The following is a 57,671-nucleotide window of genomic DNA, read 5'->3' as shown; positions in this document are numbered from 1 at the left end:
CGCCATTACCTTGGCGGTCGCTATTCTGATTTCCGCCGTCGTTTCGCTCACCCTGACTCCGATGATGTGCGCCAAAATCCTGAGGCGTTTGCCTGCCGAAAAGGCCGAAGCCGGCCAAGGCGGCTGGTACGGCCGGGTCATCGCCGGCTATGGCCGGACGCTGACCTGGGTATTGGACCGGCAATCTTTCACGCTGCTGGTCGCCGGCGCCACGCTGGCGTTGACCGTGGTGCTTTACATTGCGGTGCCGAAAGGTTTTTTTCCTTCTCAGGATACGGGCGTGATCCAGGGCGTTTCCGAAGCGCCGCCTAGCATTTCCTTCGCCGCGATGGCCGAGCGGCAGGCCCGGCTGGCGGACGCGATCCTGAAAGATCCGGCTGTGGCCAGCCTGTCGTCGTTTATCGGTGTCGACGGTACCAACCCGACCTTGAACAGCGGGCGGTTTTTAATCAACCTGAAGCCGCATGGCGAGCGGGAGGACAGCGCCGAGGCCGTCATCCGGCGGCTGCGCGGAGAGCTGTCCGAAGTTGCCGGCATCGCTCTCTATTTGCAGCCGGTGCAGGATTTGACGTTGGAGAATCGGATCAGCCGCACCCAGTATCAGTTCACCCTGCAGGCGGTCGATTTCGGCGAGTTGAGCCGCTGGAGCGCCCGCCTGGTAGACGCCCTGCGCCGGCTGCCGCAATTGAGCGACGTCGCCAGCGATTTGCAGGAGCAGGGATTGCAGGCCTACGTGAGTATCGACCGGGCCACCGCCAGCCGGCTGGGCGTCAGCACCGCCGCCGTAGACAATACCTTGTATAACGCCTACGGCCAACGGTTGGTATCGACCATTTTCACCCAGTCCAACCAGTACCGCGTCGTGCTCGAGATCGAACCCGACCGTCAAGCCGGCTTGGAAGCCATCGGCGAATTACGCGTGCCCGGCAGTAACGGAGCGCAGGTGCCGCTCTCCGCGCTGGCCGATGTGTCGGAGCGGACGGCGCCCCTGGCAATCGGTCATCTGGATCAATTTCCCGCCGCAACCATTTCCTTCAATCTGGCGCCCGGTGTTGCGCTGGGCGAGGCGGTGGATGCGATAGAGTCCGCCAAACGGCAGATCGGCCTCCCGTTGAGCCTGCAGACGGCCTATCAAGGCGCCGCGCTGGCTTTCAGCGCTTCGTTGACCAATACCCTGTGGCTGATTCTGGCCGCGATCGTGACCGTCTATATCGTGCTCGGCGTCTTGTACGAAAGCTACATTCATCCTTTAACCATTTTGTCGACCCTGCCGTCGGCCGGGGTCGGCGCTTTGCTGGCGTTGATGGCGGCCGATATGGATCTGGGCATTATCGGCGTGATCGGCATCATCCTGTTGATCGGCATCGTCAAGAAAAACGCTATCATGATGATCGACTTTGCGCTGGAGGCCGAACGCAAACAGGGGTTGCCGCCGCGGGAAGCCATTTATCAAGCCTGCCTGCTGCGGTTCCGGCCGATTCTGATGACCACGATGGCCGCGATGCTCGGCGCCTTACCGCTGATGCTCGGCGGCGGCGTCGGATCGGAATTGCGCCATCCTCTGGGTATTACGATGGTCGGTGGATTATTGTTCAGCCAGCTTTTGACTTTGTATACCACGCCGGTCATCTATCTTGCGCTGGACAGGGCGGCAAGCCGTTTGCGCCATACGGTCGGCAAGGGCGAGCCCGTATGAATCCGTCGGCGCTCTTTATCCAACGGCCGGTAGCGACGACCTTGTTGACCATCGGTTTGGCGTTGGCCGGCACCGTCGCTTTCCTGCAGTTGCCGGTAGCGCCATTGCCGCAAGTGGATTTTCCGACCATTTCCGTTTCGGCCGGCTTGCCGGGCGCGAGTCCCGAAACTATGGCGGCCACGGTCGCCGCGCCGTTGGAGCGATCGCTGGGGCGGATTGCCGGCATTACCGAAATGACGTCCGCCAGTTCGCTGGGTTCGACCACCATTACCTTACAATTCGATTTGAACCGCGATATCGACGGCGCGGCGCGCGACGTGCAGTCGGCCATCAATGCCGCCGGCAGTCTTTTGCCCACCAATTTGCCCAGCCGTCCGAAATACCGCAAGGTCAATCCTTCCGATTCGCCGATTTTGATCCTGGCCCTGACCTCCGAGGTGTTGAGCCGCGGCCAAATGTACGACGCGGCATCGACCGTTTTGGCGCAAAAAATAGCGCAAATCCCCGGTATCGGCCAGGTGGCGGTGGGCGGCAGTTCGCTGCCGGCGGTGAGGGTGGAGCTGAATCCTTATTTACTGGCAAAATACGACCTCAGCCTCGAGGATGTGCGCAGCACCATCACAGCCGCCAATACCAACCGGCCGAAAGGCAGCCTTGCCGTTGGAGACCGCCAGTGGCAAATCCAGACTAACGATCAGGCGAAACGGGCCGAGGAATATAATCCTTTGATCGTGGCCTACCGCAACGGCGCCCCGGTCCGGATTTCCGATCTGGGCGAAGCGGTCGACTCGGTGGAAGACTTGCGCAACGCCGGCGTAAAGAACGGTAAACCCTCCGTGTTGTTGATCCTGTTCAAACAGCCCGGCGCCAATATCCTCGAAACCGTGGAACAGGTCCAAGCCATGCTCCCTCAGCTTGCGGCCATGATACCCAGCACCATCGATTTGTCGGTTGTGGTGGACCGCTCGCTGACCATCCGCGCCTCGGTCGACGAGGTGGAACACAGCCTGCTGATCGCGATCGCCTTGGTGATCATGGTCATTCTGCTCTTTCTTCGCCGCCTACGCTCGGCCCTGATTCCGGTGATTGCGGTTCCGGTGTCCTTGATCGGCGCCTGCGCGGTGATGTATTTATGCGATTACAGCCTGGACAATCTGTCGTTGATGGCATTGACCATCGCCACCGGTTTCGTGGTGGACGATGCCATCGTCGTGCTGGAAAACATCAGCCGGCATATCGAAGAAGGACAGCCGCCGTATGCGGCCGCCTTGATCGGCGCAAAAGACGTAGGGTTCACCGTCCTGTCGATGAGTTTGTCGCTGATTGCCGTGTTCATTCCGATTCTGTTGATGGGAGGGATCGTAGGACGGCTGTTCCGTGAGTTTGCGGTGACGCTTTCCGCCGCAGTCCTGGTGTCCCTGGTCGTTTCGCTGACCGTCACGCCGATGCTGTGCGCGCGTTGGCTGCAAACCGATCGCCATACGCCGGGCCGGCTCTCGCAAGCCATCGAAAGCGGATTCTTGTTTTTTCACCGCGGCTACCGGTCCAGTTTGCGCTGGGCCTTGCGCCATGCGCCGTGGATGATGCTGATTTTATTGGCGTGCATCGGTTTGAACGTTTATCTCTATATCAAGGTGCCCAAAGGCTTTTTTCCGATGCAGGATAACGGCCGCCTGGCCGGCAGCATTGTGGCGGACCAGGCGATTTCCTTTCAAGCGATGAAGAAAAAGCTGCTGGATTTCGCCGGGATTCTACAAAAGGATTCGACTGTCGTTTCCGTGGTCGGCTTCGCGGGCGGCGGGCAAAACATCAACAGCGCGCGGATGTTCGTGGAGTTGAAGTCCCCCGAGCAGCGCAGCGAATCCATCGGCAAAACCATGCAGCGCCTGCGCAAGCAATTGTCCGATGAACCGGGCGCCGATTTGTTTTTGCAGCCGGTCCAGGATCTGCGTATCGGCGGACGGACGTCGGCGTCTTTGTATGAATTTACCCTGCGTTCGGAAAATCTTGCGGATCTGCGCGAATGGACGCCGAAAATCGTCGCCGCCCTGCAAAATAAATCGAAATTGGTCGATGTCAACACGGACCAACAGGATAAGGGGCAGCAGATTTCGTTACAGGTCGACCGCGACAAGGCGGCCCGGTACGGTGTCACCCAAGCGGCAGTGGACGCGGCTTTAAATAATGCTTTCGGACAGCGGCAGGTGTCGGTCATTTACAATCCGCTCAACCAATACCACGTGGTCATGGAGTTGGCGCCCGAGTATTGGCACGATCCGCAAATCCTTCGGCAGCTTTATGTGACTGGCAGCGGACAGAACAGCGCCAAGCAGATTCCGGTGACCGCCATTGCCGACTTTCGGCCAACCCACGCGCCTTTGACCGTCAACCATCAGGGCCAGTTTGCGGCGGCGACGATCTCGTTCAATTTGAAGCCGGGCGCGTCGCTGTCCGACGCCACCCAAGTAATACAAGCGACGATGAGCGAAATCGGCGTGCCGGGCACCGTGCGCGGCAGTTTTCAGGGCGCTGCCAAAGCGTTTCAGGAGTCGTTGCGCGACCAGCCTTGGTTGATTCTGGCGGCATTAGTCACGATTTACATCGTGCTGGGCATGCTGTACGAAAGTTACGTCCATCCTCTGACCATTCTATCGACCCTGCCGTCGGCCGGCATGGGCGCGCTTTTGGCATTGATGATCTGCGGTACCGAGTTCAGCATCATTGCCTTGATCGGCGTGATTCTGTTGATCGGCATCGTCAAGAAAAACGCCATCATGATGATCGATTTTGCGTTGGAAGCCGAACGCGAACGGGGCCTAAGCAGCGAGGAGGCCATTTTTCAGGCCTGTTTGCTGCGCTTCCGGCCTATCATGATGACCACGATGGCGGCCGTGCTTGGCGCCTTGCCGCTTGCGCTGGCGTCCGGATACGGCGCGGAGTTGCGTCAGCCGTTGGGTATTTCCATCGTCGGCGGTTTGCTGGTCAGTCAATTGCTGACTTTGTACACCACGCCGGTCGTCTACCTGTATCTGGACAGGTTGGGCATTTGGGGACGCCGGTTTTTCAAGAAGTCGTCCGCCCGGCCGGGCGATAGGGTTTCACGTTAGGACAACGTATGCAGATTCGTTTCGCCAACTTGCTTTTTTACGCCGTCATGGCCGCGACCGTTGAAGGATGCATGATGGGGCCGGATTACGTGAAGCCCAAGGTGCAAGTGCCGGTCGCCTTCAAGGAACTGCAAGGCTGGCAACAAGCGCAGCCCAAGGACGACCGGTTGCCCGGCAAATGGTGGGAAATGTTCGGCGATCCCCAACTGAACGCTCTGGAAGAGCAAGTGGTGGGCAATAACCAAACCCTGGCGGCCGCGGAAGCGCAATATCGGCAAGCGCAACATTTGGTGCAAACGGCATTGGCTGCGTATTTGCCGACCGGCGGCGTTGCCGCCACGGTCAATCGGTTTAGAGCGGCCACCGGTCAGAATGTGGCGGTTTCCGGTGTTCGTTATTTGTTCGGTACGGCTCTGAATATTTCCTGGGAGCCGGACCTGTGGGGGAGCGTGCGCCGCCAGGTGGAAGCCAACGTCGGCAGCGCTCAGGCCAGTGCCGCTACCTTGCAGGCTTTGCGTTTGTCGACGCAGGCGACGCTGGCGCAGGATTATTTCCAGTTGCGGGCGCTGGATGCCCAGCGGCAATTACTGAATCAGACCGTGGCGGCCTATCGGAAAACCCTGGAGATCACCCGCAACCGTTACGCGGTGGGCGTCGCGGCCCTTAGCGACGTGGTACAGGCCGAAGCGCAACTGGAATCCGCAAGAGCGCAAGCGGTCGATGTGGAGGTGATGCGCTCGCAAATGGAACATGCGCTCGCGGTGCTGGTCGGCAAATCGCCTGCCGAATTGGATATTGGGCAGGGCGCTTTAACGACCAGGCTGCCGACGATTCCGGTCGCGGTGCCGTCGGCGGTATTGGAACGCCGGCCGGACATCGCCAGCGCGGAACGTTCGATGGCGGCCACCAACGCCAAAATCGGCGTGGCCAAAGCCGCTTATTTTCCTACTTTGACCTTGTCGGCCACCAACGGCTTTCAAACCGCGAATCTCTCGAAATTGTTCTCGATGGCCACCCGTTATTGGGCGCTGGGACCGGCTGCGGCGGCCTGGACCCTATTGGACGGCGGTGCGCATTCGGCTCAGCTCAAACAGGCCATCGATGCTTTCGATGCCAGCGTCGCCCAATACCGGCAAAGCGTTCTGACCGGTTTTCAGGAAGTGGAGGACAGTTTGTCGGCGTTGCGCACCCTGGAAGAAGAATCTCATGTGCAGGACAAAGCCGTACGAGCCGCGGAATCCGCTTTGACGATTACCGAAAACCAATACAAGGCCGGCACGGTCGGTTATTCGAATGTGATGATCGCTCAAGCTGCCGCGCTGAACAATCGGAAGTCGGCGGTGACTGTGTTCGGACAGCGGTTGATTTATGCTGTGCAACTCGTCAAAGCCTTGGGAGGGGGATGGGGCAGTGCGGATTTACCGGATGCTGATTCAGCGGCGGGTGAACGCAAATGGACTGATTTTTTGCCGTTTCCCCTTCAATAATCAGGAAACTGGTAGGGGGACGAGTAGCCCAAAGGAATCACACCTTCAGGCTCTCACGCAACGGTACGTGAATCTCCCGATTCATACCGCTCCTATCGTCCCGTCATTCCAGCGAAGGGGATTTGCCAATGCACGAAATCACGCATTGCGCCTCTTTTTCAGTTTTGCAATGGATGATACAGTCATCAGCGTAGTGCTCGAATGGCTTTCCGGCGTGATTTCGCTGCATCCACTTGTCGAATGCATGGTGCAAATAGAGATTGGCCAGCAACGGACTGATGACGCCGCTTTGTTCCATATAGGTATACCTACTAGTTGTTCAGTCCCACATTTAACTAACCTGAGTTCGGGATAAGCCTTTATGCCTGAGGCAACAGATTGACTCTGATTAATGAGAGGCTGGGTTTGTTATCGCTCAGGCAATAAGCCATGATGCCGGCCATCAGGTTAACGACGAAGTTAGCCGCAGAGCGGTGCCGGGTATGTTCGATTTGGCACAGGTTTTTCAATTCGTCGAAGACCGTCTCAATCAACGCTCGACGGCGCAGGATGGCTTTCTCGAACTCGGCGCGGGGCACAGGCTTCATGTTCTTTTTGAGCGGCGTGATGAGGTGGATGCCTTGCCTGGCCAGCGTTTCGGTCAACGCTTTGCTGAGATAGCCTTTGTCGGCGAACAACTGGCCGAAGAGTCCTTGGCATAATTCCGGCATGGGCTTACGATCATCGACGTTGCCGGCTGTCAGTTTGAGGCGGATCAGCTCGCCTTTCGAGTTGATGATCGCATGGAGCTTGAACCCATAAAACCAGCCCATTGAGGTCTTGCCGCGCTGGGCGACCCCTTTGAAAACTTTGTGGCGCGAAATGCGCCGGTTGTCGCAGACGGCGAGCGCGGTCGCATCGGCAAGGGAAATGCCGTCGCATTCACCCTTGACCTGGTGGAACAACGCCGCCAGCGGCGCTGCGCAACGGGGTAAGAGTTCCACACAGCGTTGGTAGCTGGGAAGGTTGGGGAATTCAGCGCGCAGATGGCGACAGACATAGCCCAAGTAGAAAGACTTAAATTGGCGGAAGCGCAGTTGATGGAACAGGATGACTAAGGTCATTAACTCCGCCAAGCTCAACGTGCTAGGCCGCTGGCGCCGTTTCGCCCCACTCGCTAACAGCTGGCGTTTCCATGCCGGCTCGAACACCTGGCAGAAATCGTCGATTAGACAAAAAAGTTCGGTTAAACTGTCCATGAGCGCCTCCCGATTCCGTTCGAATTTGTTTCCTAAACAGCATCTTACGCGAAAAAGGAGGCGCTCGCCGGGATTTTCTTATCCCGAACCCAGGTTAACTAGTTAGGATTTACAACAAAAATATCCGGCTGCTTATCCTACCATTGCAGGATGGCCTCAAAGGGTGTCTTACGGCCTAGGGCCCGTTGAAGTTGTAATTTAGCAGGTAGTGGTAGAGATGGGTTTTGAGCGCGTCCACATTGTCATAGTGGAAACGTTGGGTCGTGTTGGCCTTGACCTTTTTGTTCATCGCCTCGGCCCTGCCGTTCGTCCACGGGTGCTTGACCAGGGTGGTGCGGTGTTCGATCTGTTGGGCCTTGCACAGCGCAACGAACGGATGTTCCTTGTCCTTGGGCTTCTTGGCGTCGGGCAAGGGGTTATAGCTGAACTCGATGCCGTTGTCGGTGAGCAGCTTTTCGACCTTGAACGGATATTGTGCCAGGGAGTTTTCCAGAAAGGCGGTAGCGGTCTCCATGCGCTTGTTGTCGTGCAACTCCAGATAGACGTAGCGGGTGGCGCGGTCGATGGCGACGAATAGATACCACTTGTCTTTGCCCAGGTTGATTTGGGCTGTGTCGAGGTGGAGGAAGCCCGGTGCGTAGGTTTTGAACGTCCGGGTGGTGGTCTTTTCCTCGTCCGGCAACAGGTCGGCCAAGCGGCTGACACCGTGGCGTTGCAGGCAACGGTGCAGGTTGGAGCGGGTCAGCGCCGGTATCTGTGGCCGTAACAGATCGTACAGGTCATCCAAGGGCAACAAGGTCTTAGCCGGGTTTCGACGATGACGGCTTCGTTCACCGCGGTCAGCACGCTGCCTTGGCCGGGCTTGCTGCTGCACTTGAGGTCTTCGACCGACGCCCGCTTCCGCCACTTCTGGACAGTTTTGGGGTTGATCCCGTAGCGCTTGGCGAGTTTGACGAGGCTCTCTTGAGCGTCTTGAATTTTTTCTCGGATCGCGTGCGTGGTCGTGGCTGTTCCGTGGAGTACTTGTCCCATCGCTTTTCCTCTTTCAGTTGGGAATAGATTACACCATTTAAACTCGGGACTAGACATATAGTCGGCTCGGCACCGTGTCAATGCTGGCTGGAATCGATCTACACTCTACACTCGGGGCATATCATGGCTAATGTAGAGGATCGGCATCGTAGTTGGGAGTTTATTGCGTTACTCAAGCGATTCGATGAGTACTATCCGCCAGAGGCTGTTATCCGGGTAGTTCTGAACAATCACTCGGCCCACATTTCAAAAGAGACCCTGGCCTATCTTGCAAGCCGACCAGGACGCTTCGAGTATGTGCATACGCCAAAACACGGCTCTTGGCTCAACCTGATCGAGTGTGCATTCTCTAAAATGGCTAGAACGTTCTTGCGGCACATGAGAATGTCAAACTTTTGCTGTCTCCCCGGCAGAGCCGGGGAAGTTTCTCATTATTTGTTAAGACTGCAGACGTTTTTCCATCAATATTATTGATTTTTATTTGAATAACAGACTTTATAAAGAAAGAATTAAGGCAGTCTGTGGTGACAAGCTTGCCAGCTTATTAAAATTTAAATATCAGACCTTATTATAAGAAGGGATTAAAACAATGGATGTCTGGATGACGATAATGGACTGATCGTTTGATATTTCAATCAAAAGTCACTAACCAAGAGAAAAAGCATGAAGAAGACCTTATTTTCAACCATTGCTATCGCTGCACTTACGTCTGGCTGTGCCAGTATTATTCACGGCGCCACTGACGAAGTAAAAGTCGGCAGTTATCCGGATCGTGTAGATTTCACTGTCAAAAATGAAGATGGTGAGATAGTGATGCGCGGAGTAACACCACAAACTATTTCACTAAAACGTGGCAATGGTTATTTCGATGGCGAAAATTATAATGTGGAGTTTGATCGTCAAGGATATGTCAGTCAATCGACATCAATCGAATCAGGGTTGAGCTGGATGTATCCTGGTAATCTCATTTTCGGTGGCCTTGTAGGGTTGCTGATTGTCGATCCGATCACTGGCGCCATGTGGGACTTGGACGATCAAGTAAGCGTCACGCTGACGCCAAAAAGCGCATCATTACCAAAGTAATTCACTAATGAGTATCCTGTAGCCTGGAGTTATCATGCTGTTTTCTTATACAGAAATGGAAAATAGCATGATAGAAACCAATATTTATCGTCTTATTTCTCTAACCACCGACACGATCGGCGTTTTTGCTTTGCTTCGAGAAATTGTCGGCTAAGGATAATCCGGAAAAATTATGTACAGCGCAAGATTCGAAAATTAACAAAAATTTTATCTAAATAAAAATGAATAAGAAAAATCTTGTAGTTATATTGTCATCAATAACTACGATAAGATACGCTAAATCGCTCTATGTGCATGATACAAAAAATGCACAAGATTTTGAGAATGACAAATATGAATGTCGGTTAGTAGCAGAGCAATCGGCGGTAAATTGAGGGTTACCTGGAAACCCTTTCATGATTGAGTCCGACATCGATGAATGCTTAAAGATGAGATATGGACGGAGGCAGGTCTAATCAAATTAGTCGAGATACAATTCGTCGTAACTGAATCAATTCACCTTCCACCAATTGATTCAGTTACGCATACATAGCGTGTTGATACAAACCACGCGCCTTGGCGGCGAGAGCTGTTGATTTGGAGTCGCATCTAACAGGCCGCGCCCCGGCGGCATACCGAGGCGTTTGCGTATTTGTAGAGTTTGGCTCGGAAGAGATTAAGCTATACAAACGGGATTAATAAAAAGCGATAATTCGGGGGCAATTTTCTCGCCTAATCAAAAATAAAGTAGGGCAGAGTTTACCTCAATGCCATTAAGTTAAGAGCGTCGAGCGGGTCTTGCGTGGAGCCTAAAGCTTGTTTTGGAAAGATCGCTAAATCGACCAAAGTAAGCTTTGGACTCCATTCTTTCTTAACTTAACGGCATTGGAGTTTATCTGCCTTTGTTTTATTTGAATAACGTATCTCATAAAGAAGGGATTTTACTCGCTATTCGCTAGTAAACTGACAAGCTTGCCAACTCAGCCATTCGGTCGAGAATCCGCTACTTTATCCGCATGGCTAAACGGCAACTCTATCTGGCGGCTTACGATATTTCCTGTAACCGGCGGCTGCGCAAGGCATTGTATGTTTTGCGCGGTTATGCTTCGGGCGGACAAAAGTCGGTGTTCGAATGTTTTTTGACGGTTGTCGAAAAAGAGCAACTGCTGGAAGAGATTGCCCAAGTCATAAACCCTGAGGAGGACCGCTTTGTCATGGTGCGATTGGCGGGGGTGAAGCACATCCGTACGCTCGGCAAGGCGGTACTGCCTCAGGACGGTTCGTTCTTTTATGTGGGATAGCGGATGAGTAGTTTATATTTGGATCGCAAGAATCTCGGGATTAAGCTGGATGGCCAGGCATTGGCGCTTTATGAAGACGGCATTCGGAAAGGCTCGGTGCCGCTGCATTTGCTCGAGCGCATCGTATTGCGAGGCAATGCGCAGCTCGAAAGCCGGGTGCTGGGCGCATTGGCTGAACGCAATATCGGGCTGGTGATTCTATCCGGACGCAATACCGAGGCTACGGCGATGCTGGCCGGAGGTTCCCACGGCGATGGCGTTCGGCGATTGGGGCAATATCGCACGAGTATAGAAGACGGTCTGCGGATCCCGTTGGCGCGCCGGCTGGTGTTGATCAAGGTTCGTTCCCAGCACCGTTTGTTGAAGCAGGCACTGGCGGCGCGCGCCGATCTACGCTATCCCTTGACGGGAGCCGCCACTACCTTGAACGGCATTCGCGCCCAGTTGCGCGAAGATCGGCAGGCGCCGTCTCTCAGCACTTTGCGGGGACTGGAGGGCGCGGCGGCCGCCGCCTACTTCGCTGCTTTTACCCGGCTGTTTGCGCCGGAACTGAATTTTACCGGGCGCAATAAGCGGCCGCCGCCCGATCCGGTCAACGCTTGCCTGTCGTTGGGCTACACACTGCTGCATTATGACGCCGTGCGGGCCTGCCATATCGTCGGCCTGGACACCATGCTGGGTTTCTATCACGACCTGAGCTTCGGTCGCGAATCGCTGGCTTGCGACTTGATGGAGCCTTTGCGGCCTGTGATGGACGGATGGGTATGGCAACTGTTCCGCGAGCGGGAACTGCGGGCCGAGCATTTCAGCCACGATAAAGGGCGTTGCGTGATGAATAAAACCGGCCGGCAGCGCTTTTATGCCTTTTATGAGACTCGTGCGGGTTCGGCGAGGCGCTTGCTGCGCCGATACGGCTATGCGCTGGCAAGACGCTATCGAAGCGTTTACGAGGCTCGTCCATGAGGCCATTGTATATCGAAGGCGTTCCGGGATGCCGGGTCGTTCTGGACGAGCCGGCCCTCAGGGTGTCGCTGCCCGAGAAAGCGGATCAATTGTTTCCTTTATCGCGGATTTCCCGGGTCGTTTGCAAGGGCGTTGTCGAGTGGTCGATGTCCGCCTTGCTGGCTTGCGCCGATGCCGGCATTTTCGTGCTGTTTCTGGAAAAAAACGGAGAACTGCGTGCGCGCTGGTCGGGGCGGGGCGGCGAAAGGCAGGCAACGGCCCAGCGGCTGGTCGATTTACTGGCGCGAGCGGATGGGCCGGCATTGTACGAAAACTGGATGCGGTCGATGGAAAAACTGGCGGCGCGCAGCTTTGCCAGGCGGGCCGGCATGGCCGACTGGCGCGAAGCGCCGGTGATCGGTTTACGTTTTCAACTGGCCGACGGTTTGGGGCCCGAAGGCCGGCATCACGCGCATCTGTTGTTGAGCCTGTTGCATGCCGAATTGCTTCTCTGGCTGCCCGAGGCCGGGTTCGGCGGCGACGAAGCGCTGCAGGACGGCGAACTCGATCTGGCTGCGTTTTTGAGCCGGCTGCTGCTCTGGGATTTTTATCCCTTGTTATTGGGCGGCGAGATGGAGACGGGCGGAGAGCCGCCGATGCAGGCGATGGCTTCGCTTTTTCATCAATGCGAGGATCGATGCTATTTGCTGTTCCGCAGCACCATCAATAAACTGCACCAGTTTCTCTTATCGGTAAGCTGATGGCGGACAGTCTGCCGGGTCTGTATCTGATCGCCTACGATATTGCCCATCCCAGGCGCCTGGGGCGGGTGCACCGGATTTTAAAGAAAGAGGGATTGCCGGTACAGTATTCGATTTTTACGGTCGTGATGAAGCGCCCGCGCCTGCTGAGGCTGTTGGACCGCATTGCCGAGCAAATCAAGGAGGCGGAGGACGACGTGCGATGCTATCGTCTTCCCGAGAATACCGAAACGGCATCCCTGGGAAAGCAATATTTTCCGGCAGACGTGATGTTGTTTACCGGCGGCGTCGACAGGCTATTGGGCGTTGCGGGCAAGATTGTTCCGGACGAGGACGGAAGTGCGTAGGTCGGGTTAGCGATAGCGTAACCCGACATTTCGACTTAATGGCAGTGACGCCGGCGCATGGGAACGAGGAACCGTAACCTAAGCGAAGGAATTCTGCCGGAGCCTGTTTATCAATTTTCAACCGAAAGGAATAAAAATAATGAGGATTCTGCACACCTCGGACTGGCACCTGGGCCATAGCCTTCGCGGCTTTGACCGCCATTACGAGCATCAATGCTTTCTGGATTGGCTGCTCGCGCAAATTCGCGAACGGGACATCGATGCTTTATTGGTGACCGGCGATATTTTCGATAATGCCAATCCGTCGTCGGCATCCCAGAAGCAGTTGTACCGCTTTCTGCAGGCCGCGCGCGAGGCGGCGCCGTATCTGCGCGTGGTGCTGATCGCCGGCAATCACGATTCGCCCGGCCGGCTGGAAGCGCCTTCGCCGCTGCTGGAGGTGTTCGAAACCCGGATCGTCGGGCAGACGCGGCGGAATTCGGACGGAGACATCGATCTGGGCTCATTGATCGTGCCGCTGCACGATCGGAACGGCGTGCTGCGGGCCTGGTGCCTGGCGGTGCCGTTTCTGCGTCCGGGCGATGTGCCGCGCATTGAGACGGAGGGCGATGCCTATCTGGCCGGCGTCGAGGCGTTGTACCGGCAGGCCCTGCAGCGGGTCTTATCGCAACGGCAGGCGGGCGAGGCCATTCTGGCGCTGGGCCATTGCCATCTGGACGGCAGTACCGTTTCGGAGGAGTCCGAGCGCCGGATCGTGGTCGGCGGCCTGGAAGCTTTATCGGCGGGGATTTTCGATAGCTCCATCGCTTACGCAGCGCTGGGCCATTTGCATTTGCCGCAGACGGCCGGCGGCCGGGAGTGGGTACGCTATAGCGGCAGTCCGATTCCGATGTCGTTTGCCGAAATCGATTATCCGCATCAAATCCTCTGCATCGAACTCGACGGCGAGCGGCTCGGCGCGGTAACCCCCGTAAGCGTGCCCCGGCCGGTGGATCTACGGCGTATTCCTGCCTGGCCGGCGCCCTTGCCGGAGGTTCTGGATGCGCTGGCGGCTTTGTCGTTTCCGGAGCCGGATCTGCCGGAGGAATTATGGCCTTACGTGGAAGTGCGGGTGCGCTTCGACGCGCCGGAGCCGGGGGCGCGGGCGGCTGTCGAGGCGGCTTTGCACGGCAAGCCGGTACGGCTGGCCGGCATCGACGTCAGTTACCGGCGCGGAAGCCTTGAGCCGGGCAGCGAAGTCGAGCCGACATGGGGCGACCTGACTCGGTTGCATCCGGAAGAGGTGCTGCGCAGGCACTATCGGAACCAGTACGGCGAGGCGCTGCCCGACGCGCTGCTGCGTCTTTTTCAGGAACTGCTGATCGAAGCGGAGGAGGCGCTGTGAAAATCCTTGCGATACGCGGCAAAAACCTGGCTTCTTTGGGCGGAGAGTTCGACATCGATTTTCAACGCCAGCCTCTGGCTTCCGCCGGGCTGTTTGCGATCAGCGGGCCGACCGGCGCGGGCAAGAGCACGCTGCTGGATGCGCTCTGCCTTGCCCTGTACGACAAAACCCCGCGCCTGCAGCAGGCCGGCGGCAAGGGCGTGCAGCTCCGCGATGTCGGCGCCGAAACCCTGCCGCCCCACGACGCGCGCAATCTATTGCGCCGGGGCTGCGCCGAAGGGTATGCGGAAGTGGATTTCGTCGGCAGCGACGGGCAGCATTACCGCAGCCGCTGGAGCGTGCGGCGGGCGCGCAATCGAGTCGACGGCAAGCTGCAGGTCGCCGAGATGGAACTGATGTGTCTTGCGGACCGGCAGCGGCTGGGCGGCAAGAAAACCGAAGTGCTGGAAGAGATCGTCAACCGGCTCGGCCTGAGCTTCGACCAGTTCACGCGCGCGGTGCTGCTGGCGCAAAACGAATTCAGCGTGTTCCTGAAGGCGCCGGACGACGAGCGCGCCAGTCTGCTCGAAACCTTGACCGGCACCGGCGAGTACAGCCGGATTTCGATCCGCGCGTTCGAACGCGCCAAACTGGAAAATGCCAAGCTGGAAGCGCTGAAGACTCAACTGTCGCTCCAACAGCCGCTGGAAGCCGAACAACGTCAGGCGCTGGAAACGCAGAAACAGGCTTTGACGGAAAGCGTTGCCGGGCAGACTCGGCGGAAAACCGGGATCGAGACCCATCTGCGCTGGCACCAGCGCTATCGGGAGCTGCAAAAAGCGGAGCAGGACGCGGAACGGTCGGTGCGGGAGGCGCAAGCCGAACATGCCCAGGCGCAGGCCCGCCGCGAACAGCTAGCGCTGATCGAAGCCTTGCAGGAAGCCCGGCCCTTGCTGGCGGAATGCGATCGTCTGGACGACGCCAGCCGTCAGCAGCAACAGCGGGTTGAAGCGGCCGCCGCGGCGCTGGCGGCTGCCGAAGAGCGCGCGCGTGCGGCTCAGGAGGCGCTGCTCAAGGCTCGGCAACAGTTGGAGGAGGCCGAACGGCGCCGCATGGAAACCGAAGCGGACCTCGTGCAGGCCCGCGCGCTGGATGCCGAAATGAACATCCTGGTTCCTCAGCATGCCGAACGAAAGCAAGGGCTGGCGCAAGCGCGCGAAAATCTGTTGTCGTTGAGTAGCGAGCTGAACGCCAGGCGGAAGCAGCAGAAAGAATCCGAACAACGCCTGGCTGAATGCGCGGCCTGGCTGGAAACGCATGCCGGTTTAACCGGCTTGAGCAGGGAATGGCCTCGATGGGACACGCTGTTCAAACAAGCCGGGACTGTTGCAAGTCAACTGGAGAACTCGGTTTCTTCGTTGGCGGAGGCCGAGAAGCATCTCGCCCGAGTTCAGGCGGAAGCGGTTACTGCGCTGGCGCAGGCGGCCGCGTTGCAAGACGGCGTGGCCGAGGCGGAGCGACACTATCAGTCGGCGCTGGCGGCGGCAGGGCCGTTCGACGCCGAAGCCTTGGCCCAGGCCCACGAACGGCATCGCTTCCGGCTGGAACAATTGCGGCAGGCCGAGGCCCTGAGGCTGAAGCGGATGGAAACGGCGGAAACGAACGACGAGCAAAGCCAAAAACAACGGCAACTGGCCGGGCAGCGGCAACAGCTTCATCAGGCGCTGCGGGCTTTGCGCGAAACACTGCCGGCGCGGCGCGCGGCGCATGCGCAGGCCGTCAAGATGTGGGATCTGGCAAAGCTGGCTTGCAGTAAAAACGTGGCAGCGTTGCGCGCCGGTTTACAGGCCGATGGCGAGTGTCCGGTCTGCGGTTCCAAAGACCATCCATTTGTCGGGGAAGCGCATCCGTTTCTAAACGAACTGGCGGCGCTGGAGGACGAAATGAAAGCCTGCGGGGAGTGCTGCAGGCAGGCCGAACAGCAGGAAGGCCGTTTGGCTCTGGAGATCGAGCAGATCGACAAACAAAGCGCCGACGTACAGGCAGTCTTGGCGGCGTTGCAGATACAGCTCGAAGCGCTGCAAAGTCTTTGGGAAGCGCAGGCTCTCGGCAGCGACTGGCCGCTATGGGACGCGGAGCGTGCGGCTCTCTGGTTGAGCGAAGAGATTCAACGGGAAGAAGCGGCGCTTGGCGGGGTGGCCGACCGGATGAAAACGATGGGGGAGGCGTTTGCGAATCGCGACAAGGCGCGTCAGGCGCTTGACGTTCTCGCGCAGCGGCAGCAGGCAGCGCAAAAACAGCTCGATCAGGCTCTTTCGTCTGTCCGCGATGCGGAGAGCGCGCAGAACCATGCCGCCGAAAAACGGCAAACCCGCTCTCTCCAATTACAGCAACTGTTGGAGGAATTGGACGCGGCGTTCGGCCATGCGGCCTGGCGGCAGGATTGGCAGGACGACCGGGAGGGCTTTCATCGCCAAAGCCGGCAACAGGTCCAGGCATGGCAGGATCGTCAGGAGCAGCGCGACCGATCGAGCCAAGACCTCGCCGTATTGCAAACCGCTTTGAGCGGATTGCAGCGCCATGTCGAACAGGCGGAAACGCGGGCGGCCGAAGCGGAAGCCGCTTTCGCCGCGATTGACGGCGAGTTGACCGATAAACGAAACCGGCGCAAGACTTTGTTGAACGGGCGCGCGGCAGACGAAGTGGAGACCGCGCTGGCGCAGACATTGTCTGCCGCCAAAACCGGTCTGCAAGCGGCGACTGCCGCCGCGCATCAGGCAAGTACCGAGGCAGCGGCCGCGGACGAAAAAATGAATCAAACCCGGAACCTGTTGAATACGCTATCGGCCGAAGCGCAGGCTGCCGGGTTGAAACTAACGGAGTGGCTGCACGCTTTCGCGCAAGCAAGGCTACAATCGCCGCTGTCGGTCGAGCAATTACGCCAGCATTTACAGCGCGACATACTCTGGCTGAACGGGGAGCGCCAGGACTTGCAGCGTCTCGACCAGCGTCTGGCCGAAGCGCAGACGGTACTGAGCGAGCGGCGCTTTCAAGCCGAACGGCATCTGCAAAACCGCCCTTCGTTAGACAGTATGGAAAACCTGCAATCGCTGCTTGACGATCTGCAGGCGAAGCTGGCCGGTTTGAACCGGCAACTGGGCGAAATCGAATTGCAGCTGCGCGCCGACGATATGCGTGTGCAAGCCTGCGCCGGGCTGCAGGCCCTGATCGCCGAGCAAGCCGCGGTTAGCGACACATGGAGCAAACTGAACAGCCTGATCGGTTCGGCGGACGGTAAAAAATTCCGCAATATCGCGCAGCAGCTGACCTTGGACATTTTGTTGGGCTACGCGAATCGGCATCTGAAAGACCTCAGCCGCCGCTACCGTCTTGAACGCGTGGCCGATACGCTTGCGCTGCAAGTGGTGGATCAGGACATGGGCGACGATATTCGTTCCGTGCATTCGCTGTCGGGCGGCGAATCGTTCCTGTTGTCGCTGGCTTTGGCGCTGGGGCTGGCCTCGCTGTCCTCGAACCGGGTCTGTGTCGAATCGCTGTTCATCGACGAAGGCTTCGGCAGTCTGGATGCCGATACCCTCCGGATTGCGATGGATGCGCTGGACAGCCTGCAGTCGCTGGGACGAAAAGTCGGCGTGATCTCGCATGTGCAGGAAATGACCGAGCGGATCGGCGCCCGGATCGAAGTGACCCGCGTGAGCAGCGGCTTGAGCAAGGTGGTTGTCCTTTAAGGAAGCTCTGAATAAGTGGTTTTTATAAGCGACACCGTGCGACATCCGTGGCACCTCGCCGAAAATGGGCAAATCCTTCCCGGCAGCGCCCGCTATCGGGGTGATTTCACTCAGTGTTCTCGGTTTTCCAGGGCGAAGGACAAAGGTCTCCCTAGGTCGGCTGCAGCGCCTGCCGAACGTGATAAAGATTGCCCAGGGCAAACAGCAAGTAGAGTTGTTGGGCATTCTTGAACAGCCCCCGGTAACGCACTTTGGTATAGCCGAACTGGCGCTTGACGATCCGGAACGGATGTTCGACCATGGCGCGTAACGGCGCCAGCATGTGGTTGTGAAGGGCTTGCTCTACCGGCAACTCCTCACCCTTCCCCCGCTTGAACGGAAAGGCCCAAACCGGCTCACCTTCCAGGCGATCCGCCGCCAGATTCCGGTCCTTGCGGGTATAGGCCCGATCGCCCAGCACGACCCGTTCCTCGCCGTGCAGCAACGCCTCCGTCATGACCCCATCCGCCACCTTGGCGGTGGTCATCTCCACAGTATGCACTAACCCCGACTCGGCATCGACCCCAATGTGCGCCTTCATCCCAAAGTGGTAATTGTTCCCTTTCTTGGTCGAACTCATCTCGGCATCCCGTTTGCGCGCCCGGTTCTTGGTGGACGGCGGGGCAGCGATTAATGTCGCATCGACGATCGTGCCTTGCCGTAGCAACAGGCCTTTTTCGGCCAACAGCGCCGCCGTTTCATCAAATAGGGTTTGTGCCAACTGATGGCGTTCCAGCAGATGCCGGAACTTGAGGATCGTGGTTTCATCCGGCAGGGCGTCCTCGCCCGCATCGAGCCCGGCAAACTCGCGCAGCAGCGGCATGTCGTGCAATACTTCCTCCATCGCCGGATCGGAATAGCCGAACCACTGCTGCATCAGGTGAATGCGCAACATCGTCGCCAAGGGAAAGGGGCGGCGGCCTCGGCCCGCTGTCGGGTAGTGCGGCGCTATCCGGCTCGTCCACAAACTCCAAGGCACTACCTGCTCCATCTCTTGGAGAAATTGCTGCCGCCGAGTCTGTTTCGGTTTCTTCACAAACAGTGGGGCACTGAGTCCGAGTTGCTTCATGGCGGGCACCTATCGAAAATGGCAAGCTGCGGATATTTTATCCCAGGCGTAGGACTTATTCAGAGTTTCCTTAACGTCGGCGTGATACATTGTTCCGCCTTGAAGTCGATAATAACTTTCCCTCATAGTTTCCACGCGGAGTTCTTGTTATACGCATTGGATAGCCTGATCCGATAAATGGACCGGCAGGAGTCCGGAGCTGGCTTTGGATGACTTTCAAGTACGATATTCAAAAGCTTGCTTTTCAAAGCTTGCTTTGAACTCCACCGCTCCGCCGTTCTATCCAAATCCTTAGCCCGCGCTCGGCATCCCTGCCGAGCATCCGGCCTGCGTCGTTCCGGCCGGATTTAGCGATGAGCGGCCATATTCTCGGTGAAACCTGCCGTTGTCCTGCATGCGCGGTGAAGCGGTGAATATCCGCCGCTGATTTGCGAACGTCAACATTCAGGTTTCAAGCCGGGCATCGAGGGTGATCGTCGCGTTCAATACCCTGGAGACGGGACAGCCGGCCTTGGCGGTCTCGGCGGCGTTTTGAAACGCCGGTTCATCGGCGCCGGGCGCTTTCGCCCGCACGTCCAGATGCACGGCGGTGATGGCAAATCCTTCCGCGGCCTTTTCCAGCGCAACGGTCGCGCTGGTGTCGATCCGTTCGGCGTGTATGCCGTTCTTTTCCAATTCGGCGGCGAGTGCCATGGAGAAACAACCGGCATGGGCGGCGGCAATCAATTCTTCCGGATTGGTGCCTTTGCCTTCTTCAAAACGGGCATTGAAGGAATAAGGCGTGCCGGACAGGATGCCGCTGCTTGTTGTCAAGGTGCCTTGCCCGTTTTTGAGGCCGCCTTGCCAGGCGGCAGATGCTTTACGTTTCATCGTTCCCTCCTCTGAAATATACATAAGGACGCGCGTCTGTTTTTTAAAACGATCCGATTCATTTAAATAATTGATGAATGGAAGTTATCCGAGTTCAAACGAGTTAAGCGAGAAAGGGGAAATTTTGCCTATATCAGAATTTAGCGACAAGGCCGTCAAGCCCCATTGGACCCAAAGAATGGAGAGCATGGCGCGATTGCCCCGCGGCTTTTTCTTGTTTCGATCGGCATCTTTTTATCTTGCATTGCGGAATTAAACATCGGATTTTTTATCACATCATTATTTCTTTACGCGCTTCAAGGCATGATGACGCTTTCGGATGAATTCCAGCCGATCTAAAACTCAATCGATTATCCTTTACTTCGACGCGCAACCTGATTTTTTGCGCTATGCAGTGGCCGTGCTGGCTGTCGCTATCGGCGCTATCGCGACCCGCTTTATTCCGGCGATCGGCGAACGGGCCGCATTCCTGTTATTTTTCTTTACGATTGCCCAGACCGCTTTCTGGTTGGGGCTGAATCCCGGCCTTTTCGCGATGCTCTTATCCTTGATCGCGGTGAATGCCCAGGTTCTGTTTCCGACCCACATAAGCGCCCATGATCTATGGGTTTTAAACGCCGGCTTCTGCTTTGCGTCCGCCGGCATGATTGCCACGACGGGCTTTCATCGGCGAGCAACGGCGGCATTATGGGAAAGCCGGCAAGATCTGGATTTTGCCCAGAAAGTCGGGCAGATCGGCAGTTGGCGATTGAATGTGCAACGTAACGAATTGCGCTGGTCCGGCGAGAACTACCGTATTTTCGGCATGCCCAACGGCACGCCGCAGACCTATGAGACGTTTCTCTCCATCGTGCATCCGGACGATCGGGAATACGTCGATCATATGTGGCAAGCCGGTCTGCGCGGCGCGCCCTACGATATCGAACACCGCCTGATTGTGGGGGGCGAGGTGAAATGGGTGCGCGAAAAAGCTGTGCTGGAGTTCGGCAAGAAAGGGAAACCGCTCGGCGGATTCGGCATTACCCAGGATATCACCCGCTACAAGCGGAACGAACTGGCGCTCCAGGAAAGCCGGCAGCGCTATGCCGGGATTGTGGAATCGGCTTTGGACGCGATCGTCACGATCGATGCCAACCAGCGGATTACGCTGTTCAACGCGGCGGCGGAAAAGATGTTCGGTTGCAAGGCGGAAGAGGCTGTCGGGGAATCCATCGAACGGTTTATTCCCGAACGCTTCCGTGCCGCCCATAACGCGCACGTTCGCGCTTTCGGGAGCTTCGGCCTCACCAACCGTAAAATGGGCGAACCGGCTTCTGTTTGGGGCCTGCGCGCGAACGGCGAAGAATTCCCGGTCGAGGCGACCATTTCCCAGTGCGCAATCAATGGCGGGAAATCGTTTACCGTCATTCTGCGCGACGTTACCGAGCTGAAACGCTTCCAGGACTCGCTGATAAAGATCCAGGCCCAGCTTCGGACTTTTATCGAGCAGGCGCCTCTCAGTATTGCGATGTTCGACCGTGAAATGAATTATCTGGCCACGAGCCGGCGCTGGGTCGAAGAGTTTGGGCGGGGGTACGATGATCTTACGGGGCATAATCATTATGCGGTCAATCCGGATATCTCCGCAGAATGGAAGCGGGTTCACGCCAAGGCACAAGCCGGGGAGTTCTTAAAAAACGACGATGATTTATGGGTTCAGGCGGATGGAAGCCGTCATTGGGTGCGGTGGGTCGCTTATCCCTGGACAAATCAGCATGGGGAGATCGGCGGCATTATCATTGCCTGCGAAGATATCACGGCGTTACGCACGGCCCAGGAGCGGCTCGCCCTTGTTGTCGAAGAGGTGAAAGCGGGTTATTGGGACTGGGATCTGAATACGGACAGCGTCTATCTTTCGCCCGAATGGAAGCGGCAAATCGGTTTTGAAGAGAACGAATTGCTCAACCGGCGGGAAGAATGGGAATGCCGCCTGCATCCCGACGACCGGGCAGGGGTATTGGAGGCAACCGACAGCTACATTGCCGGCCTCCTGCCGGTCTTCGAACTGGAGTTCAGACTGCGCCACAAAGACGGTTTGTACCGCTGGATTCATACGCGGGGGGTATTATTGCGGGATCCCAATAACCGCCCCTTGCGCATGCTGGGAATCAATCTAGACATTACCGACTACAAGCGGCAGAAGGAATTGAGGGAGCGGCGGGACAAGATGGAACAATCGGTCCGGTTATATGCCGTTACCCAGACGGCGGCAGCCATCGCGCATGAACTGCACCAGCCGCTTGCGGCCATCTCGTCCTATTCCGAGGTCGCATTGCACCTGTTGCGGACCGGCGGTTGGAGTCCGGAAAAGCTTTCTCCGATGATGGAAGTTTGCGCCCAGCAAGCCCAGCGTGCCGGAGGCGTCATCCGGCAATTAATGACGGTATTGCACGAGGACGATAGCTCGAGCGAGTTGATAGACATCGGCTTTTTGACACGCGAAGCGCTCGATCTGGTCAAGGCGAACGGAACGATGGACGGTTTTGACGTAGAGCTGGAACTCGCCGCGGGCTTGCCGCCGGTTAGGGGCAATAGCCTGCAGATCGAAAAGGTGTTGGTCAATTTGCTGTGCAACAGCCTGGCATCCATGCGGGAAAACGGAATGAACGCGGGAACGGTCACGGTAACCGCGCGCTGCACCGATGAAACACCGGCCATGATTCAGGTGACGGTGGGTGACCAAGACAAATGCGAAACGGATAGCGCCACCCTGAAAAACATATTCCAGCCTTTCTACAGGGGCAAACCCCATGGTTCGGGCATGGACCTGGCTATCAGCCGCGCTTTGGTCCAAGCTCACGGCGGCAACATGTGGGCCGAGCGAAACGCCGACACCGGCCTCTGTATCCACTTTACCTTACCGGCCGCGTCATGAGCCTTCCACCCTGTGTATTCATTGTCGATGACGAGTATCCGGTACGCCATAGTCTCGGGTTGATGATGGAGACCGCGGGTTATGCTTGCCGGACTTTCGGGAGTGCCGAGGCGTTTCTGGAAAACTATCGCCCCGGCCGGCCCGGCTGCCTGTTGCTCGACGTCAACCTGCCGGGCCTGAACGGCGACGAGTTGCAGGCCGAGCTCATCCGCCGCAAGATTCGCTTGCCGATTATTTTTCTGACCGCTTATGGCGATATCCCGATGACGGTTCGCGCGATCAAGGCGGGTGCGGTCGATTTTCTGACCAAGCCGGTTTCGAGGGACCTGTTGCTCGAACGGATACGGACGGTGCTGGAGCATGAGGCGCAGGTCAACGAACAGGCCGCGGAACATGCGCAGTCTATGAGCCAACAGTACGGTCTTACTTCGCGCGAAATGGAAATCATGGCTTGGGTTGTAGAGGGGCGTTCCAATAAGGAAATTGCCCGGCAACTCGGCATCAGCTACCGTACCGTCGAAATTCACCGCGCCAGGATATTGAAGAAGACGGGAACCACGAATCCCTTGGAACTGGCCCGCCTGTGCGAAGCCGTCCGTTCTTCGCCTCTGCCCGATTCCTGAGAGTCTGCCGGTCCTGATTTTCCCCTTAGGCGGTGGCTAAAAAATAACCTCCCGGCCTGCCGCCCGATCGTTCCTCAGCCGTAGGGTACGCTGTGCGTACCTTTATCATCCCCCATGGTACGCACTCGGCAACTGCTCCATGCGTTGCTCTCGATCGCGTGTTCCCGACGCGATCCACCTCCTGCATCTCTGCAGTCGAGCGTATCCTACGGCGGCTTGTGCCCTTATCATCAGGCCCTTCAGACGAGGCGGGAGGGGCGCACTGCGCGACAACGAACCATTTAAGCAGGATATGGTCAATGTCTGTGAGCAACGGCATGAACGGCAGTGCATCCGATTCGGCGGTTGTCAATGAGCATGCTTGAGTTCGGTTAGAAGCGGGGCGTAAAAACGGCACTCGCAATCCCCCTAAAAGCCTATGAAACGTTTCCGTCATTTGTTTAAACCTATCCCTTGCTTATGACCTCGCCGTCCGAAACCCTCGGGTTTTGACATGAAAATGACATTGCCGAGCCCCCCATCCCCCTTTATTCATCGGAGCCTGCCTCCGGCAATAAAAGAAAATCCGCTACAGAGCGCGCTTGAACTGGGCAATTTCGTCGTTACCGAAAAACTGGGGGAAAGTTTGCAGGCCGTGGTATTCAAGGGCTACCACCAGCACGTTCCCGACCAGCCGCTGATCATCAAACTGTTGAAGCTGCTGTCGAGCTGGGACGACCAGACCCGGCATTTGCGCCAGAAAATCGAACGCTTGAAAGTGCTGCACGATCCGCGCGCCTGTATTCCGCTTGCCCTGGAATCCTACGGCGACCTGCAGTTTATCGTTCAGCCCTGGTTTGCCGGGCTGCCGTTGAACTGCTGGATGAAACGGCAGCACAAACTGGATCTTAACGATTTTTTCACGCTGGCCTGTACTTTGGCCGACACCCTGCAGGCGGTACACGATGCCGGCATCACTCACGGCGGCGTCAAGCCGCACAATGTTCTGGTGCAGCCGGGGACGCTGAGCCTGAGGCTGACCGATTTCATCACTCCGCTCGACATCCGCGATGTCAGCCATTTCATCTACGACCCGGAGTTTGTCCGCCATACGCTGGCCTACACCTCGCCGGAACAGACCGGCCGAATCAATTACCGGGTCGATTTTTCCACCGATTTGTATTCGCTGGGGATCGTGTTTTTCGAGTTGCTGACCGGCCAACTGCCGTTTTTTTCCACCGATCCCCTGGAGCTGATTCATTCGCATCTGGCCGAGGAAACGCCCAGGGTCAATGAACTCAAACCCGGGCTTCCTCAAGTTGTGGCCGATATGATCGCCAAGCTGACCGTCAAGCAGCCGGAAAAGCGCTATCAGAGCACCGCCGGCCTGCTGGCCGACCTGATGCGCTGCAGGAAAGAATTTTCCGGGACGGGCAAAGTATCGGTGTTTATCATCGGCCAGCACGATCGCAGCCGCCGGGTCGTTTTTATCTCGAAAATGGTGGGGCGGCAGGCCGAAAGCCGGCTGATACGGGAACAATACGATGAAGTGATCCGCGGCAGGTTTCGCTCGGTGTTTATTTCCGGCCTGTCCGGCATCGGTAAAACCCGGCTGATCCAGGAACTGCAGAAACCGCTGGTCAAAAACCGCGGCTATTTCACTTCCGGTAAATTCGACCAATACCAGAAAAACATCCCCTACAGTTCGCTGATTCAAGCCTTGCGCAATCTAATGCGCATCTTTTTGACCGAGAGCGACCTGCAGGTTCGGCAATGGCGGAACAAGATACTCGACGTCGTGGAAAACAATGCCAGCGTTATCATTGATGTGTTGCCGGAGCTGGAATTCATCATCGGCCCCCAGCCGGAAGTACCGCATCTGCCGCCGGTGGAAGCCCGTCACCGGTTCAATAATCTGTTCGGCCGGTTTCTGGCCTGTCTGGCCAGCGAGGACAACCCGCTGGTGCTGTTTATCGACGACCTGCAATGGTGCGACAGCGCCACCTTCGATTTTCTGCAAAATCTGTTCGACAACCATGAAGACCACCCCTTCCTGTTTTTCATGGGCGCCTACCGGCACAACGAAGTCGACGGCAGCCATCCGCTCAGCAAGTTGATGCGCAAGATTCAGGAAAACCGAGGACCGTTTGCCGAAATTCGCTTGGAACCCCTGACCGACGACGACTGCCACGAAATGGTGGCCTACATTCTCGATTCCACCTTGGAAGCCACGGCCAATCTGGCGGAATTCATCGCCCACCTCACCGAGGGCAATCCGCTGTTCGTCAGCGAGAGCCTGGCCTGGCTGTATAACGAGGGATTGTTGAACACCGACGCCGAACAACACTGGCGTTGGGACATCAAACGGATTCGTGACACGCGGATGCCGACCTCGGTAGTGGAGCTGTTCAGCTCCAAGGTGAGCAAGCTGCCGCTCAAAACCCTGCATATCCTCGACCACTGCGCCTGCATGGGCAACCGTTTCAGTGCCGAGGACGTGGCGCTGGTGCTGGATATCCGTATCGAACAGTTGTTCGAGGATTTGAAACCGGTGTTGAATCTGGGCATGCTGCTGGAAAACAAAGCCGATCTGCAGTTCGTTCACGACCGGGTTCAGGAAGCGGTGCTGCGGCAGGTCGACCCCGAGGCCAAGCCCTCCATTCACTGGCGCATCGGCAACCGGCTGCTGTACGCGGTACCGGCGGGCACCGATCTCGAAGACCTCGACAACCTGTTTACCATTGCCGCCCACCTCAATTTGGGCCGTCCGGCGGAGACGGACCGGGAACTGGCCTATCGGCTGGTCGACATCAACTTTCATGCCGGCAACAAGGCGCTGGACGCCCTGGCCGCCGATGCCGCCAACGATTTTTTCCAGAAAGCCCACGATTATTTGCCGGACGACGGCTGGCAGCAGGGGTACGATCTGACGTTCCGCATTTACCAGCGTCTGGCCAAGACCGAACTGATGTGCGGCCATTACGAAAGATCGGAAGTGTTGTTGAATCACCTGATCGAATACGCCGCGAGCGATCTAGACAAAGCCGAAGCCTTGGCGGAACAGACCACTTCGCTGTCTTCGTTCGGCAATTTCAACAAGGCGATCGAGACGGCCAACCGTGGCCTGGCCTACTTCGGCAAGTCGATTCCCGAGCAGCCCGAGACGGCCAGGCAGCGGATGCTGGCCTTGATGGCCGAAATCGAACAACAAGGCGATGTCTGGACGACGATCCTGCACATGCCTTTTACCCAGGACCGTAAAAGCAAGATCGAGCTGGCGTTTTACAGCGAGCTGATTCCCGACCTGTACATGTCCGGCCTGGTGCCGCAGCTGTATCTGTCGGCGGCGCAGTCGACGCTGCACTGTCTGCACGGCGGCATGGACGAGTCGGTGATTTATTCGTTCTCGATCATGGGACTCAATCTCGGCGAGCAGGGCCGGTTCGAACAGGCTTTCCTGTACCAGGATCTGGCCCACGACCTGTGCGCGAAATATCCGAATACCTTCGGGGCCACCCGCGGCATGAACGGCATTGTCTGGTGCAATATGCATTCGCGCAGTCATCCGGCCGAGATCGTCGATTACTGCCACAAGGCGATTCAGTGCGGCAGGAACTGCGGCGATTTGTATAACGCCGGCCTGTCGTACGGGCCGTTGATGTGGAATCTGCAGGTACAGGGCAAAAATCTGCGTCTGGTCGAGGAAGCCGCCGAGGAATGTCTGCAGTTCTCGCGCAAGAACCAACTGTCGTTCTCGGTCGGCCTGGCCGAAGCGGTGCTGGCCGGTTGGGTGGCGCCGATGAAACCCGATTACCGGCCGATCGACATGACCGAGACCCTGGCGCGTTGGGAAGCCGACAATTACGTTGCCGCCTCCGGCAGTTATTTTGCGTTGTTGGGGTTTGCTCAGTATTATCTGGGTGATTACGCCGAAGCGGACGCCTCCCTGCGGACGGTGGAACGCTATCTGCACGGCCTGACCGACAACGTGCTGAAGCGCCTCTGGTATGTCTTCCGGATCGTCAATCGCCTGCGCTGGCCGGAGGGTGCCGAATGGCCGGCGCTGGAAGCGGAAATCGCGCCGCTGTTGGCCGAACTGGAAACCTGGACCCGCCTGGGCCCTTTGCTGAAGCCTTTTCTGGCCTTTGTCCATGCCGAAATTGCCCGCGCGCAACGGCACCTGCGCGATGCCCGCAATTTGTACCTGGATGCCATTGCGGTCGCCCAGGCGCACAACTATGACCTGCTCGCCGGCCATTTGTACGAGGCGCTCGCCGAGGCCGTGGCGCTCGGCCGTCTCGGCGATGCCGAACTGTATTACGGCGCGGCGCGGCGCATGTACCGGCGGTGTCATGCCGACCGCAAAAGCGCGCTGCTGCAGCAGCGCCATGCCTGTCCCGCCCAGGATGAGGCCGTCCGCCCGGAAAAGGCCGTTGCCCGCGAGGCGCCGGCGACGCTGCCGAATCTCGATTTCAATTATCTGATCAAATCGGCGCTGGCCCTGTCGGCGGAAGTGGATCTGAACCGGCTCATGCAGAAAATCATGAGTGTGGTGCTGGAAAGCTCGGGCGCCCAGCACGGCTACCTTCTGATCAAGGATAAGGATGAGCTGTCGGTGGTGGCGGAAAGCCATGCGGGCAAAAAGCATATCATCAACCGCCGGCATCTTGGTCTTGACCATTGCAGCATCGGCCACGCCATCGTCAATTATGTGCTGCGTACGCGGAAAAGAGTGTTGCTGCACGATGCGATGGCCGAAGGCGAATTTCAGAATGCGCCGGAAGTGCAGGCGCTCAATCTACGCTCGGTGCTGTGCCTGCCGGTCATCAAGCAGAATGAACTGATCGGCCTGCTGTATCTGGAAAACCGTTTGTCGCCGGGGGTATTTACCGCCGAGAGAACCGATATGACCGAACTGTTGACCGCCCAGGCGGCGATTTCGCTGGAAAACGCCCGGCTTCTGGAACAAACCCGGCAGGCCTACACCAAACTGCAGGAAAACCAGGAACACATGCTGCAAATGGAAAAGCTTTCGGCTTTGGGAACGCTGGTCGGCGGCGTGGCGCACGAGATCAACAATCCGCTGATGGGGGTGATGAATTTTGTCGAATTCGCCGCGGACAGAAGCACCGACGAAAAATCGAAGCAAGTTCTCGATCAGGCGCTGCAGCAAATCCACCGCATTAAAAAGATCGTCAGCAATATGCTGGTGTTCGTTCACAACCGGACGGTTCCAAGCGGCAAATGCCGGATGGAAGAAGTGATCAGGCAGAGCCTGTTGCTGCTGGAAGGCGAGTTGAGAAAAAGCGGCATCGAGATTCGGGTCGATGCCCCCGGCGACCTGCCGGCCGTTCATTGCAGCGCCGACAGTCTGCAGCAGATTTTGCTCAATCTGATCCTGAATGCCCGCGACGCACTCGCCGACCACCGGCAGCCGCAAATCAGCATCGGCGTCAGGTCCGTCGAGGAAATGCTGGAATTGAACGTGACCGATAACGGTCCCGGCATTCCGCAGGATATGCAATCGAAAATTTTCGATCCGTTTTTTACCACCAAGCCCCCCGGTAAAGGGACCGGCCTGGGGTTGTCGGTCATTCGCCGTCTGGTTCAGGATGTGGGCGGCAATATACAGGTGGAGAGCCTGCCGGGGCACGGCTGCTGCATGCGCTTGCGCTTCCCCTGTGTTTGAAATAGCGGGATTCCAATCCCTATGAGGCACGGTATATGGCAAGCAAAATTCTGGTAATAGACGACGATCCCGCGGTGCGCAACGCCTTCAAGCTGATTCTGGAAGAAGACAACTTCGCGGTTTACGAGGCCGAGAACGGTTTGCAAGGCATCGAAATAGCCCTTGCCGAACGCCCCGATCTGATTTTTCTCGATCTGCGCATGCCCGGCATGGATGGCGTGGAAACCCTGCGCCGCCTGAAAGCCGCCGACCAAACGCTGAGCATCTATATCGTCACCGCCTTTGCCGCCGAATACATGGAGCAACTGAAATGCATCCATGAGGAAGGCGTTCAGTTCGAACTGGCCAGCAAGCCGCTGTCTTCCGAACAAATTCGCAATATCGCCCGGAGCGCCCGTAATACCCCGCCTCGGGAAGTGCGGTGCGGGCGGCCGCCCAAGCTGGTCCTTACCCTGTACGTGGTGTCGTTGAACAGCGAAACCCGCCGTCTGGTCGAAGAGATCAGCGTTGCGCTCGCCAATCTCTACGATCCCGGGAATTGGGTTCTGGATGTGGTCGAAGTATTGGACATGCCGGAAAAAGCGCTGGAAAAAGACGTGTTCGCGACGCCGATGCTGGTCCGCGACGTGCCGGAACCGGTGCTGAAATTACTCGGCGACCTGTCGCGGGTGCCTTCGGTCATTGCGGCCATTACCACCGAAGCGAAAGGCGTCGGCGTACAAACCATCATCGTTTGAGCAAATTCGCCCACTATGGTTACCCATCGTTACAAGTTAGACCTGATTCTCGACACGATCACCGACGGCGTCCTGGTGGTGGACAGCCAGGGTGTCGTGCTCTATGCCAACCGGGCTGCGGAAAAACTGCTGGCACGCAGTCCGATAGTCGGCCAATTGCTGGCGATTCCGGTCAATCCGGATAAAAACAGCTATCAGGACATCAATCTGATTCGTCCGGACGGCCTCGCCTGGGCGGAAATGCGTTCCGCGCCGCTGAATTGGGACGGCCAGCCCGGCTATGTCATTGCCTTGCGCGACATTACCGAACGCAAGCACATCGAGCTGGAAAGGCAAAAGTTCGTTTCGCTGGCCGACAACAGCATGGAGTTCATCGGCATGGCCGACATGAATTTCATTCCCTTTTATATCAATGAAGCCGGCATGCGCCTGGTTGGCCTCGACAGTCTGGAACAAGGCGTGCGAACGCCGGTCCGGGAGTTTTTCTTTCCGGAAGATCAGCGTTTCATCGTTGAAGAATTCTTCCCGCGCGTGGTACACGAGGGGCACGCCGATGTGGAAATCCGGTTCCGCCATTTCAAGAGCGGCGACGCCATCTGGATACATTACAACGTGTTTACCATTAAAGACAGTACCGGCGAGCCGATAGGTTTTGCCACCGTGAGCCGTAATATTTCCGTCAGCAAGCAGGTCAAGGCGGCCTTGCACGAGGCTAGCCAACGTAAAGATGAATTCCTCGCCATGCTGGCTCACGAATTGAGAAACCCGCTGACTCCCATTAACAACGCCGCCCATATCCTGGACAGGCTGAAGTTGGAGGACCCGCGGCTCGGTTGGGCGACGGAAGTCATCAAGCGGCAGGTGAAACACCTCACTCACCTGGTGGACGATCTGCTGGATGTTTCCCGCATCGCGCGGGGCAAAATTTCACTGAAAAAAGAACGGCTCGACCTGGTAGAAGTGATTAAGGCTGTCCTGGAGACGGCGCGCGGCTTCATCCTGCCTAAACGGCAATCTCTCGATGTCCGTTTGCCGGAGCAGCCGATTCGGGTGGAAGGCGATCCCGTCCGTCTGTCTCAAGTGTTGCTCAACCTGCTCGACAATGCGAGCAAATATTCTCCGGAAAAAGGCCGAATCGAGGTGAACGTTCAACTGCTCGGGGCCGAGGTCGAGATCCGGGTGCAGGATAACGGCACAGGCATTTCGCCGGAACTCTTGCCGACCATTTTCGACCTGTTCCAGCAGGGTACGCGCACGCTGGACCGATCTCAGGGCGGGCTCGGCATCGGGCTGACTTTGGTCAAGCAGTTGGTGGAGCTGCACGGCGGACAGGTCACGGCATCGAGCCCTGGCGCCGGACTCGGCTCCATTTTCAGCATCCGGTTACCGACATTGGCCGGTACGGTGCCTCTTTCTGTCTCCGAGACACCCAAGCCATCGCTTGACACAGGCATTCGGGTGTTGGTCGTGGACGATGATCCCGACGTGAGGGAGAGCACGGCCCTACTTCTGGGGCTGAATGGCTACGAGGTCAGGACGGCCGATTCGGGCGAACGGGCCATCACGCTGATCGACACGTTCCGTCCCGATGTGGTGCTGCTGGACATCGGAATGCCCGGAGAGAACGGTTATCAAGTGGCTCAGCGCATCAGGCGCCTAGCCGGCGGCGGCGACCTGCTGCTGATCGCGTTGAGCGGCTATGGACGGACGGAAGACCTGGCCCGTTCACGGGAGGCAGGTTTTGACCATCACCTGGTCAAACCTTTGAATTTAAATGTGTTATGCAACCTGATGGAAACGGAATTCGCAGACAGGCCGAGTTGACTGCCCTGCGCTTTAGGTGCGGAGCTTATAGCCCCCCAAATTGATTCCGTACTTTTGCACCTTGCCGTAGACCGCCCGCGGCGTCAGTCCCATCCTGTCGGCCGCCTTTTTCACATCGCTCCGGGCGGGTATAGATGCAAACTTCGCAGCGGCCGTGCCGGCGGGCGATGCTTTGCCTGATCTCGACCTTGGCGTAGCCGAAATTCCGCGCCGCGATACCGCCGAATACGCTGGAGGTCATCCGGCACAGTTCGGGGAAGTCGGTTACCTGTTCGCCGAAAGGGCAGCAGGAATTGGTCACCGCAACGCAATCGCGGTTCGCGGAAACCAGGGAAAATTTTCCGCCGATGTTGTTTTTCAGGCCGAGGATCAGCTCGGTATAGCTTTCGATGTCCAGGGGACCGTTGTTGTGCGTATTGTCCCGGTAGGTTTCTTCGAAAAAACAGCCGGCGGTTTTCGCGATATGTTCGATCAGCTGCTCGCAATGCTTTTGCCCCAGTTGTTCGTTCGCGTGCATCAACTCCAGAATGAAAGTCTGTAAAAAAATACCGGCGTTACGCCGGAGAGGGATGGATTGCTCATGGCCTGTGAAATAAAATTTCATCAATTGAATCATAATTTCATTTGGCGGACAATGGATAAATTATAACTCCATGAAATTACAGGATAAATTCTACAGTGCATATTGGCATGGTATTTGTTGTCCAAGTCATGTGCATTGAGCACTTCAACTAAAACGACATCCAGACATCGGAGGAGACCATGAGCGATAACAAACCCCCTTTAGACCCCCACCCGCTGAGCGAATATGTCGCCTGGGCCGGAAACCGCAACCGGGAACCGATCTTGGGCGTTTTAAAAGAAAAATTGCCCAAAGCGTCTGGTCGCGTGCTCGAGCTCGCCAGCGGTAGCGGAATGCATATCAATTATTTCGCGCCGCATTTTCAGCATTTGCATTTTCATCCCTCCGACAAGGACAAGGAGGTTTTCGACAATATTAAAAAGCTGTCCGCCGATCATGCGAACGACAATATCGCCGACCCGGTGCATCTGGACCTGACCGATCCGCGTACCTGGTTCAATCCCGGCAAGTCGAAAACCTTCGATGCGATTTTCTGCATCAACATCTTCCAGGTCGCGCCGATTTCGATCGCGGACGGGATGATGGAATGCGCTTCGCAGCTTCTGAGCGACGACGGTATCCTATTGATTTACGGTCCTTTCAAGGTGGAAGGCGGTTTTACTACCGATTCGAACAAAGAGTTTCATGAAACTTTGAGCTCCGCCGGCGTTGTGGAATGGGGTTTGAAGGATGTTGCCGATCTGAGGAAGGCGGCCGAAAAATACAACATGGAGTTGAAGGAAATCATCGATATGCCGGCGAATAATTTCTCGCTGGTTTTCGGCAGACCCTAAGCGAGAGGAGCTGAACAATGGGCGAAACCGGCGCGGCTGTGATTATTGGCGTGGGTCCGGAGCAGGGACTGGGAGCGGCGCTTGCCCGGCGATTTGCCGCAGAGGGGCTGCATGTCTATCTGGCAGGGCGGAGTGAAGAAAAACTTCACAGAGTCGCTTCGAGTATCCGGCAGACCGGCGGTTCAGCCACGGCGGTCGTTGCCGATGCCACGCACGAAGCCGAGGTCGAACATTTGTTCAGCGTTGTCGGGGATACGGGGCAGGGCGTGGAAATTGCGGCGTACAATGTCGACAGCAATATTCCTTCGCTCCTGCTCGAAACCGATGCGGAAACGTTTTCCCTGCTTTGGCGGCAGAATTGCCTGGGAGCCTTCTTCTTCGGCAAGGCCGTGGTTAGGGCCATGCAGCCCAGGAGCCGCGGCACGCTGTTTTTTACCGGCGCCACCGCATCCTTGCGGGCCAAGCCGCCGTTTACCGCCTTTGCAACCGCGAAAGCCGGTTTGCGGGCGCTGGCGCAGGGCATGGCGCGCGAGTTTTCGCCGCAAGGCATCCATGTCGTGCATGCGGTCATCGACGGCGTGATCAACGGCGAGCGTGCCCGGAACCAGTTTCCCGACTATGTCAAAGCGAAAGGCGAGGGCGGTCTTTTGGAACTGGAAGCGATCGCCGAAACCTATTGGGCCATGCACCGCCAGCATCCCAGCGCCTGGACGCATGAGCTGGATTTACGGCCTTACAAAGAACCTTTTTAGGAGGAGAGCCTGTGAAAGAAAACCCAAGCTGGATTTTAGAGGGCTGCTATTTCGAAACCTGCAACTGTGAAGTTTCCTGCCCCTGCGTTTGGCTGCAGCCGCCCTCGCACGGGGACTGCAGACTACTGGCAGCTTGGCACATTGAGCGGGGCCATCTGGAAGGGCTTGATCTGGGCGGCCTGAATGTGGCGCTGGCTTGCTACGCCCCGGGCTTGATGATCGAGGGCCAATGGCAGGCCGCGCTGTATGTGGACGAACGCGCCGACGCGAGCCAGTTCGATGCGTTGGTGCAGATTTTCGGTGGCCAGCAAGGCGGCCATCCGGCCGTTTTGATGAGCCTTGTCGGCGAAGTGCTCGGGATCAGCAAGGTCACGATCGATTTTGAAGAGCAGGGCAAATCCCGGCGCCTGCTAATTCCCGGCATCGCCGAAGCCGAAATTACAAGCATTCAAGGTATCCGTGGTGCAGAAGCGACGATCGACAACCCGCCTTTATGCGTGGTCACTAGCCACCCCTCTGTTGTCGCCCGTTCGAAAAGCTATCATTATCACGATCACGGCAAAGAGTGGGAGTTCTCCGAGCGCAACGGTTATTATTCCGAATTTGTTTACCGGCCGTGAGGATCGGATTCAAAAGTCAGGGGGCGATTTGGGCCTTGCTGATGGCCGCTATCGTGATCGCCTGGAGCACGCTTTATTTCCAGTCGCGGCGGCTGGAAGCCCTGCCGATGCAGGACATGTGGATGCCACCGAATCAAGCATCGACATGGCGTCTTGGCGACTTTGCCTATGTCTATGCGATGTGGGCGGTCATGATGGCGGCAATGATGCTGCCGTCCGCCTTGCCGATGCTGAACGCCTACGTGAAAGTCAGTCGCCGCATGAACGCGCGGCCGGCTCAAGCACTCGCGCTATTCGCGGCGGCTTATCTGGGCCTGTGGATACTGTTCGGCATTCTGCCGACGCTGCTGCAATGGCGGCTGCACGGGCTGGTTTGGCTGTCGCCGATGATGGAAAACCAAAACCGCGGCTTCGCGGCCGGGGTTTTCCTGCTTGCCGGCGGTTACCAATTCATGCCGCTCAAAAATGCCTGCCTGACCCATTGCAAGACGCCGATGGGGTTCCTGCTGAATGAATGGCAAGGCGGTCTCGCCGGCGCATTCCGCATGGGGCTTAAACATGGCTTCCATTGCATCGGCTGCTGTTGGGCACAGATGCTGATCATGTTTGCGGTCGGTGTGATGAATTTCGGCGGCATGGCCTTGCTGACGCTGATCGTTTGCATCGAAAAGTGGGTGCCGCTGCAAGCACGGCCGATCGCAGCAACGATTGGCTTCGCTTTTCTTTTGTGGGGCGCCGGTATCTTTTTGTGCAATTGAATTTTCGCGTCAATTCGTCGTCCTACCGGGCAACATTCTGGCGTCTTCCTGCCCCGATATCGTGGCCGCTGCTGGCCGGGAAGGCGCGAATGGAGGGGGGAACCCATAGGCGCCAACTTAATTGCCGGAAACGCTGAAGATGAAGACCCTGCAGATGACCGGCCTGATACTGCCCAAATTAATCAGCCGAATGGAGTCGGTCGTTTTCGAAACCATCGACCAAAGGCTCAGTAAAGCTTTGTTGGATTCGGGTGGAAGGGATCATCACGATAACACATCACGAGCTGGCCTACGAATTAGGCGCCGCTCGTGAAGTAGTATCACATCATGCAGGGGCTGGCGGACACCGTTCGCGCCTGCGGCATCGACCAAGTGATTCTGGCGACCGGCGACAACGAGGAACAGGAGGCGAAACGGGTGACCGACTACATCCATGCCGACGGCGATTATTTCAACTGCAAGCCGGAGGCAAAAACCGCACTGGTCAAACAATTTCAGGCCGAGGGCAAGGTTGCCATGGTCGGCGACGGCATCAACGACGCACCGGCGCCGGCCGCCGCCCATGTCGGCATCGCGATCGGCGGCTACAAGAACGTGAATCTGGCGATCATGTCCTCGGATGTGGTGATTCTCGGGCAAGATGCCCAGGATCTGGTCACGATCCTGCGGCTCAGCCATAAAATGGGCGGCATTATCCGGCAGAATTACCTGTGGGCCGTCAGCTTCAACAGCATCGGCCTGGCACTGGCCACCTTCGGGATGCTCAATCCGATCTTTGCCGCGCTGCTGCATCATGTCAGTTCGGTTTTCGTGGTAGTAAATGCCGCCCGTCTGTATTTTAGCGGCATTGAGCAATCGCTGATCGGGCCTGTGTTCAGGAAAATGGATGCACTGACTTTACGTAAACCACATCATGGCGAAGAAAGCGCACTGACCAGTTTTGAAAGAGGGGAAAAAACAGTCGCTGAGCAAAAATCTTGATCGTGTGTCTTTTATTTAGAGCTGTGCAATGTTGTTTATGTGGTGAGGCAGAAAAAGATTCTCGACGATCTGGATTTTTCAATCAAAGACAGGGAAATGCCAGGGCAATTGCGCTATCTCTTCCTTGACAGGTCAATGCGTACAGCTGTAAGCCAGCATTGGCGCATCGAAAATCAGCCGCATTGAGGATTAGCTGTGCAATTCGGAGAAAATGACAACTGGATAAGAAAAAAACGTCCCGGAAAACCTGGCTTTGATCCGACGTGCCTTGCACCGAAGAACCTTCGACTTGGAAAGCTGGAAGGCCATGTCAGCCTGCGAAGCCGCTGCCGAGGTCGCCAATACCGAAATCTACGTCACGGTTTTTCAAAATCAAGCGTGTGACTGGTTAGTACCTGTAAAAAGGTGACTAAATCAGCCTTTTCCCCGGTAGTCAAATGCAGCGGAAAAATCTTTTTATCGAGAAAACGATTGCGTTGGCCGCCTTGATCATAAAAATCGATGACTTCTTCCAGTGTCTTCAGACTGCCGTCATGCATATAAGGCCCGGTTAGGGCGACATTACGTAAAATCGGCGTTTTGAATTTACCGATGTCGGCCGGATCTTTCGTGACGTTAAACAGGCCGAGTTCCGAACGTTGTGCGTCCGTGAGCGGGTACCTGTCCGGTTTTTTGGCTTTGAGAAATTTACTGAGGACCGGCTTTAAAATTTGACTGCCGACGCCGAGATTATAAAAACGGTTGTCGGTGAACAAGGCATGGTCCCACGAAATTTCGTGGCAGACCATGCAGTTGCCTTTGCGCTGGAAAATGCGCAAGCCGCGGGCTGCGCTCGGCGACAGGGCGGCGCGGTCACGGCCGAACAGAAAACGGTCGAAGGGCGAATCGCCAGCTATTAACGTACGCTCGTAGGCGGCGATGGCTTGTGCGACGTGGCCGGCCGTGACGGCATCGGCAGTGAGCGTGAAGGCGGTCTTGAATAATCGAGTATATTCGGCGTCGCTGCGAATCACCTCGATTAAGGCTTGTGAATTCGCCAAACCGTGTTCGATCGGATTGAATAAGGGGCCGAGCACCTGTTCTTCCAGGCTGGCGGCGCGGCCGTCCAGAAACAACGTTTGATAATAGGCTGCGTTCAGTATGCTCGGTGCGTTGCGCGTACCGATCTGCCCTTTGATGCCGCGTGCGGCGACCCGGCCGTCGGTGAAAGCTTTTCCAGAGACATGGCAGTTGGCGCAGGCGATCGAACCGTCAGCGCTCAAGCGCGGGTCGTTGAACAAGCGTTTGCCCAATGCGATTTTGTCGGCACTTTGCGGATTGTCGGCAGGAATCGATAACGGCGGTAAGCCGCGCGTCGGTTCGGCCAAGGCGCCAGTCCAGAAGAGCCATCCCAAAAGCAAAACCGATAGATGCCGCATCATGTCTCCTAATACGAATATTCCAGCCCTAACCAGACATTATTGTTTTTCACCGCCCGCTCCTCGGTGGTCAGCTTCCGGCGGCCGTGCTGCCAGCCCAATTTGATGCCGGCGTGCTCGGTCATTTCATAGCGTAATTCGATCTCGCCTTGATAAACAATCTCGGCGGCGCCGAAATGCTCGTCCGAGCGGTTGGTGCTGGTAAAGTCGTTTTTTTCATAGTCGAAAATAAAATTTGCGGTCAATTTCTCGGCCGGACGCAGACTTAGTTCCGCCGACGCATAATGGTTGACGTAAGATACGTCGTCGGGAAAATGCGGTGACTTCTGCTGGGCCGCGCTGCCGTGTTCGTAGTGATAGCCGATCAAAAGCTCGGTGCCCGGGCCAATCCGCCATTCAAAGTGTGGACCGACGGTCCAGAACTCGGTATCGCGATGCTGAAAAGGTTCGTTATAAATGCGTACGCCGTAACGGCCGAGCAGGCGTACCGTCACGCTTTCGTTCAAGGCTTGATCGAGATGGATTGAGCCGTAATGGTTGGTCAGGCTTTCGTTGCCCTCGAATTCTTCGCCATCGAGCGCGCGGAAAAGATTACGGCCGAGATATAAATCGGGCGTGACATTGTAAAGCAGGCTGACTTGGGTCCCGCTTGCGAACGACTGCGATGCCGTGAATTCGAACAAGCCGTGCGAGAACCGGGTTTGCCGCGTAAATAAATAAGCCCCGGCATCCAGTGACACGCGCAGTAAACCGAAACGGTTTCGGCCGATCCAGTCGACTTCGGCGCTCGGTTCGTAGACGAAATCGCCACCTTGGCCGGGCCTGTCGACGATCGGTTGCGTCGGGTCGTCCTTGAGCGACAATCGGCGGCTCACCGAAAACAACGCGGCGTCGTCGGTATAGAACGCATTTGCTTCGGCGCCGATTTTCCACCCGCTTTCCGCATGGGCGTCCGCACTGCCACAAACGGCTATCCAAAGTGCGGACGGCAATAGTTTCGATCGGGTTATCGCGCGCATTTATTGTTATTTTTCGCTGAAAATTAAGCCATTGATGCGGCCATGCATCAGTCTTTGCCAAAAAACGCCGGCGGTTCGGACCATTCCGCGCCCGTCGGCTAAAAGAGCGAACGCGTCTCGGTGCATTCGCTAGGGAGTAACTAATCCTGTTCCGGCATATCCTGCACGATCACGACGTAAGGTTCGCCGATCGGCAGTTTGTCTTCCGGCTTCTGGAAATAAATGACCTTGCCGTAGGTTTCGTTGATCGCCGGCATAATTTTTTTCGCTTCAGCCGCGGTCAGATCCGGGAAGGAGGCATGCGCTCTCGGCACTTCGATCTTATGGTAATGCCAGTATTTTTTCTCTCCTTCCGGCAAAGAGTTGTATTGCGCGGTGGTGATGATGTACTCGAAGCCGATCGGTTTATCCTGATCTTTCATGCCGGAATGAAACATCAGGCAGACCAAGGTGCTGTCGTCATAAGCCTTGCAGTGATGATGCACGGGCACTTGCAGTTTGGGGTCGTGCACGTCGTGCGTATCCGGCACCAGATGGCGGATCGCCTGAATGTGTAAATCATTGAAGCCCAAATGATTCGGGTGCTCGATTTGGTGGGGATTCATGGTTTTGTCGTACAGCTTCGGTGTTTTCGCTTTGGCGTGGTGCTGACTTTTTGCGACCGCTGCCGTACTCATTGCGACCAATGCGACCAAAGTACCGGTCAGGATTCGTGATTTCATGGATATCATCCTCTTTAGAATTGTTGTTGTGTTTTGATGACGGTCGCCGTTACGATCGTCATTTTGAATATAGGAAAAACCGTGCCAATCCTGGGTGGCGCTTATATCCTTATGAAATTGGTCAACTTTTATAACCTCCTTTTTTGCCTTTGGACCGATCATGTTTCAATTTCTGTTTCATTATTGATTCAATCTATTTCTTGAAACGCACCATGAAACGCTCGACGGCGGTTCGTTTTTAAGCGCCAAGCGATCAGCCGGCAACCAGGTAGGCAAGTCTCGGCGTATCCCGACAACTTTTGCAAAGTGATCGCTGAGTGTCTTGAATTTACTGAGGGTAACGATGTAAAACCGCGGCTTGCCCCTGGCAGAGACTGAATCGAAATAAGGCCGTTCAGACGCCGTGCGAGTCTTCCTCCACGGCCTTAGTCTTCATTACCGATGAAATGCAGCACGGTCACCGTGATGATGAACGCCAAAAAAATGAAAAACAGCAAAGGCAGCGCAAAAGGAATGTCATGATGATCTTTCATGTTTACTTGTAAAACCGCGGAAAAAATACTCAACATAAAATCCAACATATCGATTCTCCGAGTCTATGTAATCATTTCCGGGTCTCTACACGCTGGTCGTATAGAGCATGAAGGTGCCGGAACGGGTAGAAACAATGTCAGGATCAAAATAACGACACCGACAATTGTTGAGAAAAACTGTAAGTAATTTCCGATTCGGAGTCAGTGACCGAGTCACATTGGAGCAAAAATCTTGACTTCTTCATTCATCAAGAGACGAATCTCGGATTCCTTGGTGCGGTTTGAAATGGAACTTAACCCAATAGCGCTCGATGTTCCCGTTGATCAGGCTAAGGGCGTGGCTGCCGAAACCGTGCATATGGCGGTAAGTTGCCTGCCGCTGTCCGACATCACGATAGAGATTTGGTGTAAAGTTTCGGACAGGGAGGTCCGGAAATCATTTCGTTCCATCAAATCCATGGGTTCCGTCCAAATGGCGTAAATGCGAAGGTGCGCCCCGATTTCCGGCCAGGGTAGGCCAGAGCGAACGCTACGACGTGGAATACGAGTGCAACGGCGTTGCCAGTTGATGGTCTTTTATGCGCGCTGTTTGAGAACTGGCGGCGCGTGGAGGTGGTGGATAATCATGCCGCAGCACAGTGGGCAGAAGGCGCCCGACGTTTGGTGCAAGAGGATTACCCGCAGGCAAAGCGGATCATCTGGGTCGGTAACCTGAACACGCATGCCGGCGCCTCACTGTAAAGCCTTCCCGCCGGCCATGGTGCGTTCGTTGCTGGATAAGCTGGAATTCGTTTACACCCTCAAACAGGGCAGTTGGCTCAATATGGCCGAATGCGAGTTCAGCGTACTGAGCCGCCAATGCCTGGATCGACGACTCCCGGATATCGAAACGGTCACTTCTGAGATTCGGGCATGGACGAAACAACGCGACCTAGGTGATGGGCGACCAATCCAATCAATGCCCATTCCGCATCTGTCAGGTCGCCATTGAGGGGGCTGACGTAAAAGGCGTGCGGCTTAATCATCGCTTTGATCCTGCGTCGGTTCATGATGGCCTCATCAAGGATGCGCGAGGTCCTCAGCGGTCAATTGGCTCACTGGTTTGCCCTTGTATTCGCCGGTCAAGGTTTTCAGGAAGGCAACGATTTTACCGGTCTCTTCACCGTTTAAGGTCTTGCCGGATTGAACCCATCCCATGATTCGGACCGCCTCGGCTAGATCGGAGACCGAGCCGTCGTGAAAATAAGGATGGGTCAATTCGATGTTGCGCAATACAGGGACCTTGAAGAAATGGCGGTCTTTTTCATCCTTCGTGACGTTGAAACGGCCGTTATCGACCTCAGTCAGTTCGCCGCCGCGCAGTTTAAAATAATCTTGTTTGACGCCCATTTTCTCGAACGACAAGCCGCCCAGCGCCGGTCCGAAATGGCAGGAGGCGCAATTCGTTTTAAACAAGTCGTATCCGGCCTTTTCATTCGCCGTCAGAACGTCTTGTTCCCCGCGCAGATACCGGTCGAAACGGGCATTGGGCGTCACCAGCGATTCTTCGAAAACGGCAATCGCATGGGTCACCGTCGATTGCGTCAGGCCTTGTTCCGGGTAGAGTTTGGCGAAAGCATCCGTGTAATGCTTTACGTTGTTAAGTTTTTCGACGACCTTGTTCCATTCCGCACCCATTTCGACATGGTTGGCGACAGGCCCGGCGGCTTGTTCCTGCAAGTCTTTGGCGCGGCCATCCCAGAACTGGGCGATGTTATACATGGCGTTATAGACGGTCGGGGAATTGATCGGGCCCTGCTGTCCACGGATGCCGGTGGCGACCCTGGCCTGATCGGTGCCGCCCCGGGTCAAGTCGTGGCAGAACGCGCAGTTTAAAGTATCGTCTCCGGACAGCATGCGATCGTGGAAGAGCTTGTCGCCCAGAGCCACTTTTTCAGGGTCGAGATCAACCGTTAACGGCAAAGGTTGCACGGGCTCGCCCTTAAACGCTTCGGCGGCATCGAGGCTCGAGGGATGTTTGGCTCGTTCCTCGGCAATCCATGCAAGAATGCTGTCTTTTTCGCCGGCAGTCAGGCGCCCGGTCCAGTGCATCAAAAAATATTGTGCAGGCGGCATGCTGCCGTTTCGAACGACACTTTCCAGTCTGGCCAGCATTAGTGGACTAAAGGCTTCCTCACCGCTGTAAAGTTGTTTGCTTAAAACCAGCCGGGCTCCGGCTTCCTCGATATCTTGCGCCATCAGTTGTTTGGCGATCGGCAGTTCGGAATAGATCGGCATCCGGGCCATGCCGGGCGAATGGCAATCGACGCATTTGTCCTGCAGAATCTGCGAGACCTTGGCAAAACTTTCGGGGCTGCCGGGAACAGCGGGAATCGGCTCGTTCTTACTCGTCAAACCGATCAGATTGGAGGTCGGAAAAAACAATAAGACTGCCAGTAGCGAAAGAATAGCCCATTGAGTATATTTCATAATTCTACTCTCATGTATCTTATGCCCGGACTGCCAGGCATGAATTTATCGATGCTTGCGCCCATGCCTCCGGCAATCAGTACCTGGACGTCGTCGTCCAAAGGGGAAAGCTCTAACGGCGACGATTCATGGAACGACTGCTCCTTGGGTAATTCCAGCAACTCCTTGCCGGCAACTACACCGTTTTCGATCCGATAGATCCAGAATTTTCTGCATCGGCCTGTGTGTCCGGTGATGTCTTTGCGGTTTTGGCTGGCGACAGCTATTTTCATGGGGATTTTCTCGTCATTGGCGCCCGCGATCGTCCCTGATTCCAGACCAATAAATTAGCTATAAGAAGGAGGTAAAAGCGGCTCAACTCCTTCGAAATGAGCGGTAGGATGATGTTTGGTAATCAATTTGCTGATCGCCTCGATGCTCCCTTTCGGAATATCAACCATGACCAGCAATTCACCGCGTTCAATCGCCTCTTCGTATTTTTTGACTTTGGAATTGCCGACCTGGAGTCCCGCCAGACCGCTCATCATTGCGCCGATAGTGGCACCGTAAAGTAAAACGCCGAGGACCGGGCCGCCTGCAATCGCAAATCCCGCAAAACGTAAACCTATCAGTCCGGCGATCAATCCCGTTGCTCCACCGAGTGCCGCACCGCGTTCCATTGCAGCGACAAAATCTGTCTTCTGAAATTCGCTGGCTTCGGGCAAATCTTCCAATGGGGTGTCTCGTTTCGCCAAGACGTGCATATGGCGGTCTTCTATTCCTACTGAGCGTAATTCGTCAACGATTTTATGCGTCGTTTCGAGATTTGGGGACAAAAAATAAATTCTTCGCATGGTCTTCTCCTGTGTTACAAAGTTAAAATCATCGCTGCAAGAACTCGGCTTATCCAAGATATAAGCACCAATGGCGTTTCTTAGAGAGGCCATTATGGGGTGATAAGCGCCTTAGAAACAAGTCGGGCTGGATTCAAGTTTCTCCAGTGCCAAAGAGACACTGAGTTTCATTAGAAAAAATACATGAAAAACTTGTTATGTGCTTGCTATCATTCATTGGGTTCTATCATAAAAGAATACCTTGACTTTTCCGAGAAGTTAATCACCGGCGTTGTCGCCCGGTTCCAGCTACATGGCGTTGATCACCGCCAGTGTGCAGGCCAGACTCACATCCGTGGCGGCCAACAGCAATTGCAGCGTGTATTGGCTCGAAACCGCCGTCCACGTCGAGTCCGACCCAGATGCCGGCCATCACGAAACCGGCTACGAATAGCGGGCTGCTCCAGCGGATCACCCGCAGCGCGCGTTCCGCCAGTGCGCCTTCGGTGCGCCAGCGCGGATCCGGCAGCTTGCTCCGGTAGTCGAACCCGACCGGGCGCAAAAACAACGCGAACAGCAGCACCAGCAAGCCGGTATAAAACCCCGAGAAAAATGCCGCGTACACGATCGACCAAGCGCCGAAACTGATGCCGCCCAGGGTGGTTCGGGTGCGTGTAGCGTGATTTCATGGGTTGAGCCTGAGCCGGGCAGACGATAGGTTGGACTGCCCAGTAAGGCAGCCCGGATCGGGAGAAGATCAATAACGGTAATATTCGCCTTTGTAAGGACCTTCGACCGGCACGTTGATGTAACGCGCCTGCTCCTCGGTCAGCCGGGTCAACTTGACGCCGATTTGCGCCAGATGCAGGCTGGCGACTTTTTCGTCCAGCTTTTTGGGTAGCACGTAAACCTTGTTTTCGTACTGTTCGGCATCGTTCCACAGTTCGATCTGCGCCAGCACTTGGTTGCAGAAGGAATTGGACATCACGAAGCTCGGATGGCCGGTCGCGCAGCCGAGGTTGACCAGCCGGCCTTCGGCCAGCACGATCAGGCGCTTGCCGTCCGGGAAGATCACATGGTCGACCTGCGGCTTGATGTTTTCCCAGGTATACCGGCGGAGCGAAGCGATGTCGATTTCCGAGTCGAAATGGCCGATGTTGCAGACGATCGCCTGGTTTTTCATCGCCTGCATGTGCTGATGCGTGATTACATTCACGTTGCCGGTCGCGGTCACGAAAATGTTCGCGAGCGGCGCGGCTTCTTCCAGCGTGACGACCCGGTAGCCTTCCATCGCCGCCTGCAAGGCGCAGATCGGATCGATTTCGGTGATCCAGACCGTCGCCCCCAAGCCGCGCAGCGACTGCGCGCAGCCCTTGCCGACGTCGCCGTAGCCGCAGACCACCGCGATCTTGCCCGCCACCATCACGTCGGTCGCGCGCTTGATGCCGTCGACCAGGGACTCGCGGCAGCCGTACAAGTTGTCGAATTTGGACTTGGTGACCGAATCGTTCACGTTGAAAGCCGGCACCATCAGAGTGCCTTTGGCGACCCGTTCGTGCAGGCGCAACACACCGGTCGTGGTTTCCTCGGACAGGCCCCGGACGTTTGCCATCAGCTCGGGATATTTCTCGTGCATCATCAGCGTCAGGTCGCCGCCGTCGTCGAGAATCATGTTCGGCCGCCAGCCGTTCGGGCCTTCGATGGTCTGTTCGATGCACCAGGCGAATTCGGCTTCGGTCTCGCCCTTCCAGGCGAACACCGGGATCCCGTCCGCGGCGATCGCGGACGCGGCATGGTCCTGGGTGGAAAAGATGTTGCAGGACGACCAGCGCACTTCCGCGCCCAGCGCGGTCAGCGTCTCGATCAGCACCGCGGTCTGAATCGTCATGTGCAGGCAACCGGCGATCCGCGCGCCCTTCAGCGGCTGCCCGGCGCCGTATTCGGCACGCAGCGCCATCAGGCCCGGCATTTCGGTTTCGGCGATGGCGATCTCCTTGCGCCCCCACTCCGCCAGCGCCATGTCGGCGACTTTATAATCTTGGCTCATTTCCCGCTCCTCTATATTTCCTTACTGAATTAAATGCCGGCCGCATCGCGCAAGGCTTCGACCTTGTCGGTTCTTTCCCAAGTAAAGGTGTCTTCGGTCCGTCCGAAGTGGCCGTAGGCGGCGGTGGGCTGATAGATCGGCTTCAACAGGTCCAGCATCGCGATCAGGCCTTTCGGCCGGAGATCGAAAATCGAACGGACGATCTCGACCAGACGATCTTCGCCGAGCTTGCCGGTGCCGAAAGTTTCGATCGTGATCGACGTCGGCTCCGCCACGCCGATCGCGTAGGACACCTGAATTTCGCAGCGCTCGGCAAGGCCCGCCGCAACGATGTTCTTCGCCACGTAGCGCGCCATATAGGCCGCCGAACGGTCGACCTTGGACGGGTCCTTGCCCGAAAACGCGCCGCCGCCGTGGCGTGCCATGCCGCCGTAGCTGTCGACGATGATCTTGCGTCCGGTCAGGCCGCAGTCGCCGACCGGGCCGCCGATCACGAACTGCCCGGTCGGATTGATGAAAAACTGGGTGTCTTTGTGTACCCATTCTCTCGGCAATACCGGCAGGATGATTTCGTCCATCACCGCTTCATGGATCGCCTGGTTGCTGATGTCCGGCGCATGCTGGGTCGACAGCACCACCGTGTCGATCGCGACCGGTTTGTGATTTTCGTAGCGGAACGTGATTTGGCTCTTCGCGTCCGGACGCAGCCAAGGCAAGGTTTTATTCTTGCGCACTTCGGCCTGGCGTTTGACCAGCAGGTGCGAATACTGGATCGGGGCCGGCATCAACACGTCGGTTTCGTTGGTCGCATAGCCGAACATCAGGCCCTGGTCGCCCGCGCCCTGTTCGTGGTTTTCGGCTTCGTCGACGCCCATCGCAATGTCGGACGACTGTTTGCCGATCGCGTTCAACACCGCGCAGCTCTGGCCGTCGAAGCCGATGTCGCCGTGATCGTAACCGATAGCGCAGACGGTCTTGCGGACCAGCTCTTCCAGATCGACCCAGGCATTGGTCGTAATTTCGCCGGCGATGATGACCATGCCGGTTTTTACCATCGTTTCGCACGCGACGCGCGATTTGGGGTCCTGCGCCAGCAGCGCGTCCAGTACCGCATCGGAAATCTGGTCCGCGACCTTGTCGGGATGCCCTTCCGAAACCGATTCCGAGGTAAAAATGAAATTGTTGCTCATAGAGGTGCCTTTTAAAAACTAAAAACGTTGTTATTTCGATAGCAGTTGAGCTCCGCCTCAAGCGAGGATGATTTATTCTGCTGATTTTGTAGAATCAAACGAAAGACTTCTTTCCGGTCAATCACTTTAACCTCAAAATGCCTCTTACACTTTGAGCATTGATAATCGTAGGTAGGCATATTTTCCTCAGTTTTATTGTTGATCATGGCTGTAACGAAGAAGGCCTAATATTTATAGCTAAGTGCTCTCTGTTGAATATGTGAAAGTTAATTTCATCAATCAGGCTGTTTCTCGGCCACGCCGAACGCTGAGGAGAGCACATCAGCGCATAGCCGTTTTTCGGGGGCGAGTGTCGGTGCGCGCAAACATAGGGTTTCGATTTCCCAAATCCACCCGCTTACCACTACGTCTTTCGGGATCAGGGGATGTGTTCGGAAGGTGCCGAGGAGTGAGTACCCATAAACTGGCGTTGTCGTGTCCTGAGGTCTCATAGCGGTAGCGGTGACGTGTTGCCCAAAAATCGTAATCTTGGAGTCGTTTGTTTTTTTACTTGAGTGCAGCCATTTATCTTTCAGCAATGATCATGCCATATATAAAAAATAAAATATGTTTTATAAACAAATTCTTATGTTTAAACCTTGTGTCATTTAAGAAGATATGATTCAATAAGTGAAATTATTTTTCACTAGGATGATTTATGGAAAACAATCCTCTCTCTGAATTAACTCCCATCTTTTTTCTCCAGACGTTCATTCTGGAACTCATGCATGCCAGCGAACAACAGGGACAAAAACACAACGAGGAATTAATTGAAAAGATTGCTAATACGGCGGGCTGTTTTTTTGAGGATACCTATCGAAGCAATACGAATAAAACCGAAGCACTCGATATTGAAAGCTACATCGAACTGATTCTCGGCCTTAAAAATAACATAGGAGGCAAATTTTCACTGGAAGCCACTAATCAGGACTGCATTACCGTTACAAACAGTTGTTGCCCTTTTGGTGATCAAGTGACGAATTTCCCTGAATTATGCCGGATGACCTCCAGCGTTTTCGGTGGCATCGCCGCCAGAAATTTTGGTTATGCCAAAGTTGAAATTAAAGAAAGCATTGCCCGTCATGATGGCAAATGCGTAGTTTGCGTTTATAAAAACCCTGCGGCGTCCCAAGGGCGCCCAGGTATGGAATATACCGATACCACACCGGTTAAGGAAATCCAGGATATGAATGCGTTGCATTCCCGTATCGAAGAAAGTATGCAACAGATTTGGCGCAAACAAGTTACGCAGCCTGCAATAAAAGAGCCCCCTGCTATCGTCGCCAAATCAGCCACTATGCAGAAAATATTGCAATCGATAGAAGTGATAGCCCCGACTACGGCGACGGTTTTAATACAAGGCCAAACGGGTGTTGGAAAAGAATTGATTGCTCGAGCAATTCATGCCATGAGTGAGCGCTGTAGAAGACCGTTTATTCCTATAAACTGTGGTGCTATTCCAGAAAATCTTATCGAAACCGCCTTGTTTGGCCATGAAAAAGGCGCTTTTACAGGCGCCGTTGAAGTTCACCACGGTTATTTTGAAAGGGCGGATGGCGGCGCGCTGTTTCTGGATGAAGTAGACTCCTTATCTCCCGCTGCACAAACACGCCTGTTGAGAATACTGCAAGAGGGGGAGTTTGAGCGTGTGGGGGGCAAACAAACCTTGTCTGTCGATGTAAGAATTATTTCCGCAACCAATCAAAATCTGGAAGAGTTGGTAAGTAAAGGCGTGTTTCGGCATGACCTGTACTATCGGTTGAACGTGGTTCGAGTAAATATCCCGCCACTGTCCGAGCGGCACGAGGACCTGCCTTTTCTCGTACAACTCATACTGAAACGGCTGAACAAAAAATATAACAAAAATGTTGAATCCGTCAGCCGAAAGGTCATGCAAAAAATCCGCAGCTACTCTTGGCCGGGCAATGTCCGCGAATTGGAAAATATTCTCGAACGAAGCTTTTTGTTTGCTAAAGGTAATGAGCTGACTGATCTGGATTTAGAGATTTCGCCTACCGAGCCTAAGACTGACGAGTGGAAAGACGTAAAAGAAAATACTATAGCCAAAGTTGAGCAATCATTTCTTGAAGCAGCGTTAAAACAACATCAAGGCGATATTAAGAAAGTAGCGCTAACTATGGACATAACTCCTCGGGCGGTCTACCTCAAGCTGAAAAAATACGGGATAAATCTGGCAAGTTTCAGAAGCTAGGCTTAAAGCATAATCATCTGGGTAAATTACTAAAGATACAAATACTCGATTCTTCAGGCCGTCACAGGCTAACATAAACACCATTCCGCAAATTTTTATACCCATTTTAAATGGATATGAATTCTATCTATTTTATATCATCCATTTATCCTTATTTTTGAATTTACATAATATATATTCGACTATAAACTATGCCCGTGACAAAAAGGTGTATCAAATATCTTTAAAAAATACAATGTATTAGAGTATAATTTTCAAGGAAATTTTGAATGAGGTATTTAGCAATTATCGAACCTGCCCATAACGGATTCACGGCCTATAGCCCAGATCTGCCGGTATGTTCGGTAAATAGTTTAACGGAAGAAAAGGCGGCGGAAGCTTTGAAAGAAGCGCTTAAACGCCATATAAAAAAAATGAAACAAGGCGGATTGGAGACCCCGCAGAGTTATTGTAAAACGACGGTCATTGAAATTACATTTTAGGCAATGATCGTTGAATGATCGAATATTCAATTTTTCTATGTGCGGCATATACGTTTTGACCGCTCTTCAATGGTCTTAAATGGGTCATTTTGTACGGTCATACAGGCCCTATCGGCCCGGTAATTAATCGGCGAGAAAGATTTACCCGTCGTCTTTCCAGATCGAGCATCCTGTTCTAATTACCGGGCCGATAGGGCCTGTATGACTTCGACGTCAAACTGCCGGTTACCGGAATGACCTTTATCCGAACAGGCACTTGAAAAAGCAAATCTCCGGCCCCAATGTAGTGCTCATCCATTTTTTTCTAACCGGAACGAGCACCTATGACAGTGGAAGCAAAAAAACAAACTCTGGGCTTCGAGACCGAAGTCAAGCACCTGTTGCACCTGATGATCCATTCCTTGTACAGCAACAAGGAAATCTTTCTGCGCGAGCTGATTTCGAACGCTTCCGATGCGGCCGACAAACTGCGCTTTTCGGCTTTATCCGACGAAAGCCTGTACGAAGGCGACAGCGATCTGAAAATCCGCCTCGAGTTCGACAAGGACAAGCGCATCATCAAGGTGATCGATAACGGCATAGGCATGACCCGCTCCGAAGTGCAGGAACATATCGGCACGATCGCCAAGTCCGGCACCAAGCAATTCTTCGAATCGCTGACCGGCGACCAGGCCAAAGACAGCGAGCTGATCGGCCAGTTTGGCGTCGGCTTCTACTCCGCATTCATCGTCGCAGACAAGGTCACCCTGATTACCCGCAAGGCCGGCGCGCCGAAAAGCGAAGGCGTGCGCTGGGAGTCGACAGGCGAGGGCGACTACACGCTCGAAACGGTCGAGAAGGAAAAGCGCGGCACCGAAATCATCCTGCATTTGAAAGACTCCGAAAGCGAATTTCTGGACGGTTGGCGCATCCGCTCTATCGTCCGCAAATTCTCCGACCATATCTCGCTGCCGATCGTGATGGACAAGGAAATCATGCCGTCCTACGACGACGAAGGCAAAGAGATCGAAAATCCCAATCCGCTGGTCGAGGAAGAAACCGTCAACAGCGCCTCGGCCCTGTGGACCAAGGCGCGCCAGGACATTTCCGAAGACGATTACAATCAGTTCTACAAGCATGTCGGTCACGACTTTCAGGATCCCCTGGCCTATGTGCACAGCAAGGTCGAAGGCACGAACGAATATACTCTGCTGCTCTATGTCCCTTCGCGGGCGCCGTTCGACCTGTGGGACCGCGACAACAAGCACGGCGTCAAGCTGTACATCCGCAAGGTGTTCATCACCGATGACGCCGAGCAGTTGATGCCGCGCTACTTGCGCTTCATCAAGGGCGTAATCGATGCGAATTCGCTGCCGCTGAACGTTTCGCGCGAGATTCTGCAGCAAAGTAAACAGATCAGCACGATCAAATCCGGCGCGGTCAAGAAGGTGCTCGGCATGCTGGAAGGGCTGGCGAAGAACGAGCCGGAAAAATACGAGCAATTCTGGAGCGAATTCGGCGCGGTTATGAAAGAAGGCCCGATCGAGGATCATGCGAACAAGGAACGCATCGCAAAACTGCTGCGTTTCGCCTCGACCCATGGCGACAGCGACAAGCAGTCGGTCAGCCTGGAAGATTACGTCGGCCGGATGAAGGAAGGCCAGGAAAAGATCTACTACGTGACCGCGGACAGCTACGCGGCCGCAAAGAACAGTCCGCATCTGGAAATTTTCCGCAAGAAAGGCATCGAAGTGCTGCTGCTGTCCGACCGCGTCGACGAATGGCTGGTTTCGAGCCTGGACGAATTCGACGGCAAGCATCTGCAATCGGTCGCCAAGGGCCAGTTGGACCTCGGCAAGCTGGACGACGAGGAAGAGAAAAAGCACCAGGAAGAAGTCGGCAAGGATTTCGAGTCGGTGCTGAATCAAATCAAAGAAGTCTTGAAAGACAAAATCAGCGAAGTGCGGCTCAGCCACCGCCTGACCGAATCGCCGGCCTGTCTGGTTTCCGATGTGTACGGCATGAGCCTGAACATGGAACGGATTATGAAGGAGACCGGCCAGAAGATGAACTTCGGCAAGAAGCCGATCTTCGAAATCAATCCGGACCATACGCTGGTGCAGCGTCTGAGAGCCGAACAGGACGATGCGCGCTTCGCCGACCTGGCACAGATCCTGTTCGATCAGGCGATCCTGGCCGAAGGCGGCCAGCTCGACGATCCGGCCGCTTTCGTACACAAGCTGAACGGCTTGCTGCAGGGTCTTCTGCACTAATCGCGACACAAAAAAGGCCGGAATATCCGGCCTTTTTTTTCACCGTAGGGTACGCTGTGCATACCTTTTTCTAAATATTCGAGCAGATCAAAACAAGGTACGCACAGCGTACCCTACGTTATCGGCATCGGACGATTTTTTCCGTGCCGGTTAGCGCACCAGCAATACCATCACGCTGCCTGCCACCATTACCAGGCCTGCGACCAGCCTGCGTACCAAGTGCGGTTCGTTGAATATCCTGTAGCCGAGGAATACCTGGAACAGCATCCCGAGCTGAAACAAGGCCAGTGTGTAGGCAATCAGCATTTGCGCCATTAGCACCAGCGTCAGATATTGCATCACGAAGACCGCCGCTCCGACCAAGGTGATGTGGGAAACATGCGGCTGCGATTTTTTGATATTGTCGGTCAAGCGCTCCGCGCTTAAAAAAGCGTTCGCCAGCAGGATCAGCGGCAATCCGAACCATGACCAGAAAATCAGGGTTTCCAGCGGCGTGGAATGTTCGAGCGAGCCTTTCAGAAACAGCGTGCCGATCGAAAACAGCAGAATGGAAAGAAAACGCGCCTGTACGCCCCGCTCCTGCAGAAGCGGCTTTAGCCCACTCGGCGCTGCACCCCCAGACGGCGGCAACAGCAAAAAACTGCCTGCGACGATGACCGCCACTCCTGCAAATCCCTGTAAGGTCGGCACCTCGCCGAGAAACACGATCGCCAACAACATCGAAATCACGACCTTATAAGCATTGAGCGGCCCGAACACCGACAGGTCGGTTTTGGAAAGCGATATCACCATAAATATCCAGCCGCCTACGTCGAGTAGGGAGGCCATAAACACATCGATCCAGAAAGAAGGCTCCAAATGCAAAAAGGCCGTGTTGAGGGCAAACGGCAGGGAGAGTGCGGACAGTACCGCATAGGTGGTGGCGACGATGTAGAACGGATGCAGACCTTGATGCGACAGCTGTTTCTGAAAGACGTTGGATACTGAAGACAGAAACAACCGCCCGAAAACGAATACGATTTCCAAAAGCGGTTTCCTTTATGTAAATCTCGAATAGTCAAAGGGAGCGCATTCTAATGGTTCTCGCTTCAAAAGAAAACCGATTAATTAATGGGTTTTGGTTGGCTACCCATTGCCGCTGGTCGATCGCTGAAAATGCGGGTATCGCCGCCACGGGGAGCTTTGCTGCGAGGCATCGAATGTCAAATGATCGGTATATCAATTCGTAGGGTACGCTGTGCGTACCTTTTGGGCAACCTATAATTAAAATATTATCTGATAATAGAAGCTAATTTTGACTTAACCGACAATCAGGCAAATCTCTTTTTCAACCTCCAATAAACCAAAACCGAAACCAGCACTATCGCGCAAGCCGAAACTATCAGAATCAACCCCAGCACTACGATTCGCCAGAACGCGTAATTCACCCACTCTTTGCTCTGTCGGCTTAGCGATTCGAACCGGGCAGTCAGTTCATCCAAGTTACCGGGCGCCAGGGTCTGATTCAGAGTTTGCATCAATCGGACCAAGTTTTGCGCTGTCAAGGCCATTTGGGCGGCGGCGACTGTGTAATCCTCGATCCGGAAAGGCTCCGAGTCCGGTCTGGGCGGGCTGGCTTGCAGTTGCCGCACCACATCCTGAAATGCCTTTAGCGTGACAGTCGAAGCATCGGACATCGCTTTGCCCGCGGCCAGCGATTTTTCGGTTCGAGTAGCCAGCTCGGCGAGTTCCGGCTGCTGCCGGCTCAGTGCATTGATGATCTGCCGGCGTTCGGCGCTGATGAAGCCGGGCAGGCGTTCCGTCGTCCGGCTGAATCGGTTCGCCGCTTCGGTCAGTCGATCGGTATTGGACAGCAGTTGCTCTATCTTAGGCGTTTCCCCCGCCTGAATCACCAGCAGTTCGGTTTCCCAGCGGATCAGAGTCGGCAAATAGCGGGCCAGAAACAGGCCGCGTTCTGCAAACAGCCGGGTATTGGCCAGTTCGCGGGTAGCCGGATCGAGCTCGGCCAGAGGATCGATCACGAGCAAATTGAAGACGCTGGCGGTTATTCCGGGTTGATCGGGGCGCCTGTTCATTTGTGCGATTTCGGTTGCAAAGCCCATTGAGCCGAGATCGCGAGGCGAACGCGTACTAGGATGCTGCTTATGCCAGGTCTCGATAGCCGCACGCAATTCCGACATCTGTTCTTTTTTCAGCACGGTGCCTGCGATCCTCCAGATTTCCTTTTCTACATCTTGAGCGGCGCGCAGATAAGGCTTGGCGGAGTCGCCGAAAAATTGGGGCATCCAGTAATCCTCGACATTCATCCGGTTCAGAGAGGCAAAGATGATCATGTCGAGGAGATTGGCGTAGGCGTTGGCACCGGTCGCGATCGCGATGATATCGTTGGTGGTATTGATGCGGCGCAATAAAATGCTGCGGTTTTGCGTCACTTTCTCGTCTTCCCGATGCAGCCGGCCGGCGGTGAGGTTAAGCGTGTTGATGGAATTGTCGGCAAAGCGGAGCAGTTGGGATTGCAGTTCGACCGGATCGAGCTTTTCCTCCTTTTCCCGTGTGAGCGAAAAAATGGAACGGATACCTTTCTCCGGCAGTTCCAAGGTGTGCTTGATCAGATTACAGCCGCCGACATTTAAGGTCAGAGCAAACAGCAGAGCCGTTTTGGATATCCGTCTAAAGACTTTGGAGCCGAAAAGCTGAAGATTAGCGCTCATGTGCAATTCCGACTCCCTACCGTCCACTAACTCGAGAATATCCGATGATTTCATTGGATTGCGCGGAAGCGCTAGAATTCAAGCCAGTTTCAAGCCAAAGGCAGACTCTATTTAGAATTCGATGGCCTTCGGAACCATCGAGAATGCACCGTTTTGCCCATCCCTTCATCCGCAACTTTAAAACGCGCTCGCCCGTATCAGGCCAAAACACTACGTATTTTTGGGGTTTAGTCGATGGTGGATTTCAACCGTCAACAGCGGGTCAACTCCCCCTTATCGCTTTATTTTTTCACATAGTATTCGACTAAAACGCTGGCTTTCCTCCGACAAACAGGGAGAGTTTTTATGTGGCATATAACTTGCTAAGTCCTAATACATCATCACCGAGCAGTCGCTTCATGCGACGCATTTATCGTTACAAAGATCGATTTTATATTGATTTTATTAATCACAATTTTTTGTTTCATCGAGCCCTAAGGATCGTAAAAATGATTACTAAAGCCTTGGTAATTTTAGGCTTATCGGCCGTTCTCTTGAACGGCTGCTACAAACCGGAAGCCGAACCAAAGGAAGAAGCTCCCAAATTGGAAGTCACCACCCCACTACGCGAAGACGCGTCTGTCGTCAAGGAATACGTCTGCCAGATCCATGCCATTAGACATATCGAGGTGCGGGCGCTGGAAAGGGGTTATCTACAGAATATTTTTGTGGATGAGGGAAAAACGGTGAAACAGGGGCAACCCATGTTTAAAATCATGCCCAACATCTATCAGGCCGAACTGCAAAAAGCGAAAGCCGAAGCCAACACCGTCAATATCGAATACCTCAATACCAAAGGTTTGGCCGATAAAAAAATCGTTTCGTTGAACGAGCTGGCTTTAGCGAAAGCGAAATTGGACAAGGCCAATGCGGAAGTGAAACTGGCCGAAACCCATTTGGGCTTCACCGACATCAAGGCGCCTTTCGATGGGATCATGGACCATCTGGACGCCAGAAACGGCAGCCTTCTCGATGAAGGGGCGCTGTTGACCACGCTGTCGGACATCAGCAAATTATGGGTGTATTTCAACGTTCCGGAAGCCGAGTATCTGGATTACAAAATGCACCAAAAGGGCGGCGCGCCTACCCAGGTTCGGCTTAGAATGGCGAACGGCCAGATTTACAATCAAACCGGCGTGATCGAGACGATCGAAGCGGACTTCGACAATACCGCCGGCAACATCGAATTCCGCGCCACCTTCCCGAATCCTGACATGCTGCTCAGGCACGGCGAAACCGGAACGATCTTAATGGCGAAGCTCTATAAAAACGCCATGCTCATCCCGCAAAAAGCGGTATTCGAAATCATGGATAAAAACTACGTCTATGTCATCAACAAAGAAAACAAACTGGAGCAACGGCTAATCAAGATCGAAGCCGACATACCGCATCTGTTTATCATCAAAGATGGCTTGCGGGACGATGACAGGATCTTGCTCGAAGGCTTGCGTAAAGTACATCCCGGAGAAGAGGTGAAGATCGATTTAAGGCCTCCGGAAAAGGTTCTCCCCGAGTTGGAACTGTACGCCGAGTAACCTTTAATCCAATCAGTGATCAATCATGTTTAATATCTTTATCAAAAGACCCGTGATGGCGATCGTGTTATCGCTCGTGTTCCTGTTCATGGGCTTCCTGGCAATCCGATCCTTGCCCATTGCCCAGTTTCCAGATATTGCGCCGCCGCGGGTTACGGTTTCGTTATCGTTTCCCGGCTCCAGCGCCGATGTATTGGTGCAATCGTCCTTGATTATGATCGAACGCGCCATCAACGGCGTGCCCGGCATGAAATACCTCACCTCGGACGCGACCAGCGCCGGCGAATCGACTATTCAAGTGTATTTCAATCTGGGGGTTGATCCCAACATTGCGATGGTTAACGTAAAGACACGCGTGGATCAGATGATGAGCAGGCTGCCCAAACTGGTACAGTTAGAAGGCGTGATCGTGAACTTCGTCCAGCCCAGCATGCTGATGTACGTCAACCTGTACAGTAAGGACAAAAACGCCGATCAGAAGCTTTTATTTAATTATGCCTACGTCAGCGTTATTCCGGAAATTCAGCGCATCACTGGCATCGCCCAAGCCACAATATTGGGCGCCCGCCAATATGCGATGCGGATTTGGCTGAATCCTGACCGAATGCGCGCCTATAACGTTTCGGTAGACGAGGTGATGGACGCGATCGGAGAGCAAAGCATTATCGGACGTCCCGGCCGGCTGGGCCAAAGCACGGGTATTGCCGCCCAGTCCAAAGAATACGTGCTGGTCTATAAAGGGCGCTTCAATAAGAAGGAAGAATATGAAGACATTATTGTCCGGGCCAACCCGGAAGGTGAAATTCTGCGTATTAAAGACATCGCCAGAGTCGATCTGAACAGCGAGTTTTATAATATTTACTCCGATAAGGACGGGTACCCTTCCGCGTCCATCGTGCTGAAGCAAAACTACGGCACTAATGCCCAAAAGGTCATAGAAGACGTCAAGGAAAAATTGAAAGAGTTGAAAAAATCCTTCCCCGAAGGCATGGACTACGAAATCAATTACGACGTATCGAGATTCGTTGAAGCTTCCATCGACAAAGTCCTGCATACCTTGGGCGAAGCGTTCTTGCTAGTATCCTTGGTGGTGTTTGTGTTTTTGGGCGACTGGCGTTCCACCTTGATCCCAATACTCGCGGTACCGGTTTCGCTGATCGGAGCTTTCTCCGTGATGTCGGCGTTCGGGCTTTCCATCAACCTGATTACTCTGTTTGCCTTGGTATTGGCCATTGGCATCGTGGTCGATGATGCGATCGTGGTGGTCGAAGCGGTGCACGCGAAAATGGAAGCGGAGCATGTTTCTCCTTTTGTCGCCTCGAAAAAAGTCTTGGGGGAAATCGGCGGAGCCATTGTGGCGATTACGCTGGTCATGGTGTCCGTGTTCATCCCTATTGCGTTCATGTCCGGGCCGGTCGGCGTATTTTACCGGCAATTCGGTATCGCCATGGCCTCGTCGATCGTCATTTCAGCGATCGTGGCGTTATCGCTTTCCCCGGTTCTGTGCGCGATGATTCTAAAAAACACGCACGGACAGAAGAAGCGGAAAACGCCGATCAGTCTTTTCATCGATGCATTCAACGCCCTTTTTGAAAAGGTCACGGGACGATACATTAAAATTCTTAATGTCGTCGTCATGCGACGGTTGTTGACCTTTTCGATTTTGGGCGCATTTTGTTTCGGTATTTATACAGTCAGTCTAACCTTGCCTTCCGGCTTTATTCCGGGTGAAGACCAAGGCATGATTTACGCGATTATCCAGACGCCGCCCGGCTCCACCATCGAAGTGACGAACAAAGTGGCGCGGCAACTGGAAGGGATAGCTGAAAAAATCG

At 55.3% G+C, this 57,671-nt stretch carries 44 protein-coding genes and 1 pseudogene (2 of these 45 cut by a window edge); 27 read left to right on the top strand and 18 right to left on the bottom strand.

Annotated features, from left to right (window positions below):
• The 3 genes in view from METAL_RS10895 to METAL_RS10885 are tightly spaced (at most 8 nt apart) and all read left to right on the top strand, a layout consistent with a single transcriptional unit that may run on beyond the window.
• Positions 1 to 1,696: the 3' portion of an MdtB/MuxB family multidrug efflux RND transporter permease subunit gene (locus METAL_RS10895; RefSeq protein WP_005372290.1), read on the top strand. The gene continues 1,418 nt to the left of window position 1, outside the view; 1,696 of the gene's 3,114 nt are visible here — the last part of the coding sequence; its start codon lies off the left edge, out of view; it ends in the stop codon at positions 1,694 to 1,696.
• The gene (locus METAL_RS10890; RefSeq protein ID WP_005372289.1) at positions 1,693 to 4,803 is read left to right on the top strand and encodes a multidrug efflux RND transporter permease subunit; all 3,111 of its coding nucleotides are present in this window, start codon (positions 1,693 to 1,695) and stop codon (positions 4,801 to 4,803) included. The genes METAL_RS10895 and METAL_RS10890 overlap by 4 nt, the downstream gene beginning before the upstream one ends.
• 8 nt (positions 4,804 to 4,811) lie before the next feature.
• Positions 4,812 to 6,290 (top strand): efflux transporter outer membrane subunit, encoded by a 1,479-nt coding sequence (locus METAL_RS10885; RefSeq protein ID WP_005372288.1) that lies wholly within the window; start codon positions 4,812 to 4,814, stop codon positions 6,288 to 6,290.
• 103 nt (positions 6,291 to 6,393) lie between these two features.
• Here METAL_RS10885 and METAL_RS10880 read toward each other — a convergent pair whose 3' ends face one another.
• The 4 genes from METAL_RS10880 to METAL_RS20795 all read right to left on the bottom strand — a co-directional run bounded on the left by METAL_RS10880 (position 6,394) and on the right by METAL_RS20795 (position 8,560).
• A complete protein-coding gene (locus tag METAL_RS10880; protein ID WP_040578329.1) occupies positions 6,394 to 6,588 on the bottom strand; it encodes a reverse transcriptase domain-containing protein in 195 nt (64 codons plus the stop codon).
• Positions 6,589 to 6,649: 61 nt separating this feature from the next.
• On the bottom strand, positions 6,650 to 7,528 hold the full coding sequence (locus METAL_RS10875) for an IS982 family transposase (RefSeq protein ID WP_005372287.1): 879 nt from the start codon (positions 7,526 to 7,528) through the stop codon (positions 6,650 to 6,652).
• Between the two features lie 175 nt (positions 7,529 to 7,703).
• Positions 7,704 to 8,324 (bottom strand): DDE-type integrase/transposase/recombinase, encoded by a 621-nt coding sequence (locus METAL_RS10870; protein ID WP_213069368.1) that lies wholly within the window; start codon positions 8,322 to 8,324, stop codon positions 7,704 to 7,706.
• Positions 8,270 to 8,560 carry a helix-turn-helix domain-containing protein gene (locus METAL_RS20795; RefSeq protein ID WP_051040387.1) on the bottom strand — a complete coding sequence of 97 codons (291 nt, stop codon included), beginning with the start codon at positions 8,558 to 8,560 and terminating at the stop codon, positions 8,270 to 8,272. The genes METAL_RS10870 and METAL_RS20795 overlap by 55 nt, the downstream gene beginning before the upstream one ends.
• 56 nt (positions 8,561 to 8,616) lie before the next feature.
• Between METAL_RS20795 and METAL_RS20790 the strand changes: the two are divergent.
• From METAL_RS20790 to METAL_RS10835, 8 genes and pseudogenes are all read left to right on the top strand, one after another.
• A pseudogene (locus tag METAL_RS20790) lies at positions 8,617 to 8,953 on the top strand (transposase); the annotation flags it as partial.
• A 270-nt stretch (positions 8,954 to 9,223) separates the two neighbouring features.
• Entirely contained in the window at positions 9,224 to 9,643 is a 420-nt protein-coding gene (locus METAL_RS10865) for a hypothetical protein (protein WP_005372286.1), read from the top strand.
• 995 nt (positions 9,644 to 10,638) lie between these two features.
• A complete protein-coding gene (gene cas2, locus METAL_RS10860) occupies positions 10,639 to 10,923 on the top strand; it encodes a CRISPR-associated endonuclease Cas2 (RefSeq protein ID WP_005372284.1) in 285 nt (94 codons plus the stop codon).
• A 3-nt stretch (positions 10,924 to 10,926) separates the two neighbouring features.
• On the top strand, positions 10,927 to 11,886 hold the full coding sequence (gene cas1 / locus METAL_RS10855) for a CRISPR-associated endonuclease Cas1 (RefSeq protein WP_005372282.1): 960 nt from the start codon (positions 10,927 to 10,929) through the stop codon (positions 11,884 to 11,886).
• Positions 11,883 to 12,626 (top strand): CRISPR-associated endonuclease Cas1, encoded by a 744-nt coding sequence (locus METAL_RS10850; RefSeq protein ID WP_005372281.1) that lies wholly within the window; start codon positions 11,883 to 11,885, stop codon positions 12,624 to 12,626. Before cas1 ends, METAL_RS10850 begins: the two co-directional genes overlap by 4 nt.
• Entirely contained in the window at positions 12,626 to 12,973 is a 348-nt protein-coding gene (gene cas2 / locus METAL_RS10845; protein ID WP_005372279.1) for a CRISPR-associated endonuclease Cas2, read from the top strand. Before METAL_RS10850 ends, cas2 (METAL_RS10845) begins: the two co-directional genes overlap by 1 nt.
• 139 nt (positions 12,974 to 13,112) lie before the next feature.
• A complete protein-coding gene (locus tag METAL_RS10840; RefSeq protein ID WP_005372278.1) occupies positions 13,113 to 14,357 on the top strand; it encodes an exonuclease SbcCD subunit D C-terminal domain-containing protein in 1,245 nt (414 codons plus the stop codon).
• Positions 14,354 to 18,085: an AAA family ATPase gene (locus METAL_RS10835; RefSeq protein ID WP_005372273.1), complete on the top strand. Its 3,732-nt coding sequence runs from the start codon at positions 14,354 to 14,356 to the stop codon at positions 18,083 to 18,085. The genes METAL_RS10840 and METAL_RS10835 overlap by 4 nt, the downstream gene beginning before the upstream one ends.
• A 151-nt stretch (positions 18,086 to 18,236) precedes the next feature.
• On the opposite strand, the gene METAL_RS10830 is transcribed toward METAL_RS10835, so the two are convergent.
• Together METAL_RS10830 and METAL_RS10825 are read right to left on the bottom strand one after the other, a co-directional pair.
• Positions 18,237 to 19,193: an IS5 family transposase gene (locus METAL_RS10830; protein WP_005369238.1), complete on the bottom strand. Its 957-nt coding sequence runs from the start codon at positions 19,191 to 19,193 to the stop codon at positions 18,237 to 18,239.
• Positions 19,194 to 19,637: 444 nt separating this feature from the next.
• Positions 19,638 to 20,063, bottom strand: coding sequence for an OsmC family protein (locus METAL_RS10825; RefSeq protein WP_005372271.1), 426 nt, complete (start codon positions 20,061 to 20,063; stop codon positions 19,638 to 19,640).
• Between the two features lie 382 nt (positions 20,064 to 20,445).
• Between METAL_RS10825 and METAL_RS10820 the strand changes: the two genes are divergently transcribed.
• From METAL_RS10820 to METAL_RS10800, 5 genes are all read left to right on the top strand, one after another.
• Positions 20,446 to 22,977, top strand: coding sequence for a PAS domain S-box protein (locus tag METAL_RS10820; protein ID WP_213069366.1), 2,532 nt, complete (start codon positions 20,446 to 20,448; stop codon positions 22,975 to 22,977).
• Positions 22,974 to 23,600 (top strand): response regulator transcription factor, encoded by a 627-nt coding sequence (locus tag METAL_RS10815; RefSeq protein ID WP_005372269.1) that lies wholly within the window; start codon positions 22,974 to 22,976, stop codon positions 23,598 to 23,600. Before METAL_RS10820 ends, METAL_RS10815 begins: the two co-directional genes overlap by 4 nt.
• Before the next feature lie 493 nt (positions 23,601 to 24,093).
• On the top strand, positions 24,094 to 29,268 hold the full coding sequence (locus tag METAL_RS10810) for a trifunctional serine/threonine-protein kinase/ATP-binding protein/sensor histidine kinase (RefSeq protein WP_005372268.1): 5,175 nt from the start codon (positions 24,094 to 24,096) through the stop codon (positions 29,266 to 29,268).
• A 35-nt stretch (positions 29,269 to 29,303) separates the two neighbouring features.
• Positions 29,304 to 30,005 (top strand): response regulator, encoded by a 702-nt coding sequence (locus tag METAL_RS10805; RefSeq protein ID WP_005372267.1) that lies wholly within the window; start codon positions 29,304 to 29,306, stop codon positions 30,003 to 30,005.
• A 15-nt stretch (positions 30,006 to 30,020) separates the two neighbouring features.
• Positions 30,021 to 31,829 (top strand): hybrid sensor histidine kinase/response regulator, encoded by a 1,809-nt coding sequence (locus tag METAL_RS10800; RefSeq protein WP_005372266.1) that lies wholly within the window; start codon positions 30,021 to 30,023, stop codon positions 31,827 to 31,829.
• A gap of 25 nt (positions 31,830 to 31,854) precedes the next feature.
• Here METAL_RS10800 and METAL_RS10795 read toward each other — a convergent pair whose 3' ends face one another.
• Positions 31,855 to 32,433: a methanogen output domain 1-containing protein gene (locus METAL_RS10795; RefSeq protein WP_342633109.1), complete on the bottom strand. Its 579-nt coding sequence runs from the start codon at positions 32,431 to 32,433 to the stop codon at positions 31,855 to 31,857.
• Positions 32,434 to 32,591: 158 nt separating this feature from the next.
• On the opposite strand from METAL_RS10795, the gene METAL_RS10790 reads away from it, so the two are divergent.
• From METAL_RS10790 to METAL_RS10770, 5 genes are all read left to right on the top strand, one after another.
• On the top strand, positions 32,592 to 33,245 hold the full coding sequence (locus METAL_RS10790) for a DUF938 domain-containing protein (RefSeq protein ID WP_005372263.1): 654 nt from the start codon (positions 32,592 to 32,594) through the stop codon (positions 33,243 to 33,245).
• 17 nt (positions 33,246 to 33,262) lie between these two features.
• Positions 33,263 to 33,997, top strand: a complete 735-nt coding sequence (locus tag METAL_RS10785; RefSeq protein WP_005372262.1) for an SDR family NAD(P)-dependent oxidoreductase — start codon at positions 33,263 to 33,265, stop codon at positions 33,995 to 33,997.
• A gap of 11 nt (positions 33,998 to 34,008) precedes the next feature.
• Positions 34,009 to 34,617, top strand: a complete 609-nt coding sequence (locus tag METAL_RS10780) for a DUF1326 domain-containing protein (protein WP_005372261.1) — start codon at positions 34,009 to 34,011, stop codon at positions 34,615 to 34,617.
• Positions 34,618 to 34,658: 41 nt separating this feature from the next.
• Complete coding sequence (locus tag METAL_RS10775) at positions 34,659 to 35,375, top strand: DUF2182 domain-containing protein (protein ID WP_245549526.1); 717 nt, start codon at positions 34,659 to 34,661, stop codon at positions 35,373 to 35,375.
• Positions 35,376 to 35,702: 327 nt separating this feature from the next.
• Positions 35,703 to 36,356: an HAD-IC family P-type ATPase gene (locus METAL_RS10770; RefSeq protein WP_031431738.1), complete on the top strand. Its 654-nt coding sequence runs from the start codon at positions 35,703 to 35,705 to the stop codon at positions 36,354 to 36,356.
• Between the two features lie 356 nt (positions 36,357 to 36,712).
• On the opposite strand, the gene METAL_RS10765 is transcribed toward METAL_RS10770, so the two are convergent.
• The 3 genes from METAL_RS10765 to METAL_RS10755 all read right to left on the bottom strand — a co-directional run bounded on the left by METAL_RS10765 (position 36,713) and on the right by METAL_RS10755 (position 39,515).
• Complete coding sequence (locus tag METAL_RS10765) at positions 36,713 to 37,723, bottom strand: cytochrome-c peroxidase (RefSeq protein WP_245549347.1); 1,011 nt, start codon at positions 37,721 to 37,723, stop codon at positions 36,713 to 36,715.
• Positions 37,724 to 37,782: 59 nt separating this feature from the next.
• A complete protein-coding gene (locus METAL_RS10760; RefSeq protein ID WP_005372249.1) occupies positions 37,783 to 38,793 on the bottom strand; it encodes a hypothetical protein in 1,011 nt (336 codons plus the stop codon).
• 140 nt (positions 38,794 to 38,933) lie between these two features.
• Complete coding sequence (locus METAL_RS10755; RefSeq protein ID WP_005372248.1) at positions 38,934 to 39,515, bottom strand: DUF1264 domain-containing protein; 582 nt, start codon at positions 39,513 to 39,515, stop codon at positions 38,934 to 38,936.
• Positions 39,516 to 40,280: 765 nt separating this feature from the next.
• Between METAL_RS10755 and METAL_RS22135 the strand changes: the two genes are divergently transcribed.
• Complete coding sequence (locus METAL_RS22135) at positions 40,281 to 40,529, top strand: hypothetical protein (RefSeq protein ID WP_031431737.1); 249 nt, start codon at positions 40,281 to 40,283, stop codon at positions 40,527 to 40,529.
• 578 nt (positions 40,530 to 41,107) lie between these two features.
• Here the strand turns inward: METAL_RS22135 and METAL_RS19965 are convergent.
• From METAL_RS19965 to metK, 6 genes are all read right to left on the bottom strand, one after another.
• Positions 41,108 to 42,517, bottom strand: coding sequence for a cytochrome c peroxidase (locus tag METAL_RS19965; RefSeq protein WP_005372241.1), 1,410 nt, complete (start codon positions 42,515 to 42,517; stop codon positions 41,108 to 41,110).
• Positions 42,514 to 42,789 (bottom strand): NifB/NifX family molybdenum-iron cluster-binding protein, encoded by a 276-nt coding sequence (locus tag METAL_RS10735; RefSeq protein ID WP_005372239.1) that lies wholly within the window; start codon positions 42,787 to 42,789, stop codon positions 42,514 to 42,516. Before METAL_RS10735 ends, METAL_RS19965 begins: the two co-directional genes overlap by 4 nt.
• A 54-nt stretch (positions 42,790 to 42,843) precedes the next feature.
• Positions 42,844 to 43,350 (bottom strand): hypothetical protein, encoded by a 507-nt coding sequence (locus tag METAL_RS10730; RefSeq protein ID WP_005372236.1) that lies wholly within the window; start codon positions 43,348 to 43,350, stop codon positions 42,844 to 42,846.
• A 262-nt stretch (positions 43,351 to 43,612) separates the two neighbouring features.
• Positions 43,613 to 43,954: a cytochrome d ubiquinol oxidase subunit II gene (locus METAL_RS21965; RefSeq protein ID WP_031431734.1), complete on the bottom strand. Its 342-nt coding sequence runs from the start codon at positions 43,952 to 43,954 to the stop codon at positions 43,613 to 43,615.
• A 132-nt stretch (positions 43,955 to 44,086) separates the two neighbouring features.
• The gene (ahcY, locus tag METAL_RS10720; RefSeq protein WP_005372225.1) at positions 44,087 to 45,376 is read right to left on the bottom strand and encodes an adenosylhomocysteinase; all 1,290 of its coding nucleotides are present in this window, start codon (positions 45,374 to 45,376) and stop codon (positions 44,087 to 44,089) included.
• A 29-nt stretch (positions 45,377 to 45,405) separates the two neighbouring features.
• Positions 45,406 to 46,566: a methionine adenosyltransferase gene (gene metK, locus METAL_RS10715; protein WP_005372223.1), complete on the bottom strand. Its 1,161-nt coding sequence runs from the start codon at positions 46,564 to 46,566 to the stop codon at positions 45,406 to 45,408.
• Positions 46,567 to 47,263: 697 nt separating this feature from the next.
• On the opposite strand from metK, the gene METAL_RS10710 reads away from it, so the two are divergent.
• From METAL_RS10710 to htpG, 3 genes are all read left to right on the top strand, one after another.
• Positions 47,264 to 48,817, top strand: coding sequence for a sigma 54-interacting transcriptional regulator (locus METAL_RS10710; protein WP_005372222.1), 1,554 nt, complete (start codon positions 47,264 to 47,266; stop codon positions 48,815 to 48,817).
• Between the two features lie 269 nt (positions 48,818 to 49,086).
• Positions 49,087 to 49,299 carry a type II toxin-antitoxin system HicB family antitoxin gene (locus METAL_RS20775; RefSeq protein ID WP_005372221.1) on the top strand — a complete coding sequence of 71 codons (213 nt, stop codon included), beginning with the start codon at positions 49,087 to 49,089 and terminating at the stop codon, positions 49,297 to 49,299.
• Positions 49,300 to 49,622: 323 nt separating this feature from the next.
• Positions 49,623 to 51,551, top strand: coding sequence for a molecular chaperone HtpG (gene htpG / locus METAL_RS10705; protein WP_005372220.1), 1,929 nt, complete (start codon positions 49,623 to 49,625; stop codon positions 51,549 to 51,551).
• Between the two features lie 150 nt (positions 51,552 to 51,701).
• Here the strand turns inward: htpG and METAL_RS10700 are convergent, their stop codons facing one another.
• Together METAL_RS10700 and METAL_RS10695 are read right to left on the bottom strand one after the other, a co-directional pair.
• Positions 51,702 to 52,577 carry a DMT family transporter gene (locus tag METAL_RS10700; RefSeq protein WP_005372219.1) on the bottom strand — a complete coding sequence of 292 codons (876 nt, stop codon included), beginning with the start codon at positions 52,575 to 52,577 and terminating at the stop codon, positions 51,702 to 51,704.
• Positions 52,578 to 52,861: 284 nt separating this feature from the next.
• Complete coding sequence (locus METAL_RS10695; RefSeq protein ID WP_157203473.1) at positions 52,862 to 54,262, bottom strand: hypothetical protein; 1,401 nt, start codon at positions 54,260 to 54,262, stop codon at positions 52,862 to 52,864.
• A gap of 488 nt (positions 54,263 to 54,750) precedes the next feature.
• Here METAL_RS10695 and METAL_RS10690 point away from each other — a divergent pair, with 488 nt between their 5' ends.
• Positions 54,751 to 55,836 (top strand): efflux RND transporter periplasmic adaptor subunit, encoded by a 1,086-nt coding sequence (locus tag METAL_RS10690; protein WP_005372217.1) that lies wholly within the window; start codon positions 54,751 to 54,753, stop codon positions 55,834 to 55,836.
• A 25-nt stretch (positions 55,837 to 55,861) separates the two neighbouring features.
• Positions 55,862 to 57,671, top strand: partial view of an efflux RND transporter permease subunit gene (locus METAL_RS10685; protein WP_005372216.1) — the 5' portion only. It continues 1,367 nt past the right edge of the window; the window shows 1,810 of its 3,177 coding nt (coding positions 1-1,810); its start codon is at positions 55,862 to 55,864; its stop codon lies off the right edge, out of view.

The sequence above is a fragment of the Methylomicrobium album BG8 genome (assembly GCF_000214275.2).
Taxonomy (GTDB): Bacteria; Pseudomonadota; Gammaproteobacteria; order Methylococcales; family Methylomonadaceae; genus Methylomicrobium; species Methylomicrobium agile.
Note: the sequence above shows the minus strand (reverse complement) of the source record. Positions and strands in the feature narration are given on the sequence as shown.

Bases quoted from the DNA above. Each gene is read 5' to 3' on its own strand.
- METAL_RS10810 (WP_005372268.1), top strand. From the start codon at position 24,094: ATGAAAATGACATTGCCGAGCCCCCCATCCCCCTTTATTCATCGGAGC.
- METAL_RS10795 (WP_342633109.1), bottom strand. From the start codon at position 32,433: ATGAAATTTTATTTCACAGGCCATGAGCAATCCATCCCTCTCCGGCGT.
- METAL_RS10815 (WP_005372269.1), top strand. From the start codon at position 22,974: ATGAGCCTTCCACCCTGTGTATTCATTGTCGATGACGAGTATCCGGTA.
- METAL_RS19965 (WP_005372241.1), bottom strand. From the start codon at position 42,517: ATGAAATATACTCAATGGGCTATTCTTTCGCTACTGGCAGTCTTATTG.
- cas1 (WP_005372282.1), top strand. From the start codon at position 10,927: ATGAGTAGTTTATATTTGGATCGCAAGAATCTCGGGATTAAGCTGGAT.
- METAL_RS10770 (WP_031431738.1), top strand. From the start codon at position 35,703: ATGCAGGGGCTGGCGGACACCGTTCGCGCCTGCGGCATCGACCAAGTG.
- cas2 (WP_005372279.1), top strand. From the start codon at position 12,626: ATGGCGGACAGTCTGCCGGGTCTGTATCTGATCGCCTACGATATTGCC.
- METAL_RS10865 (WP_005372286.1), top strand. From the start codon at position 9,224: ATGAAGAAGACCTTATTTTCAACCATTGCTATCGCTGCACTTACGTCT.
- METAL_RS20795 (WP_051040387.1), bottom strand. From the start codon at position 8,560: ATGGGACAAGTACTCCACGGAACAGCCACGACCACGCACGCGATCCGA.
- METAL_RS10775 (WP_245549526.1), top strand. From the start codon at position 34,659: ATGGCCGCTATCGTGATCGCCTGGAGCACGCTTTATTTCCAGTCGCGG.
- METAL_RS10890 (WP_005372289.1), top strand. From the start codon at position 1,693: ATGAATCCGTCGGCGCTCTTTATCCAACGGCCGGTAGCGACGACCTTG.
- METAL_RS10850 (WP_005372281.1), top strand. From the start codon at position 11,883: ATGAGGCCATTGTATATCGAAGGCGTTCCGGGATGCCGGGTCGTTCTG.
- metK (WP_005372223.1), bottom strand. From the start codon at position 46,566: ATGAGCAACAATTTCATTTTTACCTCGGAATCGGTTTCGGAAGGGCAT.
- METAL_RS10695 (WP_157203473.1), bottom strand. From the start codon at position 54,262: ATGAGCGCTAATCTTCAGCTTTTCGGCTCCAAAGTCTTTAGACGGATA.
- METAL_RS10800 (WP_005372266.1), top strand. From the start codon at position 30,021: ATGGTTACCCATCGTTACAAGTTAGACCTGATTCTCGACACGATCACC.
- htpG (WP_005372220.1), top strand. From the start codon at position 49,623: ATGACAGTGGAAGCAAAAAAACAAACTCTGGGCTTCGAGACCGAAGTC.
- METAL_RS10880 (WP_040578329.1), bottom strand. From the start codon at position 6,588: ATGGAACAAAGCGGCGTCATCAGTCCGTTGCTGGCCAATCTCTATTTG.
- METAL_RS10830 (WP_005369238.1), bottom strand. From the start codon at position 19,193: ATGAAGCAACTCGGACTCAGTGCCCCACTGTTTGTGAAGAAACCGAAA.
- cas2 (WP_005372284.1), top strand. From the start codon at position 10,639: ATGGCTAAACGGCAACTCTATCTGGCGGCTTACGATATTTCCTGTAAC.
- ahcY (WP_005372225.1), bottom strand. From the start codon at position 45,376: ATGAGCCAAGATTATAAAGTCGCCGACATGGCGCTGGCGGAGTGGGGG.
- METAL_RS20775 (WP_005372221.1), top strand. From the start codon at position 49,087: ATGAGGTATTTAGCAATTATCGAACCTGCCCATAACGGATTCACGGCC.
- METAL_RS10710 (WP_005372222.1), top strand. From the start codon at position 47,264: ATGGAAAACAATCCTCTCTCTGAATTAACTCCCATCTTTTTTCTCCAG.
- METAL_RS10735 (WP_005372239.1), bottom strand. From the start codon at position 42,789: ATGAAAATAGCTGTCGCCAGCCAAAACCGCAAAGACATCACCGGACAC.
- METAL_RS10730 (WP_005372236.1), bottom strand. From the start codon at position 43,350: ATGCGAAGAATTTATTTTTTGTCCCCAAATCTCGAAACGACGCATAAA.
- METAL_RS10760 (WP_005372249.1), bottom strand. From the start codon at position 38,793: ATGCGCGCGATAACCCGATCGAAACTATTGCCGTCCGCACTTTGGATA.
- METAL_RS10805 (WP_005372267.1), top strand. From the start codon at position 29,304: ATGGCAAGCAAAATTCTGGTAATAGACGACGATCCCGCGGTGCGCAAC.
- METAL_RS10790 (WP_005372263.1), top strand. From the start codon at position 32,592: ATGAGCGATAACAAACCCCCTTTAGACCCCCACCCGCTGAGCGAATAT.
- METAL_RS10875 (WP_005372287.1), bottom strand. From the start codon at position 7,528: ATGGACAGTTTAACCGAACTTTTTTGTCTAATCGACGATTTCTGCCAG.
- METAL_RS10885 (WP_005372288.1), top strand. From the start codon at position 4,812: ATGCAGATTCGTTTCGCCAACTTGCTTTTTTACGCCGTCATGGCCGCG.
- METAL_RS10785 (WP_005372262.1), top strand. From the start codon at position 33,263: ATGGGCGAAACCGGCGCGGCTGTGATTATTGGCGTGGGTCCGGAGCAG.
- METAL_RS10690 (WP_005372217.1), top strand. From the start codon at position 54,751: ATGATTACTAAAGCCTTGGTAATTTTAGGCTTATCGGCCGTTCTCTTG.
- METAL_RS10755 (WP_005372248.1), bottom strand. From the start codon at position 39,515: ATGAAATCACGAATCCTGACCGGTACTTTGGTCGCATTGGTCGCAATG.
- METAL_RS10840 (WP_005372278.1), top strand. From the start codon at position 13,113: ATGAGGATTCTGCACACCTCGGACTGGCACCTGGGCCATAGCCTTCGC.
- METAL_RS10825 (WP_005372271.1), bottom strand. From the start codon at position 20,063: ATGAAACGTAAAGCATCTGCCGCCTGGCAAGGCGGCCTCAAAAACGGG.